Source organism: Methylobacterium sp. Gmos1 (assembly GCF_053764715.1).
The window spans coordinates 1-52,785 of sequence record NZ_JBSNCC010000014.1; the positions used below are offsets into that span (position 1 = coordinate 1).

Annotated in this window: 61 protein-coding genes, 1 tRNA gene and 1 rRNA gene (1 of these 63 only partly in view); 32 read left to right on the top strand and 31 right to left on the bottom strand. The window is 71.9% G+C overall.

All coding sequences use genetic code 11. The features are described 5' to 3' along the window. Window positions 1–152: 152 nt before the first annotated feature. The 5 genes from rrf (at window position 153) to ACS5PV_RS22750 (ending at window position 3,699) form a co-directional block, all read left to right on the top strand. Window positions 153–268 (top strand): 5S ribosomal RNA (gene rrf / locus ACS5PV_RS22730). 42 nt (window positions 269–310) lie between these two features. Further along, window positions 311–387 (top strand) — tRNA-Met (locus tag ACS5PV_RS22735). Window positions 388–604: 217 nt separating this feature from the next. Then, complete coding sequence (locus ACS5PV_RS22740; RefSeq protein WP_455397622.1) at window positions 605–1,249, top strand: LysE family translocator; 645 nt, start codon at window positions 605–607, stop codon at window positions 1,247–1,249. A 24-nt stretch (window positions 1,250–1,273) separates the two neighbouring features. After that, window positions 1,274–2,164 carry a dihydrodipicolinate synthase family protein gene (locus tag ACS5PV_RS22745; RefSeq protein WP_455397623.1) on the top strand — a complete coding sequence of 297 codons (891 nt, stop codon included), beginning with the start codon at window positions 1,274–1,276 and terminating at the stop codon, window positions 2,162–2,164. A gap of 176 nt (window positions 2,165–2,340) precedes the next feature. Then, a complete protein-coding gene (locus ACS5PV_RS22750) occupies window positions 2,341–3,699 on the top strand; it encodes a pentapeptide repeat-containing protein (RefSeq protein ID WP_455397624.1) in 1,359 nt (452 codons plus the stop codon). 9 nt (window positions 3,700–3,708) lie between these two features. On the opposite strand, the gene ACS5PV_RS22755 is transcribed toward ACS5PV_RS22750, so the two are convergent. Genes ACS5PV_RS22755 through ACS5PV_RS22765 form a run of 3 tightly spaced genes read right to left on the bottom strand, consistent with a single transcriptional unit; the run spans window position 3,709 to window position 6,421 of the window. Continuing rightward, a complete protein-coding gene (locus tag ACS5PV_RS22755) occupies window positions 3,709–5,562 on the bottom strand; it encodes an HAD-IIIC family phosphatase (protein WP_455397625.1) in 1,854 nt (617 codons plus the stop codon). Then, window positions 5,559–5,801 (bottom strand): acyl carrier protein, encoded by a 243-nt coding sequence (locus ACS5PV_RS22760; RefSeq protein WP_455397626.1) that lies wholly within the window; start codon window positions 5,799–5,801, stop codon window positions 5,559–5,561. Before ACS5PV_RS22760 ends, ACS5PV_RS22755 begins: the two co-directional genes overlap by 4 nt. Beyond that, the gene (locus tag ACS5PV_RS22765) at window positions 5,798–6,421 is read right to left on the bottom strand and encodes a LysE family translocator (RefSeq protein WP_455397627.1); all 624 of its coding nucleotides are present in this window, start codon (window positions 6,419–6,421) and stop codon (window positions 5,798–5,800) included. The genes ACS5PV_RS22760 and ACS5PV_RS22765 overlap by 4 nt, the downstream gene beginning before the upstream one ends. A gap of 204 nt (window positions 6,422–6,625) precedes the next feature. Between ACS5PV_RS22765 and ACS5PV_RS22770 the strand changes: the two genes are divergently transcribed. The 3 genes from ACS5PV_RS22770 to ACS5PV_RS22780 are packed head-to-tail and all read left to right on the top strand — an operon-like array spanning window position 6,626 to window position 10,583. Next, window positions 6,626–8,983, top strand: a complete 2,358-nt coding sequence (locus tag ACS5PV_RS22770; protein ID WP_455397628.1) for a xanthine dehydrogenase family protein molybdopterin-binding subunit — start codon at window positions 6,626–6,628, stop codon at window positions 8,981–8,983. Then, a complete protein-coding gene (locus ACS5PV_RS22775) occupies window positions 8,980–9,291 on the top strand; it encodes a DUF2218 domain-containing protein (protein WP_455397629.1) in 312 nt (103 codons plus the stop codon). Before ACS5PV_RS22770 ends, ACS5PV_RS22775 begins: the two co-directional genes overlap by 4 nt. 56 nt (window positions 9,292–9,347) lie before the next feature. Further along, entirely contained in the window at window positions 9,348–10,583 is a 1,236-nt protein-coding gene (locus ACS5PV_RS22780) for an aminopeptidase (protein ID WP_455397630.1), read from the top strand. Window positions 10,584–10,732: 149 nt separating this feature from the next. Here the strand turns inward: ACS5PV_RS22780 and ACS5PV_RS22785 are convergent, their stop codons facing one another. The 5 genes from ACS5PV_RS22785 to ACS5PV_RS22805 all read right to left on the bottom strand — a co-directional run bounded on the left by ACS5PV_RS22785 (window position 10,733) and on the right by ACS5PV_RS22805 (window position 15,083). Continuing rightward, complete coding sequence (locus tag ACS5PV_RS22785) at window positions 10,733–11,770, bottom strand: NADP-dependent oxidoreductase (RefSeq protein ID WP_455397631.1); 1,038 nt, start codon at window positions 11,768–11,770, stop codon at window positions 10,733–10,735. A 100-nt stretch (window positions 11,771–11,870) separates the two neighbouring features. Next, entirely contained in the window at window positions 11,871–12,629 is a 759-nt protein-coding gene (locus tag ACS5PV_RS22790) for a DUF1223 domain-containing protein (protein WP_455397632.1), read from the bottom strand. Window positions 12,630–12,669: 40 nt separating this feature from the next. Beyond that, window positions 12,670–13,641, bottom strand: a complete 972-nt coding sequence (locus ACS5PV_RS22795; protein WP_455397633.1) for a lipid A biosynthesis lauroyl acyltransferase — start codon at window positions 13,639–13,641, stop codon at window positions 12,670–12,672. A gap of 154 nt (window positions 13,642–13,795) precedes the next feature. Further along, complete coding sequence (locus ACS5PV_RS22800) at window positions 13,796–14,818, bottom strand: zinc-binding dehydrogenase (protein WP_455397634.1); 1,023 nt, start codon at window positions 14,816–14,818, stop codon at window positions 13,796–13,798. A 61-nt stretch (window positions 14,819–14,879) separates the two neighbouring features. Continuing rightward, window positions 14,880–15,083, bottom strand: coding sequence for a hypothetical protein (locus ACS5PV_RS22805; RefSeq protein WP_455397635.1), 204 nt, complete (start codon window positions 15,081–15,083; stop codon window positions 14,880–14,882). A 200-nt stretch (window positions 15,084–15,283) separates the two neighbouring features. Here ACS5PV_RS22805 and ACS5PV_RS22810 point away from each other — a divergent pair, with 200 nt between their 5' ends. Then, window positions 15,284–15,694: a hypothetical protein gene (locus ACS5PV_RS22810; RefSeq protein WP_455397636.1), complete on the top strand. Its 411-nt coding sequence runs from the start codon at window positions 15,284–15,286 to the stop codon at window positions 15,692–15,694. Window positions 15,695–15,765: 71 nt separating this feature from the next. Here the strand turns inward: ACS5PV_RS22810 and ACS5PV_RS22815 are convergent, their stop codons facing one another. Genes ACS5PV_RS22815 through ACS5PV_RS22840 form a run of 6 tightly spaced genes read right to left on the bottom strand, consistent with a single transcriptional unit; the run spans window position 15,766 to window position 20,036 of the window. Further along, on the bottom strand, window positions 15,766–16,080 hold the full coding sequence (locus tag ACS5PV_RS22815; RefSeq protein ID WP_455397637.1) for an SH3 domain-containing protein: 315 nt from the start codon (window positions 16,078–16,080) through the stop codon (window positions 15,766–15,768). A gap of 12 nt (window positions 16,081–16,092) precedes the next feature. Then, window positions 16,093–16,860 (bottom strand): SDR family oxidoreductase, encoded by a 768-nt coding sequence (locus ACS5PV_RS22820; protein WP_455397638.1) that lies wholly within the window; start codon window positions 16,858–16,860, stop codon window positions 16,093–16,095. Then, window positions 16,857–18,128: a beta-ketoacyl-ACP synthase gene (locus tag ACS5PV_RS22825; RefSeq protein WP_455397639.1), complete on the bottom strand. Its 1,272-nt coding sequence runs from the start codon at window positions 18,126–18,128 to the stop codon at window positions 16,857–16,859. The genes ACS5PV_RS22820 and ACS5PV_RS22825 overlap by 4 nt, the downstream gene beginning before the upstream one ends. Beyond that, window positions 18,125–19,264: a beta-ketoacyl-ACP synthase gene (locus ACS5PV_RS22830; RefSeq protein WP_455397640.1), complete on the bottom strand. Its 1,140-nt coding sequence runs from the start codon at window positions 19,262–19,264 to the stop codon at window positions 18,125–18,127. The genes ACS5PV_RS22825 and ACS5PV_RS22830 overlap by 4 nt, the downstream gene beginning before the upstream one ends. Continuing rightward, window positions 19,261–19,725 carry a 3-hydroxyacyl-ACP dehydratase FabZ family protein gene (locus ACS5PV_RS22835; RefSeq protein ID WP_455397641.1) on the bottom strand — a complete coding sequence of 155 codons (465 nt, stop codon included), beginning with the start codon at window positions 19,723–19,725 and terminating at the stop codon, window positions 19,261–19,263. Before ACS5PV_RS22835 ends, ACS5PV_RS22830 begins: the two co-directional genes overlap by 4 nt. Before the next feature lie 23 nt (window positions 19,726–19,748). Then, window positions 19,749–20,036, bottom strand: coding sequence for an acyl carrier protein (locus tag ACS5PV_RS22840; RefSeq protein WP_048443797.1), 288 nt, complete (start codon window positions 20,034–20,036; stop codon window positions 19,749–19,751). Window positions 20,037–20,279: 243 nt separating this feature from the next. Here ACS5PV_RS22840 and ACS5PV_RS22845 point away from each other — a divergent pair, with 243 nt between their 5' ends. From ACS5PV_RS22845 to ACS5PV_RS22855, 3 genes are read left to right on the top strand one after another with little or no spacing between them, the layout of a single operon-like run. Continuing rightward, entirely contained in the window at window positions 20,280–21,416 is a 1,137-nt protein-coding gene (locus ACS5PV_RS22845; protein ID WP_455397642.1) for an AI-2E family transporter, read from the top strand. A gap of 29 nt (window positions 21,417–21,445) precedes the next feature. After that, complete coding sequence (locus ACS5PV_RS22850) at window positions 21,446–21,847, top strand: hypothetical protein (RefSeq protein WP_455397643.1); 402 nt, start codon at window positions 21,446–21,448, stop codon at window positions 21,845–21,847. Window positions 21,848–21,871: 24 nt separating this feature from the next. After that, complete coding sequence (locus tag ACS5PV_RS22855) at window positions 21,872–22,348, top strand: RidA family protein (protein WP_455397644.1); 477 nt, start codon at window positions 21,872–21,874, stop codon at window positions 22,346–22,348. An 87-nt stretch (window positions 22,349–22,435) separates the two neighbouring features. Here the strand turns inward: ACS5PV_RS22855 and ACS5PV_RS22860 are convergent, their stop codons facing one another. From ACS5PV_RS22860 to ACS5PV_RS22870, 3 genes are all read right to left on the bottom strand, one after another. Continuing rightward, complete coding sequence (locus ACS5PV_RS22860; RefSeq protein WP_455397645.1) at window positions 22,436–22,846, bottom strand: response regulator; 411 nt, start codon at window positions 22,844–22,846, stop codon at window positions 22,436–22,438. 111 nt (window positions 22,847–22,957) lie between these two features. Beyond that, window positions 22,958–23,848 carry a dienelactone hydrolase family protein gene (locus tag ACS5PV_RS22865; RefSeq protein ID WP_455397646.1) on the bottom strand — a complete coding sequence of 297 codons (891 nt, stop codon included), beginning with the start codon at window positions 23,846–23,848 and terminating at the stop codon, window positions 22,958–22,960. A 188-nt stretch (window positions 23,849–24,036) separates the two neighbouring features. Next, on the bottom strand, window positions 24,037–24,807 hold the full coding sequence (locus ACS5PV_RS22870; protein ID WP_455397647.1) for a trna delta -isopentenylpyrophosphate transferase: 771 nt from the start codon (window positions 24,805–24,807) through the stop codon (window positions 24,037–24,039). 336 nt (window positions 24,808–25,143) lie between these two features. Here ACS5PV_RS22870 and ACS5PV_RS22875 point away from each other — a divergent pair, with 336 nt between their 5' ends. Both ACS5PV_RS22875 and ACS5PV_RS22880 read left to right on the top strand, forming a co-directional pair. Then, entirely contained in the window at window positions 25,144–25,824 is a 681-nt protein-coding gene (locus ACS5PV_RS22875) for a hypothetical protein (RefSeq protein ID WP_455397648.1), read from the top strand. A 277-nt stretch (window positions 25,825–26,101) separates the two neighbouring features. Next, window positions 26,102–26,854 carry a glyoxalase superfamily protein gene (locus ACS5PV_RS22880; protein WP_455397649.1) on the top strand — a complete coding sequence of 251 codons (753 nt, stop codon included), beginning with the start codon at window positions 26,102–26,104 and terminating at the stop codon, window positions 26,852–26,854. Window positions 26,855–26,915: 61 nt separating this feature from the next. On the opposite strand, the gene ACS5PV_RS22885 is transcribed toward ACS5PV_RS22880, so the two are convergent. The 3 genes from ACS5PV_RS22885 to ACS5PV_RS22895 are packed head-to-tail and all read right to left on the bottom strand — an operon-like array spanning window position 26,916 to window position 30,206. Next, complete coding sequence (locus tag ACS5PV_RS22885) at window positions 26,916–27,917, bottom strand: hypothetical protein (protein ID WP_455397650.1); 1,002 nt, start codon at window positions 27,915–27,917, stop codon at window positions 26,916–26,918. After that, window positions 27,914–29,854 carry an AAA family ATPase gene (locus tag ACS5PV_RS22890; protein WP_455397651.1) on the bottom strand — a complete coding sequence of 647 codons (1,941 nt, stop codon included), beginning with the start codon at window positions 29,852–29,854 and terminating at the stop codon, window positions 27,914–27,916. Before ACS5PV_RS22890 ends, ACS5PV_RS22885 begins: the two co-directional genes overlap by 4 nt. Window positions 29,855–29,861: 7 nt before the next feature. Further along, the gene (locus tag ACS5PV_RS22895) at window positions 29,862–30,206 is read right to left on the bottom strand and encodes a hypothetical protein (protein WP_455397652.1); all 345 of its coding nucleotides are present in this window, start codon (window positions 30,204–30,206) and stop codon (window positions 29,862–29,864) included. A gap of 173 nt (window positions 30,207–30,379) precedes the next feature. Between ACS5PV_RS22895 and ACS5PV_RS22900 the strand changes: the two genes are divergently transcribed. The 4 genes from ACS5PV_RS22900 to ACS5PV_RS22915 all read left to right on the top strand — a co-directional run bounded on the left by ACS5PV_RS22900 (window position 30,380) and on the right by ACS5PV_RS22915 (window position 32,203). Further along, window positions 30,380–30,784, top strand: coding sequence for a hypothetical protein (locus ACS5PV_RS22900; RefSeq protein ID WP_455397653.1), 405 nt, complete (start codon window positions 30,380–30,382; stop codon window positions 30,782–30,784). Between the two features lie 135 nt (window positions 30,785–30,919). Then, window positions 30,920–31,234, top strand: a complete 315-nt coding sequence (locus ACS5PV_RS22905) for an acylphosphatase (RefSeq protein ID WP_455397654.1) — start codon at window positions 30,920–30,922, stop codon at window positions 31,232–31,234. An 11-nt stretch (window positions 31,235–31,245) separates the two neighbouring features. Then, window positions 31,246–31,950, top strand: coding sequence for a DUF599 domain-containing protein (locus ACS5PV_RS22910; protein WP_455397655.1), 705 nt, complete (start codon window positions 31,246–31,248; stop codon window positions 31,948–31,950). After that, the gene (locus tag ACS5PV_RS22915) at window positions 31,940–32,203 is read left to right on the top strand and encodes a DUF3253 domain-containing protein (RefSeq protein WP_455397656.1); all 264 of its coding nucleotides are present in this window, start codon (window positions 31,940–31,942) and stop codon (window positions 32,201–32,203) included. The genes ACS5PV_RS22910 and ACS5PV_RS22915 overlap by 11 nt, the downstream gene beginning before the upstream one ends. Window positions 32,204–32,305: 102 nt before the next feature. On the opposite strand, the gene ACS5PV_RS22920 is transcribed toward ACS5PV_RS22915, so the two are convergent. Further along, entirely contained in the window at window positions 32,306–33,094 is a 789-nt protein-coding gene (locus ACS5PV_RS22920; RefSeq protein ID WP_455397657.1) for a YdcF family protein, read from the bottom strand. 39 nt (window positions 33,095–33,133) lie between these two features. Next, window positions 33,134–33,838, bottom strand: coding sequence for a ribonuclease activity regulator RraA (locus ACS5PV_RS22925; protein ID WP_455397658.1), 705 nt, complete (start codon window positions 33,836–33,838; stop codon window positions 33,134–33,136). Window positions 33,839–34,126: 288 nt separating this feature from the next. Between ACS5PV_RS22925 and ACS5PV_RS22930 the strand changes: the two genes are divergently transcribed. Beyond that, entirely contained in the window at window positions 34,127–35,017 is an 891-nt protein-coding gene (locus ACS5PV_RS22930; protein WP_455397659.1) for a LysR family transcriptional regulator, read from the top strand. A gap of 1 nt (window position 35,018) precedes the next feature. Here ACS5PV_RS22930 and ACS5PV_RS22935 read toward each other — a convergent pair whose 3' ends face one another. From ACS5PV_RS22935 to ACS5PV_RS22945, 3 genes are all read right to left on the bottom strand, one after another. Continuing rightward, window positions 35,019–35,681, bottom strand: coding sequence for a glutathione S-transferase family protein (locus ACS5PV_RS22935; protein WP_455397660.1), 663 nt, complete (start codon window positions 35,679–35,681; stop codon window positions 35,019–35,021). Further along, a complete protein-coding gene (locus tag ACS5PV_RS22940) occupies window positions 35,678–36,907 on the bottom strand; it encodes an ABC transporter substrate-binding protein (protein WP_455397661.1) in 1,230 nt (409 codons plus the stop codon). Before ACS5PV_RS22940 ends, ACS5PV_RS22935 begins: the two co-directional genes overlap by 4 nt. A 162-nt stretch (window positions 36,908–37,069) precedes the next feature. Next, window positions 37,070–38,683 carry an acyl-CoA synthetase gene (locus ACS5PV_RS22945; protein ID WP_455397662.1) on the bottom strand — a complete coding sequence of 538 codons (1,614 nt, stop codon included), beginning with the start codon at window positions 38,681–38,683 and terminating at the stop codon, window positions 37,070–37,072. A 183-nt stretch (window positions 38,684–38,866) separates the two neighbouring features. On the opposite strand from ACS5PV_RS22945, the gene ACS5PV_RS22950 reads away from it, so the two are divergent. After that, the gene (locus ACS5PV_RS22950; protein WP_455397663.1) at window positions 38,867–39,352 is read left to right on the top strand and encodes an NUDIX hydrolase; all 486 of its coding nucleotides are present in this window, start codon (window positions 38,867–38,869) and stop codon (window positions 39,350–39,352) included. Between the two features lie 128 nt (window positions 39,353–39,480). Here ACS5PV_RS22950 and ACS5PV_RS22955 read toward each other — a convergent pair whose 3' ends face one another. The 3 genes from ACS5PV_RS22955 to ACS5PV_RS22965 all read right to left on the bottom strand — a co-directional run bounded on the left by ACS5PV_RS22955 (window position 39,481) and on the right by ACS5PV_RS22965 (window position 40,458). Further along, window positions 39,481–39,675 (bottom strand): hypothetical protein, encoded by a 195-nt coding sequence (locus ACS5PV_RS22955; RefSeq protein ID WP_455397664.1) that lies wholly within the window; start codon window positions 39,673–39,675, stop codon window positions 39,481–39,483. A 160-nt stretch (window positions 39,676–39,835) separates the two neighbouring features. Then, complete coding sequence (locus tag ACS5PV_RS22960; protein ID WP_455397665.1) at window positions 39,836–40,144, bottom strand: hypothetical protein; 309 nt, start codon at window positions 40,142–40,144, stop codon at window positions 39,836–39,838. A 128-nt stretch (window positions 40,145–40,272) separates the two neighbouring features. Then, window positions 40,273–40,458 (bottom strand): YegP family protein, encoded by a 186-nt coding sequence (locus ACS5PV_RS22965; RefSeq protein ID WP_455397666.1) that lies wholly within the window; start codon window positions 40,456–40,458, stop codon window positions 40,273–40,275. A 192-nt stretch (window positions 40,459–40,650) separates the two neighbouring features. On the opposite strand from ACS5PV_RS22965, the gene ACS5PV_RS22970 reads away from it, so the two are divergent. Continuing rightward, the gene (locus tag ACS5PV_RS22970; protein WP_455397667.1) at window positions 40,651–41,343 is read left to right on the top strand and encodes a L,D-transpeptidase; all 693 of its coding nucleotides are present in this window, start codon (window positions 40,651–40,653) and stop codon (window positions 41,341–41,343) included. 24 nt (window positions 41,344–41,367) lie between these two features. Here ACS5PV_RS22970 and ACS5PV_RS22975 read toward each other — a convergent pair whose 3' ends face one another. Next, complete coding sequence (locus ACS5PV_RS22975) at window positions 41,368–42,153, bottom strand: Crp/Fnr family transcriptional regulator (RefSeq protein ID WP_455397668.1); 786 nt, start codon at window positions 42,151–42,153, stop codon at window positions 41,368–41,370. Window positions 42,154–42,731: 578 nt separating this feature from the next. Here ACS5PV_RS22975 and ACS5PV_RS22980 point away from each other — a divergent pair. Beyond that, complete coding sequence (locus ACS5PV_RS22980) at window positions 42,732–43,133, top strand: STAS/SEC14 domain-containing protein (protein ID WP_455397669.1); 402 nt, start codon at window positions 42,732–42,734, stop codon at window positions 43,131–43,133. 131 nt (window positions 43,134–43,264) lie between these two features. Next, window positions 43,265–44,497 carry an ABC transporter substrate-binding protein gene (locus ACS5PV_RS22985; RefSeq protein WP_455397670.1) on the top strand — a complete coding sequence of 411 codons (1,233 nt, stop codon included), beginning with the start codon at window positions 43,265–43,267 and terminating at the stop codon, window positions 44,495–44,497. A gap of 96 nt (window positions 44,498–44,593) precedes the next feature. Here ACS5PV_RS22985 and ACS5PV_RS22990 read toward each other — a convergent pair whose 3' ends face one another. Together ACS5PV_RS22990 and phnF are read right to left on the bottom strand one after the other, a co-directional pair. Beyond that, window positions 44,594–44,821 (bottom strand): hypothetical protein, encoded by a 228-nt coding sequence (locus tag ACS5PV_RS22990; protein ID WP_455397671.1) that lies wholly within the window; start codon window positions 44,819–44,821, stop codon window positions 44,594–44,596. A gap of 164 nt (window positions 44,822–44,985) precedes the next feature. Then, window positions 44,986–45,750: a phosphonate metabolism transcriptional regulator PhnF gene (gene phnF, locus ACS5PV_RS22995; RefSeq protein WP_455397672.1), complete on the bottom strand. Its 765-nt coding sequence runs from the start codon at window positions 45,748–45,750 to the stop codon at window positions 44,986–44,988. 99 nt (window positions 45,751–45,849) lie between these two features. On the opposite strand from phnF, the gene phnG reads away from it, so the two are divergent. The 9 genes in view from phnG to phnN are tightly spaced (at most 14 nt apart) and all read left to right on the top strand, a layout consistent with a single transcriptional unit that may run on beyond the window. Further along, entirely contained in the window at window positions 45,850–46,323 is a 474-nt protein-coding gene (gene phnG / locus ACS5PV_RS23000) for a phosphonate C-P lyase system protein PhnG (RefSeq protein WP_455397673.1), read from the top strand. Window positions 46,324–46,337: 14 nt separating this feature from the next. Continuing rightward, the gene (gene phnH, locus ACS5PV_RS23005) at window positions 46,338–46,940 is read left to right on the top strand and encodes a phosphonate C-P lyase system protein PhnH (RefSeq protein ID WP_455397674.1); all 603 of its coding nucleotides are present in this window, start codon (window positions 46,338–46,340) and stop codon (window positions 46,938–46,940) included. 5 nt (window positions 46,941–46,945) lie between these two features. Further along, the gene (locus ACS5PV_RS23010; RefSeq protein ID WP_455397675.1) at window positions 46,946–48,058 is read left to right on the top strand and encodes a carbon-phosphorus lyase complex subunit PhnI; all 1,113 of its coding nucleotides are present in this window, start codon (window positions 46,946–46,948) and stop codon (window positions 48,056–48,058) included. Then, entirely contained in the window at window positions 48,055–48,942 is an 888-nt protein-coding gene (locus ACS5PV_RS23015) for an alpha-D-ribose 1-methylphosphonate 5-phosphate C-P-lyase PhnJ (RefSeq protein WP_455397676.1), read from the top strand. The genes ACS5PV_RS23010 and ACS5PV_RS23015 overlap by 4 nt, the downstream gene beginning before the upstream one ends. Next, window positions 48,935–49,693, top strand: coding sequence for an N-acetyltransferase family protein (locus ACS5PV_RS23020; protein WP_455397677.1), 759 nt, complete (start codon window positions 48,935–48,937; stop codon window positions 49,691–49,693). Before ACS5PV_RS23015 ends, ACS5PV_RS23020 begins: the two co-directional genes overlap by 8 nt. Continuing rightward, complete coding sequence (gene phnK / locus ACS5PV_RS23025) at window positions 49,690–50,463, top strand: phosphonate C-P lyase system protein PhnK (RefSeq protein WP_455397678.1); 774 nt, start codon at window positions 49,690–49,692, stop codon at window positions 50,461–50,463. The genes ACS5PV_RS23020 and phnK overlap by 4 nt, the downstream gene beginning before the upstream one ends. Next, window positions 50,460–51,179: a phosphonate C-P lyase system protein PhnL gene (gene phnL / locus ACS5PV_RS23030; protein ID WP_455397679.1), complete on the top strand. Its 720-nt coding sequence runs from the start codon at window positions 50,460–50,462 to the stop codon at window positions 51,177–51,179. The genes phnK and phnL overlap by 4 nt, the downstream gene beginning before the upstream one ends. Window positions 51,180–51,192: 13 nt before the next feature. Beyond that, window positions 51,193–52,329, top strand: coding sequence for an alpha-D-ribose 1-methylphosphonate 5-triphosphate diphosphatase (locus tag ACS5PV_RS23035; protein ID WP_455397680.1), 1,137 nt, complete (start codon window positions 51,193–51,195; stop codon window positions 52,327–52,329). Beyond that, window positions 52,329–52,785: the 5' portion of a phosphonate metabolism protein/1,5-bisphosphokinase (PRPP-forming) PhnN gene (gene phnN, locus ACS5PV_RS23040; RefSeq protein WP_455397767.1), read on the top strand. 77 nt of this gene lie beyond the right edge of the window; 457 of the gene's 534 nt are visible here — the first part of the coding sequence; the start codon lies at window positions 52,329–52,331; its stop codon lies beyond the right edge, outside the window. The genes ACS5PV_RS23035 and phnN overlap by 1 nt, the downstream gene beginning before the upstream one ends.

Consider the following 52,785-nt stretch of genomic DNA (forward strand, 5'->3'; position numbering starts at 1 on the left):
GAGCTGACCAGTACTAATCGCTCGATCGGCTTGATCGCTCTCATGATCCGTGTCCGGATCACACACACGAACACCACACACGATGAAGACACGACCGGCCGCCGATAGCGGCTGCCGGTCAGCCTGCTTGCCGGACGAACGTGCTTGGCCGGTCTGGTGGTCTGAGCGGGGTGTCTCAAACCCGATCCCATCTCGAACTCGGCCGTTAACCGCCCCAGCGCCTATGGTACTGTGTCTCAAGACACGGGAGAGTCGGTCACCGCCAGACCTGCCAAGCACGTCACATTCCCTCCTCACGACAACACCCTGGCGCGGGGTGGAGCAGCCCGGTAGCTCGTCAGGCTCATAACCTGAAGGTCACAGGTTCAAATCCTGTCCCCGCAACCAAACCGACGACGAAGCCCGCCCGCGAAAGCCGGCGGGCTTCGTCGCGTTCGCGTCCCTGCGCGACACATCGTGGATGCCGAGCCGAGGCCGGTCGCGAACTGGACCAGCACGAACGCGCGGAACTGGCTGTAGGGGCCGGACCGGATCGCCGGTATTGGCTGCGCTTGCCCGACACGGCTGCGCCCGTCGGCCAATCTCCATCCCGTTCGAGACCGCCATGCCCGATCCCACCTCCCTCGCCCTCTTTCTCGCGGCCGCCCTCGTGCTCGCCGTCACGCCCGGCCCGGGGCTGTTCTACGTCGCGGCACGAAGCCTCGCCGGGGGCCGGGCCGAGGGCGTCGCCTCCAGTCTCGGCACGGGGCTCGGCGGCATGGTCCACGTCCTGGCGGGCGGGCTCGGCGTCTCCGCCCTGGTGCTGGCCAGCGCAGAGCTGTTCGCGGCCCTGAAGCTCGCGGGAGCGGCCTACCTGGTCTGGATCGGTTATCGCACCCTGTGCGCGGCCCGCGTTACGGAACCTGCCACCGTGCCGGTCGGGGCGGTGCCGGGTGGAACCGGGCGTGCCTTTCGCGAGGGCGTGCTGGTCGAGGCGTTGAACCCCAAGACGGCTGCATTCTTCCTGGCCTTCCTGCCGCAATTCGTCGATCCCTCCGCCGGGCCTGTCGCGCTGCAATTCATCGTCCTGGGCTCGCTGTCCGTCGCCCTCAACACCCTGGCCGACCTCGCGGTCGCCGTCGCGGCCGGCCGCCTGCGCCGGGGAGCCATGTCCCGCCCCGGGCTGATCCGGCGCCTGCGCGAGGCCTCCGGGGCGGCGATGATCGCGCTCGGCCTCGGCCTCGCCCTGGCGCGGCGGCCGGCCGCCTGACCCGATTTGCGAAGGATGGATCCTATGCGCTTCACCGGCCTCTCCGCCTTTCCGATCACGCCCGCCGATCCCGACGGCCGCGTCGGCGTGCCGGCCCTGCGCCGGCTCGTCGCCCGGTTGTGCGAGGCGGGCGTCGATTCGATCGGCCTCCTCGGCAGCACTGGCTCCTACCCTTACCTCACGCGCGACGAGCGCCGGCGGGCGCTCGATGCGGCGCTCGACGAGGCGGGGGGACGGGTGCCGGTGATGGTCGGAGTCGGCGCGCTGCGGACCGACGAGACGGTTCGGCTGGCGCAGGACGCCCGAGCGGCGGGCGCCACGGCCGGGCTGCTCGCAGCGGTCTCCTACACGCCGCTCACCGAGGACGAGGTGTTCGAGCATTTCTCGATGGTGGCGCGGGAAAGCGGGCTGCCGCTCTGCATCTACGACAATCCCTCGACCACGCATTTCCGCTTCAGCCCGGAGCTGATCGGCCGCTTGAGCCGGCTCCCCGGCATCGTGGCCCTGAAGAGCCCGGGGCAGGAGCCGCAGGTGGTAGCCGATCACTTGGCGGGGTTGCGCGCGATCGTCCCGCAAGGCTTCTCCCTCGGTTACAGCGGCGACTGGACCACCACCGAGGCGCTGATCGCCGGGGCGGACGCCTGGTACAGCGTCGTCGCCGGGTTGTTTCCGCGAGTCGCCCTCGACATCGTCCGAGCCGTCGAGCGCGGCGATGCGGCGGAGGCGCGCCGGCTCGATGCCCGGCTCGACCCGCTCTGGGCCCTGTTCCGGGAGTATTCGAGCCTGCGGGTGATGTTCGCCTGCGCCGATCTCCTCGATCTCTGCCATGCCGCGCCGCCGCGGCCGATCCTGCCGCTCGGCGAAGAGGCACGGCGGCGGGTGGCCGAGGTGATCCGGGCGCTCGATCTGCGATAGGCACGAACGTCAAAGCCTCGCCCCTGCGTCGGAAGGCGCCGACGTCGCCGATGGCCCGGCCGTTGCTTTCCCCAACGGTCCGTGGCTGATACCGGCGGCATCGGCCCCCTCGACAAGGAACACGCGTGCCCCATGGCATCGACAGGCTCGCCCCGCGCGACCGGCGGGTCTGAGCGGTGAACACTCGTCCGCAAACCCCGCTCGACCCGCGCGTCGGCGCGCTCCTCGCCGAGATCGCGGCGCGGGACGGCGCCGCCCTGCACCGGGATGGCCGGCCCCTCGATCTGCGCGCGGCGGATGTGAGCCGACAGCGTCTCGCGCCGATGGCCGGCGAGGCGGCGTGGTGGGATGCGGACCGGCAGGGCTTGAACCTCGCGGGTGCCGAGATCCCCGGCAGCGACCTGGAGCAGGCCGACCTCACCGGCGCCACCCTCAAGCGCGCCCGGCTCGGCGGAGCCCTGGCCCGCTCTGCGGATTTTTCGCACGCGCTGATCGAGGAGGCGGATTTCGGCAAGGCCGACCTCAGCGGCGCCCGCTTCACCGGCGTGGCCGGCGGCCAAGCCGATTTTTCCGAGGCGATGCTGGAGGATGCGAGCTTCCGGGACGCGTCCCTGCGCTTCGCCCGCCTGCCCCGCAGCCTGCTCGACGGCGCGGATTTCTCCGGCGCCGACCTGTGGGGCGCCGACTTCACCGGGGCGGATGCCGACTACACGCGGTTTCGCGGCGCGCGGCTCGACGAGGTCAACCTCTCCGACACCAACCTGACCCACGCCGATTTCGAGGGCGCAAGCCTGACCAAGGCGCGGCTCGTCGGCTCGCGGCTGCGCAGCGCCAAACTGACCGGCGCGAAGCTCGACGGGGCGGACCTCTCCGGCGCCGACCTCTCGGCCGCGACGCTGGTGCGCCTCGACCTCTCCTCCTGTGCCCTACGCCACGCGCGCTTCGCCGGCGCCTGGCTCAACGGCACGCGCTTTCGCGCCGCGCAGATCGGCGAGGCGGTGGGCGAGGAGGTCGCCGGTGACTACGAGGCGGCCAAGGCGAGCTACCTGGCGCTGGAACAGAACTTCGAGAGCATCGGCAGCCGCGACGAGGCCGGCTGGGCCTATCGCCGCCGCCGGCGCATGGGCCGGCTGCATGCCGGGACGCTGTTTCGCACCGCCTGGCGGGAGCGCGAGCGCAACGGGATCCTCCGCCACGGCTACCGCTGGCTCGCCGACCGCTTCGTCGAGTGGCTGTGCGATTACGGCGAGAGCCTGTCGCGGCTGTTTCGTGCCTTCGCGATCTTGATCGTGGTGTTTGCCGGGCTGTTCGGCCTCACCGGCGGCCTGATCCCGGAGGGGAGCAGCGCGCCGACCTACAACGCGCTCGATCTCCTGAGCTACAGCGCCCTCAACATGATGACGGCGAACCCGCCGGAGATCGGCATCAAGCCGGTCGGACGGGTCACCAACCTGCTCGTCGGCGTGCAGGGCGGGACCGGGATCGTGCTGATGGGGCTGTTCGGCTTCGTGCTGGGGAACCGGCTGCGGCGGTGATTTCGTCGCTCAGCCTGCCTCGACCGTCATCGGCAGGTCCGCGGGCGGCGCGTAGCCTCCGAGATCGAGCACCCATCGCCCCTCCCCGTCCGGATCGGGCATGAAGCCGAGGCGGGGGTAGAGATCCGCCACCATCGCGTTGCGTCCGCTCGGGCGATAGAGACCGACGAGGCGCCGGGCGCCCCGGCGCGCGGCCACCCCTGCCAGGATCGCCAGCGTCCCCTCCTCGACCCGCCGCCCGATCACCCGGCAGCTCATCAACCAGGTCTCGACGACGAGATCGTGGCCCGCGAGCCGGCCGATCACGACCGCGATCACGCCGCTGTCGCCGAGCCGGTCGGTGAGGCGGAGCTGGAGCGTCAGGGCGGCGGGATCTCCGATCAGCGCGGCGGCATCAGGCTGGCGCAGGCGCCGGGTGGTGAGGTTGAACTGGTTGGTCTTGTTGACGAGCTGGACGATGCGCGGGAGTCCGAGGGCGTCAAAGGGACGGCCGACGAGCCGCATGCCGAGCCCTGCCAGGGTCGTGGCGAGATCGGGGCCCGAGCGCAGGTGATCCTGGGCATAGGCGCGGGCGCGCCCGCGATCCTCGTCGGTGAGCGTCACGGCCTCGAAGTAGCCCGCATCCGCCAGGCAGCGGGCGACGAGCGCCGGCTCGTCGGGCACCTCCGGCACCGCCACCATCGGCAGGTGCGCGCGCACCAGGGCGCGCTCGAACGGGTTGTCGTCGACGAAGACCAGGGCGTCGAGGCCGAGCCGGAGTTCCTGCGCGATGCGGCGGAGGTTCGTCGCCTTGTCGTCCCAGTTCGCCACGAAGGCGGCGACGTCGGGGAGGCGCAGGAGCATGTCGGGATGCTCCAGGAAGGGCCGGCGGGCGATCTCGGGATCGTTCTTCGAGCAGACCGCCAGCACGATGCCGCGGCGCGCGAGATCGCGGGCGTAGGCCTGGAGCGCCAGGAAGGATTCGCCGAGGGCGCTGCCCTGGCCGATGACGATCCCGTCGAGCCCGTCCTCGCCGATCGTCCCGCCCCAGAGCGTGTCGTCGAGATCGAGCACCAGGGCCTTGGCCGAGCGGCCGAGCCGGGCCCCGACGAGCCGGGCGACGAGATCGCCGTAGAGAGGGCTCGCGGCCGGCGTCACCGCCTGGCGGGCGCGCAGCCACAGCGCCGGATCGTGCCAGGCATCGAGCCCGTGGCGCGCCACCGCCTCGTCGAGGGCGAGGAGATCGACGCCGTCCTCGTCAGCGGCGTCGCGCAGGGCGGCGTTGAGGCGGGCGGTGCGGGCGGCGAGCGAGCCCGGCATCCGGTGCTCGCTCGAACCCATCAGGGTAATCGCCGCCGGCAGCAGCGCCTGCTGGATCACCGTGCAGCCATGCGCGGCCTTCGCCCGCGCCCAGAGGGAGCGCAGCCGGTCGAGCGCGTCGGCGATGCCGGCTGCGTCCGGCCCGGCGGCGGGGTCGCCCGGGCCCAGGAGGTCGGCCGCGTCGAGGGCGAGGAGCACGAAGTCGGGCCGGAGGGCCCGCAGGGCCTCGCCGTCGATCTCCTCGCGGTACTGGCCGTAGGTGCCCTCGGTCACGATCAGCCGGAGGTCGCGGCGCAGCGCCCCGACCCGGATCCCGGCGGCGAGGTGCGACAGGGTCGAGGAGCCGAGGAGCGCCAGCCGCACGGCCGGGCCGGAGGGCGCGTCGGCGGGGAAGCGCCGCTGCAATGCCCTGTCGAGCCGGTTGGTGCGTGCCGGGTCGAGGCGGGTGCGGGACAAGGCCGCGAGGGCGTCCCAGGCCTGTCCGTCGGGCAGGGCCTCTGCCGCGGCGAGGCGGGCGGCGAAGTCCTGCGGCGGCTCGGGCAGCCAGGAGAGGCCGGCGGTCACGCGTGAGCCTTGCGGGCGATCAGCGCCGCGAGGTCGCCGACGCGCGACAGGCCGTCGACCTCCCGGGTCGTGAGCTTGACGCGGAAGCGCGCCTCGACCGCGATCACGAGCTCGATCATCCGGGTCGAATCCCAGCCCTCGACGTCCTCGGCGGTCAGGTCCGGCGCGAGCGGGACGGGCTCGCCGAACACCTCCTCGAAGATCGGGGCAAGGGCCGCCAGGGCGGCGTCCTCGGTCACGGCGTCAGCCGCGCGGCGAGGATCTTCAGGCTCGCCCCGGCGAAGAGAACGGCGAAGACGCCGTCGAACCAGCGCCGCAGGCGCCGGTAGCCCTGGGCCATGCGCCGGTTCGAGAACGCCCAGGCGTAGCCGGTGAAGATCAGCGTACTCTGCAGGCCGACGGCGGCGATCACGAGCGCCAGCTCGGCATGCGTGGTCTGCGCCGAGAGACCGAGGGTGTAGAGCGAGCCGAAGAACAGGATCGCCTTCGGGTTGGTCAGGTGCAGGGCGAGCCCTTTGACGTAGTTCCGCGAGGGCGAGGCCCGGCCCGGTGCCGCCTCCGGTGCTCCCGTGATCGCGTTGCGGGCCGACTTGAGCGCCAGGATCATCAGGTAGGCGCCGCCGGCGTAGCGTAGGAGGTCGAGCGCCCAGGCGCTCGAGGCCATCACCGCCGCGAGCCCGAGCGCCGCGGCGATCGACCACGCCAGCGATCCGGTCACGACGCCGAGGGCCAGGGTCAGGCCGGCGCGGCGCCCGGCCTGCATCGCCGTATCGGCGATCGCCAGCGTCGCGGGGCCGGGACTGGCGGTGGAGACGAAGGCCGCCGCGAGGATCAGCGGCAGGTTGATCGAGAGGGACATCGGTCCGGCCTGTCGGTGCTGCGCCGGTGACGGCGGCGGGAGGTTGCCTTGCTCAACCCTCCTTCCGCAAGGGCCGGTTTCGCGGGACGACTCGCGACCCGCGCGAGCCGTGCCCTGCGCGCCGGGGTGGCCTGCCTGCCCGTCTCTTGCATGACTTGCCCGAGTTGCTAGCTCACGCTCATAAGAATCCCGGAGAGCCCCGGCATGAACGCCCGTCCCGACGCCCGCGACTTCGCCACTCCGCAGAAATTCGGCATCGGCCAGCCGGTGCCGCGGGCCGAGGACCCGGTGCTGGTGCGGGGCGAGGGCCGCTACACCGACGACCTCGCCCTCGACGGCCAGGCCTACGGCGTGTTCGTGCGAAGCCCGATCGCCCACGGCCACCTGCGCGGGATCGACGCCGAACCCGCCCTGGCGATGCCTGGCGTGCTCGCGGTGATCACCGCCGCCGACCTCGACGGCTACGGCACGATCGGCAATGCCCTGCCGTTCAAGAACCAGGACGGCACGCCGATGCGCAAGCCGGTCCACCCGTCCCTCAGCCTCGACCGGGTGCGCTACGTCGGCGAGCCGGTCGCCCTGGTTGTGGCCGAGACCCTGGCCGAGGCCCGCGACGCCGCGGAGGCCGTGGTGCTCGACATCGAGGACCTGCCCGTCGTGACGACGCCCGAGGAGGCCGCGGCCGAGGGCGCCCCCCTCCTCCACGACGACGCGCCCGGCAACCTCGCCCTCGACTTCCGCACCGGCGACCAGGCGGCGACGGAGGCCGCGTTCGGGCGCGCGGCCCACGTCACCTCCCTCGACCTCCTCAACAACCGCCTCGTCATCAACCCGATGGAGCCGCGCTCCGCCATCGGCGTCTACGAGGCGCAAGACGGGCGCTTCACCCTGCATGTCGGCTCGCAGGGCGTGTTCGGCTTGCGCAACAACCTCGCCGACGGCGTGCTGAAGCAGCCCCGCGACAAGGTGCGGGTGCTCACCGGCAATGTCGGCGGCTCGTTCGGCATGAAGGCGCCGGTCTATCCGGAGTACCTACCGCTGCTCGAGGCCGCCAAGCGCCTCGGCCGGCCGGTGAAGTGGACCGACCTGCGCTCCGAGAGCTTTCTGTCCGACCATCACGGCCGCGACGTCGCGGTGACGGCCGACCTCGCCCTCGACGCGGAGGGCAACTTCCTCGCCTTCCGGGTGAAGGGCCGCGCCAACATGGGCGGCTACCTCAACCCGCTGGCGCCGCTGTTCCAGACCGTGAACATCGCCCGCAACATGGTCGGCGTCTACCGCACTCCCGTCTTCGACGTGGCGGTGGAGTGCCTGTTCACCAACACCACGCCGATCGGCGCCTACCGCGGCGCCGGGCGGCCCGAGGGCAACTACTTCATCGAGCGGCTGATCGACACCGCGGCCGCCGAGATGAATCTCGATCGGGTGGAGTTGCGGCGGCGCAACCACATCCGCCCGGCCGACATGCCCTACAAGGCGCCGTCCGGCCTCACCTACGACAGCGGCGACTTCCCGGCCGTCCTCGACCGGGCGCTCGCCGCCGCCGACTGGGATGGGTTTGCCGGCCGACGCGCCGAAAGCGAGGCCAGGGGCCTCTTGCGGGGCATCGGCATCGGCGACTATCTCGAGATCACGGCGCCGCCGCAGAACGAGATGGGCGGCATCCGCTTCGAGGCCGACGGCACGGTGACGATCGTGACCGGCACCCTCGATTACGGCCAGGGCCACCTCACGCCCTTCGCCCAGGTGCTGCACGACCGCCTCGGCATCCCGATCGACCGGATCCGGCTGCTCCAGGGCGACAGCGACCAGCTCATCGCCGGCGGCGGCACCGGCGGCTCGAAGTCGCTGATGGCGAGCGGCACGGCGCTCGTCGAGGCCGGCGACCTCGTGATCGCCAAGGGCCGCGAGGCCGCGGCCTCCGTGCTGGAAGCCGGCCCCGCCGACATCGAGTTCCGGGAGGGCCGCTTCACCATCGCGGGCACCGACCGGGGCATCGGCCTCCTGGAGCTCGCCGCCAAGGTGCGGGCGGGCCTGCCCGACCCGGCGGCGCCGAAAAGCCTCGACGTCGCCCACACCCACAAGGAATCGCCCTCGGCCTTCCCGAATGGCTGCCACGTCGCCGAGGTCGAGGTCGATCCCGAGACCGGCGTCGCCACGGTGGTGCGCTACACCACCGTCAACGATTTCGGCACGCTGGTGAACCCGATGCTGGTCGAGGGCCAGCTCCATGGCGGCGTCGTCCAGGGCATCGGTCAGGCGCTCATGGAGCGCACGGCCTACGACGAGCAGGGCCAGCTCGTGACCGGCTCGTTCATGGATTACTGCCTGCCGCGCGCCTCCGACGCGCCGTTCATGGGCTTCGAGAGCCACGCGGTGCCCGCTACCACCAACCCGCTCGGGGTGAAGGGCTGCGGCGAGGCGGGCTGCGCCGGCTCGCTGCCCTCGGTCATGAACGCCCTCGTCGATGCCCTGCGCCCCCGCGGCATCCGCCACATCAACATGCCGGCGACGCCGCAGGCGATCTGGTCGGCGTTGCAGCACGCGGAGCATGGCGCGTGAGCGAGCCCGTCACCCTGGCGGCGCAAGCCCGCGTCGATACGCCGAGCGGCAGCCGCTACCTGACCCAGCTGTGCAAGGACTGGAGCCACAAGTTCCCCGAGACGACCTTCGCGCCCGAGCGCGGCGTGGTGCCGTTCGGGGAGGGCCGGCTCTTCACCGCGGAAGCCGACCCGGAGGGGCTGACCCTGCGGGTCGAGGCGCCCGACCTCGAGGCGCTGACCCGGATGCAGGGCGTGGCCGCCGAGCACCTCGCCCGCTTCGCCTTCCGGGAGGACCTGGGCGGGATCGCCTGGACGCGGGTGGGGTGAAGCCCCACTCTTGGGCCGTCCGGAACAGCCTTCGCCCGCAAGGAGACGATAGTCGCATGAACACGCACGACGCCCGCCTCGACCGGCTCGCCGAGGTCGCCGTGAGGGTCGGGCTCGGGCTCCGGCCCGGGCAGGAACTGGTGATGACGGCGCCCCTCGACGCGCTGCCGCTTGCCCGCCGCATCACCGCCCAGGCCTACAAGGCCGGTGCCTCGGTGGTGACGACCCTGCTCGCCGACGACCAGGCGACGCTGGCGCGCTTCGAGCACGGCCACGACGACGCCTTCGACCGGGCCGCCGGCTGGCTCTACGAGGGCATGGCGAGCGCCTATCGCGGCGGCGCGGCGCGGCTCGCCATCGCGGGCGACGATCCCTCGCTGCTCGCCGGCCAGGACCCGGACAAGGTGGCGCGCGCCAACCGCGCCCGGTCCAAGGCCTACATGCCGGCGCTGGAGCAGATCGCCAACTTCGCCACCAACTGGACCATCGTCTCGGCGGCGACGCCGGCCTGGGCCCGCACGGTTTTTCCGGAACTGCCCGAGGACGAGGCGGTCGCCCGGCTGTGGGACGCGATCTTTGCCGCCTCGCGGGTCGACGGGCCGGATCCGGTCGGCGCCTGGGAGGCGCATAACCGGGGCTTAAGCGACCGCACCCGCGCCCTCAACGCCCGCCGCTACGCCGCCCTGCACTTCCGCGGCCCCGGCACCGACCTGACCGTCGGGCTCGCCGACGACCATGAATGGTGCGGCGGCGCCACCACGGCGAAGAACGGGATCACCTGCAACGCCAACATCCCGACCGAGGAGGTGTTCACCACCCCCCACCGCCTGCGGGTGCAAGGCCATGTCAGCGCCACGAAGCCCCTCTCCTACCAGGGCACCCTGATCGACGGGATCGCGGTGCGCTTCGAGAAGGGCCGCATCGTCGAATCGCGGGCCCGCACCGGGGGCGACGTGCTGGCCAAGGTGATCGACACCGACGAGGGCGCGCGCCGCCTCGGCGAGGTCGCGCTGGTGCCGGCCTCCTCGCCGATCTCGGCCTCCGGGCTCCTGTTCTGCAACACCCTCTACGACGAGAACGCCGCGAGCCACATCGCGCTCGGCCAGGCCTACAGCAAGTGCTTCCTCGACGGCGGCGCGGGCCTGAGCGAGCAGGACTTGGCGGCCCGCGGCGCCAATCGCAGCCTGATCCACATCGACTGGATGATCGGCTCGGCCAAGGTCGACGTCGACGGCGTGACGGCGGACGGCCGGTCCGAGCCGCTGATGCGCCGGGGCGAGTGGGTGGATTGAGCGTCCGCGGGATTTCCTCCCGATCGATCCTGAAATCCTTCGCCTGATCCAGGGGCTCGACGAAGTCGAGAATCCGGGATGACGTGGACGGGACGAGCTCTGTCGGCGGGATCGCTGGTCCCAGTCGCCAGCGAGCCGGCCCCGGACCCCTACCCGACGTAGATCAGCCGCTTGCCGCGGTTCTCGCCGCGGTAGAGCGCGGCGATCGCCCCGGGGGCGGCCTCAATGCCCGTGGAGACGTCCTCGTCGAGTGTGATCCGGCCTTGGCCGTGCCATTGCGCCAGCTCGGCGACCGCTTCCTCGAAGCGGGCCTTGTGGTCGAGGACGACGAAGCCGCTCCAGACGAGGCGCCGGGTCAGGATCTCGCGTTCGACGCGGGGCCCGGTCGGCGTCTCGCCCCAGCTCGCCACCGAGGCGGTGCCGCATTGCACGATCCGGCCTCCGACCGCCATCCGGCGGAGCGCCGCGTCGAGGATCGGCCCGCCGACATTGTCGAAGTAGACGTCGACGCCGTCCGACGCCTCCCGCGCCAGCGCGGCGGGCCAGTCCTCGGTCCGGTAGTTCCAGGCGGTCGCGTAGCCGAAGGCCTCGCGGCAGCGGGCGGCCTTGGCCTCGTTGCCGGTGAGCCCGATCGGGCGGCAGCCGAGGTTGCGGGCGATCTGGCCGACGAGCGAGCCGACGGCGCCTGCGGCCGTGGAGACCAGCACCGTCTCTCCGGCTCGCGGACGGCCGAGCACGATCAGCCCGAGATAGGCGGTGAGCCCGTTCAGCCCGAGCAGGCCGGCATGGGCCGACAGCGGCACCGGCTCGCGGCAGCGCCGGAAGATCGCCGAGACCGGCACGGCGGCGTAATCCTGCCAGCCGAACCAGCCGTAGAGGAACTCGCCCTCGGCGACGTCGGGGCTGTTCGAGCGCGCCACCACGCCGACCGCCAGCGCCCGCATCGGCCCGCCGAGCGGCACGGGCTGCGCGTAGTTCGCCTCGGCGCTCGCCCAGCCGCGCTGCGCCGGATCGACCGAGAGGTAGAGGTTGCGCACCAGGATCTCGCCCGGACCCGGCTCCGGCACCGGGACGGCGTCGAGGCTGAAATCCTCGGGCTGCGGGATCCCGGTCGGCCGGCGGGCGAGGAGCACCCGGCGGTTGCGCCCCGGCAGGGTGTAGGCAGGAATATCGGTCGGGCCGGTCACGCGCGTCTCCTCCTGGCGGCGCGGTCATGCGGCACCGCTCTCGTTCCATTCCCGTCCGAGGAGAATGGGGTCGAATCCGTCTTCGACGCCGGACAGGCTCTCACAAGCCGGGCCCCTTGGCAGCTCCCAGGATCCGCCCCGGCCCGTTATTCTCGGCCTGCAGCACCACGACGTAGGAATCGGCATCCGCGACCGCGAGTGCCGCGCGCGGCACGTCGTAATGCGCCGGCGCTCCGCGCCAGGAGCCGACATGGTGCATGCCCCGCACGACGTTGCGGTAGGTGACGGTGCGGCCGCGATTCTCGCCGCGCCCGATCGAAACCTCGCGGATGCGGGCGACCGGCAGCAGCCACACCTCCGCGGTGCGGCCGGCGTCGCGCCCCGGGCCGACGTCGATCGCGATGCCGTCGGGGCCGGCCTCGCTGCGGACCGGCACCGGCAGGCTCGCGGCGGTGCCGGGATCGCGGATGCTGCGCTCCAGCGCCGCCCGGTCGGAGCCGACCACCGTCGCGGCGCCGTTCACCACCGCCTGCGGGGTGAAGACCTGCCGGTCGCCGCGCATGCCCGCATAGGCGCGCTGGCGGGCGGTGAACGAGGTGCTGGCCAGCGTGTCCTTCCAGCCGAGATAGTCCCAGTAGGTCACCGGCAGGGTGAGCGCGATCACGCCCGGGTCGCGCGCCAGCTCGTTCACCAGCCGGTCCGCCGGCGGGCAGGCCGAGCAGCCCTGGCTCGTGAACAGCTCGACCACCGCCCGGGGCGGCGCGTCCCTGGGGACGTCCTGGGCGCATGCAGGGCCGAGGAGGCCGAGGCAGGCCGGGACCAGGCCGGCGAGCAGGCGGTGGGGGGCTGCGCGGTTCATGCGTCATCAACACCCGGGCGGCGGGCGGAGAGAAGTCACGTTAGCTTGAGGCCGGCGCGGCGGCGGCCCGGACGGCGGTGCCGACCGGCAGCATCGACGGGCGCCAGCGCCGGTGCATCCACAGCCACTGCCCGGGCTCCTCGCGCACCCAGCCGGCGATCACGTCGGTCATCGCCTGCATGGCGCCCTGGACGTCGATCGCGCCGCTCGCGTCCCGCGGCAGGGTCAGGGCCGGGGTCAGTTCCAGGCGGAACCGGTCGCCCGGCAGCCGGACCACCCGCACCCCGTGGACCGGGCAGTCATAGTGCCGGGCGAGCTTTGCGAGCAGCGGATTGACCAGGGCCGGGTGGCCGAGGAAATCCACCACCACGCCGCGGGTGAAGTGCTGGTCGACCAGCATGCCGAGATGACCGCCGCGCTCGATCACGCCCTGCATCTTGAAGGCGGCACCGGGCCCGGCCGCGGTGAGCCCGCCCATCGTGGCGCGGCGGACCTCCTGCACCAGCTGCGCCGCGGCCGGGCTGTTCGGCGGGCGGAACACCGCGCTCGCCTCCAGGCCGAAGCGGGCGGCGCAGATCGCCGGCAATTCCCAGTTGGCGAGATGGGCCGAGAAGATCAGCCCCGGCTTGCCGTCGTCGCGCAGGGAGAAGAAGTGCTCGATGCCCTCGACCTCGATCCGCCCCGGCCTTGCGGCGTCCGGATCGTAGTCGAAGATCTCGGCGAGATGGGCGTACTCGGCACCGGTGCGGCCGAGATTGTCCCAGGAGGCGAGCGCAAGCGCGGCGATCTCGGCCTCGCTCCTCTCGGGAAAGGATTGGCGCAGGTTTCTCAGCGCGGTGCGGTGCGAGGGCAATCGAGGCCCGATCGCCCGGGCGACCGCCGCTCCGGCGGCCGCGGCGCGCGCGGGCCCGAGCAGGCGGGCGAGCGCGAACAGCGCGCGGACCACGAAGACCATCGGCAGGCCGGCGAGGCGGGACAGGGCGCGGTAGAGCCTCAGCTTCAAACGCAGCACGATGATCTCACGAAGCAATCCGGTCAGGAGAACGGGCAGAGGCAGCCGATTGCGCAGGATTGTTGAACCCTGCACGCCGCCTCTTCTCCCGCCCGACCGGTTTGCGCAAGGGCGCGGGGGTGATTCCCGCACACTTCCTGCGCGATCGTGGCGTTCAGAGCGTGACGAGGATCTTGCCGAACACTTTTCGCGATTCGAGCCGCTCGAGCCCCTGCGCGAAATCGCCGAGCGGCAGCACGGTGTCGATCACCGGATTCATCCCGTCCGCCATCTTGGCGAGCGCGTCGCGGATGTTGGCGATGCGGCAGCCGAACGAACCGGTGATGCGGTATTGCTGCTGGAACAGCTGCATCAGGTTCATCGTGGTCGAGACGCCGGAGGTCGACCCGCAGGTGACGAGCCGCCCGCCGCGCTTGAGGCAGAGCAGCGAACCGTTCCAGGTCTCGGGCCCGACATGCTCGAACACCACGTCGACGCCCTTGCGCTTCGTGGCCTTGCGCACCTCGCCCTCGAAGCGCTCGGTGCGGTAGTTGATGACGTGGTCGGCACCCAAGTCCTTCGCCTTCTCGCCCTTGGCGTCGTCGCCGACGGTGGTGAACACCGTGCAGCCGATCGCCTTCGCCATCTTGATCGCGCTGGTGCCGATGCCCGATCCGCCGGCATGGACCAGGATGGTCTCGCCGGGCTCGAGCCGGGCGTTGTCGAACAGCATGTGCTGGACGGTGCCGAAGGCGATCGGCGCGCAGGCCGCATCGGTGAAGCTCACGCTGTCCGGTACCCGCACGACGAGGCGCGCCGGCAGGTTGACGAACTCGCGGGCAAAGCCGTCGACGTGGAAGCCGAGCACGCCGCCGACCTCCTCGCAGAGGTTGTCGCGGCCCTCGCGGCAGGCGCGGCACTTCCCGCAGGTGAGCGCACCGTAGGGCGCGACCTTGTCGCCGACGCGCAAGCCCTCGACGCCCTCGCCGAGCGCGGCGATCTCGCCGGCGGCCTCGGCGCCGACCGTGAGCGGCAGCTTGCGCTTGGCGAAGGCCATGCCGCGAAAGCCCCACACGTCGATGTAGTTGAGGCCGACGGCGCGGACCCGGATCTGCACCTCGCCGGGGCCGGGGGCAGCGAGGTCGGGGACCTCGGTCAGGCGTAGGTCGCGGTCGCCGAAGAGCTGGAGGGCTTTCATCAGGGTCCTATCGTGTCTCGGGCCGGTCGGCTCGGGGCCTCCTCGACGGAGACGAGCCGGCTCAGAGGTCGTCGAAGGCTGCCGCGTCCTCGGCGCTGTTCCACTCATCGAGCAGGGCAGTCAAGATCGCGAGATCGAGATCGGTCTCGTCCGGACAAGCCTCGGCGGTGGACGACTCGACCAGCGGATGCGCGGATGGTGCCGGCTCGGGCTGCTTCCCGAGGTCGTTGTCCCGGCCGCACTGGCGGCCCGTCGTCGGCGCCATCGGGACCTCGACCGTGCAACGATCCCGGTTGCTGCATATCCCGATCATCGATCCTGCCTTCTCCGGCGCCTCGGACCGGGCGGGACCGACTCTCCGCTGTGACGTTGTTGTCCGGCGCCCCGCTTGGTACCATGACCACAGCGGCATTTTGAGCGTGACGAGCCGCGCTCGATGCAAAATCACTCTTGAGCACAAACGCTATGGCATCTCTCCTGCACGATGTGCCGAATGCTGACCCTGGCCACGCGCGGCAGGAGGACATTGCTTCGGTTCAGGATTTCGATATCGAGATGGCCAACCTGACCGAGGAGGATACCGGCGTGCCCGGTACGATCTACATATCGACGACGGTTCCTCGGCACGCGGCGCGCGTGAAATGGTACGAGGCGAGCCCGAAGAACCCGAACGTCGGCTTCATCGCGCTCTCGATCGAGGCCGAGCCGCACATTCGCGTCAACAAGCTCGGCAAAAATTACTCGATGCGATCCCTCGACCTGGCGAAAGCCTGGATCGCGAAGAACGAGACTGATCTCGTGAGGTTCTGGAATGAAGGTAGTATCTGGAATCGGCGCCAGATGAATGTGTTCCTGGACGGTCTGAAGAAGGTCTGACCGGCACGCGGAAGTGCTGGCGAGGGCCGCTCCGCCGCCCGTCGTCAGCGTCGAGGCGGCATCAATGGTCTTCACTCCGGCGTCAGGTACCGCCGCCGCGCCCAGCCGACGATCGGCCCGAGCTTCACCCGGCACCAGGTCAGCCCGCTTGGGGTGTCGTTCGTGCAGCCGAAGCCGCGCAGGCGGCCTCGCGGTGGGGCCTGCCCGATGGCCGGCGAATCGGCGTCCGGCGTCTCGCGGATGCTGAGCGTGTCGCCCGGAGGCAGCCCCTCGACCCGGAAGAACTCCGGCCGGCCGAAATCCTGCGCCTGCGCGCAGGCCGGAGCGAGGAGGAAGGCCGCGGCCGCGGCGGCGCGCAGGCAGGCGCGCGAGGAGGGGTGCCGCATGGGTCCGTTTCGTCAGCTGCGGTGGATGCCCATCATCGCGGTGAGCCCGCCATCCACCGGCAGCACCGCACCGGTGATGTAGCCCGCGGCCGGGCTCATGAGGAATGCGACGAGATCGGCCACCTCCGCCGGGGCGGCGAAGCGCCCGGCCGGGATCTGCTTCTCCATCCCGGCGCGATGGGCGGCATAGGGTGCCATCATGTCGGTGTCGATGAAGCCGGGCGCCACCACGTTGACGGTGACGCCGCGCCGCGCCGATTCGATCGCGAGCGTGCGGCAATAGGCGATCAGCGCACCCTTGCTCGCTGCGTAGGCGGCATTCCCAGGATTGGCCCGGAGTGCGGCCACCGAGCCGATCGCCACGATGCGCCCGGCCCTGGCCCGGGTCATCGGCCGCACCAGCGCCTTGGCGAGGCGGGTGAGCGACCAGAAATTGACCTGCATCGCGGCTTCCGCCCGGTCCTGGTCGAGCACGGCGGCGAGGCTGTCGCAGGGCTGGCCGGCATTGTGGACGAGGCCGAAGATCGCCTCGCCCTCCATCACGGCGCAGAAATCGTCGAGCGCCGCACGATCCGACAGGTCGAGCGGGTGCGGCCGCATCCGCTGTTCGGGATAGAGGGCGGTGAGTTCCAGCGTCAGCGCCTCGGCCGCCTCGCGCGAGCCGCGATAGGTGAAGTCGACGTCGTGGCCCGAGGCCGCGAGCGCGCGGACGATCTCGGCGCCCAAGCCCCGACCGCCGCCGGTGACGAGGACGCGCCGGTTGTGGATCGCGGCGCTCATACGGGCTCCGCCCCGAACACCAGGCAGGTGTTCTGTCCGCCGAAGCCGAAGGAGTTCGACAAGACAGTCGTCACCGGCACGTCGCGGGCGCTGGTCACCACGTCGAGGGGGATCGCCGGATCGGGCACGGCGTAGTTGATGGTCGGGGGCACCCGGCCGTGGGCGATGGTGAGGAGCGAGAACGCCGCCTCGACCGCGCCGGCGGCGGTCAGCGTGTGGCCAATCATCGACTTGTTCGACGAGATCGGCACCGAGCGCATGCGTTCGCCGAACACCGCGAGGCAGCCCATCGCCTCCATCTTGTCGTTCTCCGGCGTGCCGGTGCCGTGGGCGTTGACGGTGTCGATCCGGTCGGGGGACAGGCCGGCATCGTCGAGCGCCGCGCGGATCGCCGCGATGATCGGCGCGCCGTCGGGGCTCGAGCGGGTGCGGTGGAAGCCGTCGCCCTTCTCGCCGCAGCCGAGCACGTAGCCGAGGATGCGCGCGCCGCGCGCCCGCGCCCGCCCTGCATCCTCCAGCACCAGGGCGGCGGCGCCCTCGCCCATCACGAAGCCGTCACGATTCTTGGCGAAGGGCTTCGAGGCGGCCTCCGGCGGGTCGTTCTGGGTCGAGAGGGCCGAGAGCAGCGAGAACCGGATCAGCGATTCCGGGTTCACCGAGCCGTCGGTGCCGATGCAGAGCGCCGCCTCGACCTCGCCGCGCCGGATCGCCTCGACGCCGAGCTGGATCGCGGTCGCGCCCGACGAGCACGCGGTCGAGAGCGAGATCGGTGAGCCCCTGGTGCCGAAGCGGTCGGCGATGCGGTCGGCGACCGTGCCGAAGATGAACAGGTCGTGCCAGTCGTCGAAGCGCCGGCTGCCCGCCGCCCGCAGCAGGTCGGCGTAGGTGACGTCGCCGCTCGTCGCCGCGGCCTCGGCCAGCGCCTGGCGCTGCGGCCACTCGATCTCAACCGGCGGCACCGCCATGAACAGCGCGCCCGGGAAGTCGCCGGAGAGGCCCGCCTGCGCCACCGCCTCGTCGGCCGCGGCCTCGGCGAAACGTTGGGAGAGCAGCGGCGCCACCATCGGGTCGGCGGCGATGAAGTCGACCGTGCCGGCGATGCGGGTGCGCAAGCCCTCGGTCGGGAAGCGGGTGATGGCGTGGATGCCGGAGCGCCCCGCGGTGAGCGCCTCCCAGTTGTCGGCGGCGCCCTGTCCCAGCGAGGTTACCACGCCGATGCCGGTGACCGCCACCAGCGGGCGGCCCATCGCGTCGCGGTCGCGGCTCATGCGGTTTCCCCTGCGGTGGTGAGGCGCAAGACGCCCTCGCCCCGGCGATGGCCGACCGTCGTGACGGCGACCTCGCGGGCGTCTCCCTCCGCCACCAGGGCGGCGGCGAGGCTTACGCCGAAGGGAGCGGCGGCCTCGAGTGTGTGGCCGGTGACGTCGCCGAGCGCCCGGACCGGCGCCCGTGGCGCGAGCGTTCCGAGCGCGTCCTGTTCCTCGGCGGTGATGCCGGCACAGCCGGTCGCGGCCGAGATCACGGCGTCGGGCGCGGACAGCCCTGCCCGGGTCCAGAGGTTCGTCAGGCTCTCGGCGACGCTGCCGTCGCGGCGCTTCGTCCGGTCGCTCGCCACCGCGTCGAGCCGGGCGAGCGCCCGGGCGCCGCGGCTCTTCGCGTGGTCCTGCGCCTCCAGCACCAGGAAGGCGGCGCCTGAGCCGAGGATGAAGCCGGGTGTGTCGCCGCGGGCGAAGACCGGGCGGTAATCGGGTTTCGTCAGGTAGCCGCCCATCTCGTGGATCAGCAGCACGTCGGCGCGCTCGGCGTTGTACGAGCCGCCCACCAGCACGATGTCGAGCTGGCCCGCCGCGATGCGCGCCTGCGCGATGCGCAGGGCGTCGACGCCGCTCGATTCCTCGCCCATGAAGGTGCGCGAGGCGCCCGTGACACCGTGCACGATTGCGATGTTGCCGGCGAGCAGGTTCGAGAGCTGGGCGAGGAACAGCGTCGGCCGCAGGTCGTTCTGCAGGCGCTCGTTGAGGTAGGGGCCGGGATCGGCGGCTTGGCGCAGGCCGGTCAGGATCTGGCCGTCGACGGCGTAGTCGCGCTCGCCGCCGCCCGCCGCCACGACGAGGTGCATCGCGCTTTTGAGCGCCGCATCGGCCTTGGCACCGGCGGAATCGAGGGCGAGGCCGGCGGCGTAGACGCCGAGGCGCTGCCACGGCTCCATCTGCCGCTGGTCGGATTTTTTCGGGATCTGTCCGTCGAGGGTCAGGGGCGCGACCGGATGGACCGGGTAGGGCGCGAAGGTCGCCGCATCGGTGCGCGGCGCGCCTCCCGAGCGGTAGGCCGCGAGATGCGCCGCGACGCCCTCGCCGGCGCAGGACACGAGCCCCAGGCCCGTGACGACGACTGGCCGTGTCACGTTTGCGCTCCGTCGAGGAGGCCGATGCGGGCGGCGCGCTCGCGCATCGGCGCGTCGAGCCCGTCCGGGAACGGCATGGTCTTGAACCGCAATTCGGCGTTGCAGAGCGGCTTGCCCTCGGCCCGGATCGCCGCCTTGGTCACGGCGTAGCCCGAGCCGTCGTGCTCCAGGCTCGCCTCGACCTCCAGCACGGCGCCGGGGCCGACGAAGGAGCGGAAGCGCGCCTTGTCGACGCCCATCAGGAACGGCATGTGGCTGAACGAGGCCCGGGCGAGCAGCAGGTAGCCGGAGGCCTGCGCCATCGTTTCGGTGAGGAGCACGCCGGGCACCAGGGGGTGGCCGGGGAAGTGCCCCTCGAAGACCGGGCTCTCCATCGGCACCGTGGCGAGCGCCGCGAGGCGCCCGCCCTCGCGGTCGAAGCTCACGACCCGGTCGATCATGTCGAAGTATTCGAGGCGCATCCCCGCGACCGCCTAAACCCGGATCAGACCTTGGCGGCCTTCTCGGCCACCAGGCCGTCGATGCGCTCGCAGAGGTTCTTCAGCACGAAGTACTGCTCGGCCGGCACCTTGCCCTCGTTGACCTCCTGGGTCCACTGCTCGAGCGGCAGCTTTATGCCGAAGGTCTTGTCGATCTCGAACGCGATGTCGAGGAAGGCCAGGCTGTCGATGCCGAGATCGTCGATGGCGTGGCTCTCCGGCGTGATCTTCTCGCGCGGGATGTCGGCGACGTCGGCGATGATGGTGGCGACGCGGTCGAAGGTGTCGGACATGGACGTGCAGCCGTCTTCCTGCTGAAGGTCGGCTCGAACGGCGCGACCTTCGGGCACCGCCCGCGCCCCGGCCACGAAACCGCCGACCTTGAAAAAAGAGTCCGCCGGGTCGCACCCGGCCGAGGGGCCCGCATACACGAGGGGGGCCGGGCCGGCAACCGCACGGCATTTCCGCGGGCACCTCCCTGCCCTAGGTCAGGTCGGATGACGCATCCGTGTCGCGGCTGCGAGGAATAAACCGGCATGGAACACGTGAAGCCGCCGCCCGGGCCGATACCCGGACCTGGACCCGCCCCGGCCGGGCCGCCGGCGCCCGCGGGCGGCACCTCGGCCTTTGCCCGCGCCGCCCTGGTCGTCGCGCTCGGCGCCCTCGGGGTGTGGGTGCTGCACCCGTTCCTGCCGGCGCTGGTCTGGGCGGTGATCCTGTCGATCGCCCTCTGGCCCCTGCGCGAGCGGCTGGTGCGGATCAAGCCGCCCGGCAAGCACAACATCCTGTGGCCGGCGCTCCTCACCCTGGCGGTGGCCCTGGTGATCCTGGTGCCGCTCGTCGTCGTCGCGATCCAGGCGGCCCGGGAGGCGCACGACGCGGTCGCGTTCTGGCGCCAGATCGAGGAGCAGGGCTGGCCGGTGCCGGACTTCGTCTCGCACCTGCCTTTCGGCGCCGCGCAGGTCTCGGCCTGGTGGCAGGAGAACCTGAGCCACCCGCAGGGCTCGTCCGAGGTCTTGAAGCGCGTCGACCAGTCGATCAACCACTCCTCGCTCGTCGGCTTCGGGCGCACCTTCGGCAGCCAGATCGTTCACCGGGCGATGCTGTTCGGCTTCACGCTGCTGACCCTGTTCTTCCTCTTCCGCGACGGCCCGTCCCTCGCCGCGCAGGGGCTGTCGGCGGCCCGCCGACTGTTCGGCCCGCGGGGCGAGCGGGTGGCGCGCCAGATGGCGGCCTCGGTCCACGGCACCGTCGACGGGCTGGTGCTGGTCGGCCTCGGCGAGGGTTTCCTGCTCGGCGTGGTCTACTATTTCGCCGGCGTGCCACATCCGGTGCTGCTCGGCGCCTTCACGGCCCTCGCCGCGATGATCCCGTTCGGGGCCCCCGTCGCCTTCGGCCTCGCCGCCCTGCTCGCGGCCGCACAAGGGGGCGTCACGGCAGCGATCGTCGTCGCCGCGGCGGGTCTCGTCGTCACCTTCGTGGCCGACCACTTCGTGCGCCCGGTGCTGATCGGGGGCGCCACCCGCCTGCCCTTCCTGTGGGTGCTCCTCGGGATCCTCGGCGGCGTCGAGAGCTTCGGGCTGCTCGGCCTGTTCCTCGGACCGGCGGTGATGGCGGCCCTGGTGCTGCTGTGGCGCGAGTACACGGCCGGCGACGACCACGCCGTCGCCTGATCGGCTTCTCGCAAGGACGGTCCTTCCCGATGAGATTCGTGCTCGCCGCGGCCCTGCTCGCCGGCCTCTCCGCCTCTCCCGCCGCGGCGCAGTGGGACGACGGCCGGACCGTGCGGCGCAGCGACGACGCCCCGCGCTTCGGCGCCGATGACGAGGATGGACCGCGCGACCGGCGGGACTTCGGCAGCCGTGATCCGGACGAGATCATGCCCCGGCGCCGCGACCGGGATCGCGATGTCGGCGGTTGGCGCGACCGGGACGATCGCCGCGAGGCGGACGGGCGCCGGTGGGACGACCGCTCCCGGGCGGACCGCTACGACCGTTACGACCGCTACGGTCACCCGCCCTACGGGCCCGGCGTTGCGCCGCCTGCGGCGCCGGGCGGCGTCTTCGTCGTGCCGCCGCCGATCCCCGGCGCGCGCAACTACTGATTCGCGCAAACCCGAGACTCGTCGATGACCCAAGCCCCCACCTTGCGCGGCGAGCCCGCCCGCCGCCTCGCCGCCCTCGACCTCGCCCTGCCGCGGGTGCCCGAGCCTCGCGGCGCCTTCCTGCCGTTCTCGCGCATCGGCACGACGCTGTGGCTCGCCGGGCAGATCTGCGAGTGGGAGGGCGAGGTGCGCTTCACCGGTCCGGTGACCGACATCGCGACCGGCCGGGAGGCGGCGCGGATCTGCGCGCTGAACCTGCTCGCGTCGCTGAGCCTGGCGCTGGACGGCGACCTCGACCGGGTGGTGCGCTGCCACCGCCTCGGTGGCTTCGTGCAGGCGGAGCAGGGCTGGCCCGACGTGCCGAAGGCGGTCAACGGCGCGTCGGACCTGATGGCGGAGCTGTTCGGCGAGGCCGGGCGCCACGCCCGCACGGCGATCGGTGTCGCCAGCCTGCCGGCGAATGCCAGCGTCGAGGTCGACGGGATCTTCGAAATCCGCTGAGGGTCAGAGCTTTGCTCGACGAAAAGGGTATCGGTTCGTCGAAGGTATGCCGCAAAAACAACGACGTGGAGCGTCGCTCGCGGCGCTCTAGTGCGCGTCGCGGCCCGTGTGGTAGCCGGCGGCCTGCTCGACCAGGGTGAGGATGTCGAGGGCGCGCCAGGGCTTGGGGATGAAGGTGGCCGACATGCGCAGGTCGCTCGGCTGGTCGCCGGCATCGCCCGAGGTCAGCAGCACGTGGACCCGCGGCCAGGTGACGCCGATGATGCGGGCCAGCTCGAACCCGCCGATCTGGCCCGGGGTCCGCACGTCCGAGAAGACGACGTTCACCTCGTCGCCGCGCTCCCGCAGGATCGCGAGCGCCTTCTCGGCGGTCTCGGCCTCGATGACGCGGAAGCCCGTTTCCTCCAGCAGCGTGGCCGCGAGGAAACGCTCCTCCGGTTCGTCCTCGACGACCAGGATCACGGGCTGGGTCTTCGCGGCGGCGCTGGACTCGGTCATGTGCAGGGAACGAGCTTGCGGCCCACTGGTTGCATAGCTCCCGGGACCCTGCGCGCATCCTTCCCGAGGTGTTGCGGCATTGCAAGGCTCGCCGCAACACCAAGCCGTGACTCAGGCGACGCCGTGGTCGCGGAACCACGCCAGCATCCGCCCCCAGCCCTCCTCCGCCGGGCCCTTGCGGTAGCTCGGGCGGTAATCGGCGTGGAAGCCGTGCGGCGCGTCCGGGAAGATCACGATGTCGACAGTCTTGCCGGCGGACTTCGCGGCGTCGCGCGCCTTCTCGACGTCGGCGACCGGGATGCCGGTATCGGCGGCGCCGTAGAGGCCGAGGATCGGCGCGCGGATGTCCGGGATCACGTCGGCGGCGGTCTTCGGCTGAATGCCGGTGCGGGTGCCGCCGAAATTGCCGTACCAGGCGACGCCGGCCTTCAGGTTGGCGCTGTGGGCGGCGTAGAGCCACACCGTGCGTCCGCCGCGGCACCAGCCGGTGATGCCGAGCTTGCCCGCATCGCCCTTGGCCTCGGCGGCGGCCCAGGCGGCGGTGGCGTCGAGGTCGCCCATCACCTGGGCGTCCGGGGTCTTCGAGACCACCTCGCGGACGATCTCCTGCACGTCGGTCATCTTCGAGACGTCGCCCTGACGGGCGAACAGCTCGGGCGCGACCGCGGTGTAGCCGGCCTTGGCGAGCCGCCGGCAGATGTCCTTGATGTAGTCGTGGACGCCGAAGATCTCCTCGACGACGAGGACGATCGGGAACGGCCCGGGGCCTTGCGGCATCGCCCGGTAGGCCGGCATCGGCCCGTCGCCGACCGGGATCCGGACCTCGCCGGCGACGATGCCGGCCTCGTCGGTGTGGATGGCCTGCGCCTCGACCCGGGTGGTGGCGAGGGTCAGCCCGGTCATCAGGCTCGTCATCACGAAGCCGCGCCGGGAGAAAGGCGGGATCACCAGGCCGTCGAGCTGCTCGAGATCGTCGGTCCGCGCGTCGTCGCTCGAAGCCATCCGGTGTCCTCCCGTCTCACGGCGTCCGTTCGCGCCGGCGCGCGATCTTGCGTGCGCAGGCCGCCAGGGCAAGCGCCAAGGCCCATCGTCCACGGTCACGATCCGGTCAGGCGCGATCGACCCGCCCAAAGGAAAAGGGCCGCCCGCGCGAGCGGACGGCCCTGTCCCGGATCGGTCGTTGCGCGCGGTCACGCCACCGCGGCCTTGCGCGACTTGGCGTTGCTGCGGGCCGGCCAGCCGAGCGCGACGAGCCGGGCCTTGGCGTGCTCGCGCACCTCGTCGCGCACGCCCGGCGGCATCGCGGCGAGCGCGGCTTGCGTCTCGGGCGCGAGCATCAGGTCGGTCACCGCGTTGATCGACTGGGCCTCGTCGATGCGGGCGGTCAGGTCGGCCTCCGACGAGGCGGCATCCATGCGCGGGGCATCCTCTGCCGCCCTGGCCGAGTCGGCGTCGTTGGCGGCCCCGGTCTCCCGGTCGCGCTCATCGGATTCCTGTGCCTCCCGCACCGGTTCGAGCCGGCGCAACTGGTTCGCCGCGACGAGGTCCGGCCGGCTCGCCTTGAACTCGTCGGCCTCGTCCTCGGAATAGAGCAGGCCGTGCAGTCCGGCGAGCTTGAGGATGACCCGGTCCTTGGCCCGCTTCTCCGCCATGGCGAAGACGTAGGCCGCCTGCTTGCCCGAGACGCGGTAGTTCACGCCGATCAGGGCCTCGCCGATCGACCACTCGGTGCGGTCGCCGTTCGGGCCCGGCATGTGGCCGGTCACCAGGATCACAGCCTCGTCCCGCTCGGCGCGCACGATCACCGGGGCATCGAAACGGATGCGGGCCTGCACGGCGATCCGCTCCAGGGCCTTGTGGTAGATCACTGCGGTGCCCTGCACGCGCCAGACGTTGCCGGCCAGGGGCTCGCCGTAGGTGGCGAGGATGTCCGCGATCTGCTTGTCCGTGGTTGCGCTCATCTCGATCGATCTCACCTGCTGACAGCGGCTCCGGACGGGCGGGGAATCGGCCGGTTCCACGTTTGTTCCCTAACACGGCATATGGCGATGCGCGAGCGTTTTCGCGATGCCGAAGCCAGAAGAAATGCCACCGGGTGACGATGTTTTGTCGCGCCCTCGCCGGGCATCGACGACGGGATCAGACGAACCGGCGTTCGATACGGCCACGCCGTCACGGCGACGATTGATGCGGCGTTGCCTGTGTCAGGCTTGTTCGCTAAATGTTCCTGAAGAGCCGTATGCCTAGAACTTTGCCTGGACGGCGGATCGGCGCCGATCCCGGCCCCGGAGCCCCGCATGAGCACCCCCGCCCTCCTCGATGCCTCGACCCTGCTCGAACGCCCGGGTCAGCGCCGCAGCGCCGTGCGGAGCACCACGCCCCGCCGCGGCACCGCGCTCGCGCCCGCGGTGCCGCGCCCGGCGCTCGTCGCGGATTTCCTCGCCATCGCGGCACTCGATCCGGCGGTGGAGCGCCTGCGGGCCGCGCCGAGCGCCGTCCGCCTGACGCTCGGCGACGCGGTGGTGGAGCACGCCGCGGATTTCGAGCAGGTGCGCACCGACGAGCCGGGCCTCCTCGTCGACGTGGTGGCGGAGGCCGATCTCGGGCGGCACCCCTTCCGCACGGCCTACGTGGCGGGCGAGCCGGTGGTGGCCGAGGACGGCCGCCGCTTCGTGATCGAGAGCGCCGCGACCCTGCGGGCCGAGCCGCGGATCTCGACGGTGCGCCTGATCATGGCCTGCCGCCGCACCTACGTCTCGGCTGGCGACCGGGTGCGGATCCTGCACCACCTCGACGAGTGCGGCACCGGCCGCCTGGTCGAATGCGCCGCGATGGCGATCAACGCCCAGGACGGCGTCGCTGCGGTGCTGGCGCTCGCCGTCGAGGGGCTGGTCGCGGTGGACATCAGCCGCCCGATCCTGCCCGAGACGCCGGTGCGGCGGCGGGCGCTGCCGTATCCGGATCCATTCGGCTTCTAAGTGTCTCTCACAAAACTCCCGGTCACCGGCGTCGCTCGATGTGGGGGCGCCAGCGCAGCGGGAGTTTTGTGAGGTGCACCAAGACGGCCAACTTGACGTTGCGGCCCGACTCGCGATTTCATCGCGGCCAGGGCTGATGCAGCCCGCCGCCTGCGCCCCCCGGGGTTCGGTGAATGCATCCTTCGCGACGCGCATCCGATCTCCCCGTCCGTCGGGCGAACCGGTCAGCAAGGCAAGCACTGATCCCGCTGGTTCGCCCGCGACCAGGGACTGGATCATGCGCACCTACCGCGACGCCAAGGCGATGGCGAAGACGCTCCGCGAGGAGCTGGGCCGGCGAGGCACGGCCCTGTCCCACGGCGAGTGCCTGGAGATCGTCGCCCGCCAGTTCGGCCTCGACAACTGGAACATCCTCTCTGCCCGCCTGGCGGCGCCGGCAGAGCCGGTACGGCAGACGGCCCTGGTGCCTCCGGCGGGCTGGCTCGTCTCCGGCTCGAAGCCGCACCTCTACGAGATGGGCATCGATCCGACGGCACCCTACGGCGAGGGCCGGGCGGCGCTGATCCGGTGCCGCTACGCCGAGGACGATCCCGCCTACGCGGCGATGGAGAAGGGATTCGCCACGCTGATGCAGAGCGTCGCGGCCGCGCCGTTCCGCGGGCGCCGGGTCTGCCTCAGCGCCGACCTGCGGGTGCAGGATGTCGTCGGCGCCGCCACCCTGTGGCTGCGGGCCGATGCGGCGATCGGGCGGAGCGTCGCCTTCGACAACATGGAGGAGCGGGCGATCGACGGGCCGCTCACCGGCACGCAGGGCTGGACGAGCCGGCGCATCGTGCTCGACGTGCCGGAAGAGGCCGAGACCCTGCATTTCGGCTATTATCTCCGGGGCAGCGGGCGGGCCTGGGCCGGTGGCTTCGCGCTGCGCGAAGCCTCCCCGGAGGACGCGGTCACGGTGCTCGCCCGCGTCCGCCCGGAACCGACCAACCTCGATTTCGCGCAGCCGGCGGATGCGAGGACGAAGGCGGGCTGAACCCCGCGCCTCGCCGGGGTCGGGGCAGCTGCGCGATCGGAACGAGGGCGGGGCGCCGCCGTCAGGCGCCCCTTCTCGCCACGGCCGCCTCGACCAGCGAGCGGATCGCCGCCCGCACCGGCTCGGGGGTCTCATCGCGAGAGAACTTCGCCTCGATCTCCTCGCGGATCAGGGCGCCGTCGTCGCTGCGCGCGAGGTCGGTGGTGGTCTCGGCCTGGAGGAGGGAGACGAAGGCGCTCTCGACCCGGCCGATCGCCTCCGGCGAGGCGTCGGCGGCGACCTGGCGGCCGGTGAGGTCGAACACGTCGGCAGCAAAGGGCAGCCGCTCCTCGGAGAGGGAGAGATCGCCTGACAGCACGAAGGCGGCCGGCACGTGATGGATGAGATCGATCGAACCGCGGGTGATGTTGCCCGGGTTGAACCACAGCGTCTCGCCGATCCGCACCGGCGCATGGCGCTTGTGGACGTGGCCGTTGAGCGCCAGCGCGCAGCCGCGGATCGCCTCCGGCGGCACCGCGCCCGGATAGCCGGCCCCGAAGGCGAGGTCGTGATGGGTAAGCCAGACGACGTGGTCGGCCTCCCGGAAGAGCCCGGTCGCGTCCGAGGGGATCGCCTGGCCGAAGGGCGTGGCGCCGAGGCCGATCAGGCACCCGTCGATCCGGTAGAGCGCCGCCGGGCCGGATTCCGGCACCGCGTCGAGGACGTCGCTCACCGCCAGCATCGCCAGGCTGTCGCCGTCGGACAGGCGGGTGTGGCGGATGTCGTGGTTGCCGACATTGGCGAGCGGGCGGTGACGGAACCCCTTGAGGATGCGGATCAGGCGCGACTTCAGGCTCTCGTCGGGCTCGACCGGCCGCTCGAACAGGTCGCCGAGGAGCACGGGCGCAAGGTCGCGGGCGTTGGCGAGCGCGACGCAATGCTCGAGCTTCCCGAGCACCGGCGCCGGCCAGTCGGGATCCTTGCGCCGGCCCGGCCGGCGCGACGAGACGTGCGGATCGCCGATGACGAGGAGGCCGGCGCAGGCGACCGGCGCGGCATCGAGCCGCTCGCGTCCGAGGATCATGCCGCCTCCCCCGCCGGGGCGTGGCGGTGGCCGGTGAGGAGGGTCGCGGGCGCGGCCGGGGTGCCGCAGGCCGGGCAGCGCCCGCCGGTCGAGGCCAGCACATCCGCCATCTCGGCTTCTGCCGCCGCGAGGCCGTCGCGGGCCGACCTCTCCCGGCCTTGCGCCTCGGCGAGGCGCCGGCCGATTTCTGCGAGACGCCGGGCGGTCGCCGCGGCATCCGGCCGGAGCACCGGCGCGGGCGGCTCCGGCAGGTCGCGCAGGGCGCTCGCTCGCCGCTGCGCGGCATCGAGGCCGGCACGCAGCCGGCGCAGCCGGGTGGCGTGGGCAGTAGCCTGCGCGGTGTCGCGCGGGAGCGGCGCCTCCGGCGGCAGGTCCGCCAGGGCGGTGACTCTGCTCCCAGCGCCCGCGAGGTCGGCGGCGGCGGCGAGCACCCGGCGGCCCAGCGCCTCGCGGTTGCGCGCCTCGGCCAGCGCCCGTCCCAGCTCGGCCCCGACTTCCGGTCCCGGTAGGTCGGCGAGCGCCCGGGCGCGGGCGGCGGCGCCGGTCGCGAGGCGGGCGGCGCGGTCCAGGCGCTCGGCCAGGGCAACGCGCTCGCGCAGCCGCGCCGCAACCTGCGCGAGCGCGCCGGCCTCCGCGTGTAGCCCGTGCAGCGCCTCGGCCAGGGCGTCGAGCCCGTCGAGGGCGGAGAGGCGCTCGCGCAGGCGGGTGATCTCGCGCTCGCCCTCGCGGATCGTGCGCTGGTCCTCGGTGACGCGCTCGCGCTGGAGCGCCTGCATGTCGCGGATCAACCCGGCCTCGCGGCCGATCGACAGCACCGCCGAGCGCCGGGCCGGCTTCTCGCCGAGGAGGAAGACGGGGAATTTTTGGTGCGCGACGTGGACGTCCAGCTCCTCGACCCGGGTGATGCCGTAGAGCCGTTCGACCCAGGGCGGCACGTCGCGGCCGCCGGTCTCGAGCGTGGTGCCGTTCTCCTGCACCAGAGACCCGTCGGCCTCGTGCAGCGACCACAGGTTGACTGGGGTGCGCTTCGGCTGGCGGACGTAGCGCAGCACCCGGCCCCCGGCGACGCCGATCTCGACCCGGGCCGCGCTCGCGCCCGCCCGCACCAGGCTGTCGCGCACCTCGCCGTAGAAGACCGCTCGCAGGGCGCGGATCACCGTCGACTTGCCGTGGTTGTTGGGTCCGACCAGCGCGTTGACGCCGGGCGAGAGCGGCAGGGTGGCGTCAACGAAACCCTGGACGTCGATCAGCCGGACGAAGCGGAAGCCCGGCTTGTCGGGAGACCACGCGGCCGCGCACGCCGCGGCCGGCCCCTCGATCGCGACCCCGGTTTCGGGCCGGCCGGCGATGCGGCTCACGGTGAGGCCGGCATCGAACCCCGCCACGTCGTGGTGCGAGATCGCCAGGCACTGCACGCCGAGGCGCGCGGCACCGTCGTCGAGCACCCGGTAGAAGGCCGGGACGCGGTCCGGCGCGATCCAGCAATCGGCCTCGTCGAGGGCGAGGAAGCGGCCGACGCCGGCCTTGACCACCGCGATCAGGCGCAGCGCCATCCCGACCACGTTGGTCATCGCGCCGCCATTGTCCTCCAGCACGTCCTCGCGCCCGCCATCGGGGCGCTCGACCCCGATGTCGAGGGCCGGCAGGCCGCGCTCGGTGGTGAGGTCCAGGCGCACCGGCTTCTCGCCGGGCAGCACCTCCTGGACGAGGGCGGTGAGCAGGGTCTCGAAGGTCGCGACGCTGCGCCGGTTCGCGTCCTGCTGCAACTCGCGCAGGTAGGTGTCGACGGCGTCGCGCTGGGCCAGCCGGCCCTTGGCGCCGGCGACCAGCCGCGTGCGCTCGGCGAGCGCCGTCCGGTCGCCGTCGCGGATCGCCTCCAGACGAGCGAGGAGGCGGCCAGCGCGGGTCAGCGCGTCCTGGATGTCGGCAGAGGTCACGGGCGCCTCAGCGGCCCGGATCGAGGGCGTCGAGGCGGTCCTGGACCGCCCGCAGGGACTGCGCGAAGGCCTCGACCCGGCGGGCGTTCTCGGCCCTCGCCTCCTCGATCATCCGGCGGATCTCGGCCTCGTCGTCGGTGCCCAGCTCCTCGCGGGCCTGGGCCCGGGCAGCGGCGAGCTCGGCGGTCAGGCGCTCGACGTCGCTCTCGGCCCGGATCCGGTCGGCGCGCAGGCGCTCGTAGGCCGGCTGCAACGCCTCGAGGCGGCGCAGGGCCTCGACATCGGCACCCGGCTCCCGCGACCCCATCTCCTGGCCCCTGCGGCTGCGCTCCATCTGGTTCCCCGTGTTCATCGCGTCGAGGTGGCATCCCGCCCCGGCTTTGGCAACGTCCCGCGCGGGTGAGAAATGTTCGGCGCGCCCTGTTGACGACCTGTGCAAATCAGCCCAGTGTTCCGGAAATGTTCCATACGACGAGCCGGTCCGGGAGGCGGTGCGGCGTCGCAGCGGAACCTTGGGAGACCCGCATGGAGACCACCCGCCTGGACGACGAAGCGGCCGAGGCTGCCCCGCTGTTCGAGAACCGGGACTGGCGCCTCCACGCGGACGGCCTGGAGCACCGGGACACCGGCTACTTCATCGACCGCGACGCGGTGGGCGCCCGGCGGCCGGACGGCCACTGGGAGTGGCCGCTCCACCTCTCGGAGAAGAGCTGGTGCGGCGTGCGCAGCTTCCGCGAGGCCTTCACCGCCGCCCTCGACGCCTTCGGCATCGCGCCCGACCGCAAGCTCACCCTCTCCTTCGCGCTCGGTTTCGGCACGAGGGTCGGGGGCGCGGCGCCGGACGCCTTCGTGCCGCTCGCCGACCTCGTGCGCGTCCGGGCTCCGGCGCCGCGGATCCCGGTCCGCCCGCTGGTGGCGGCGAGCGCCTGATCGCTCTTCCCTCCCGCAGGGCACTGCTCTAGGTCTTTGATTCTGCCGCATTTTCTTCGACGAACCGGTATCCACTTCGTCGGAGAACGCTCTAGATCCCGCCGCAAGCGAGCATCGTGCGGGGAGTGGGCGGCCGTGAGCGGGTACCGCAGCGTGGAGATCATCGTCCGGGGCCGGGTCCAGGGCGTCGGCTACCGGGCCTGGACCAAGGGCGTGGCGGAGGCGCGCGGGCTCACCGGCAGCGTGCGCAACCGGCACGACGGCAGCGTCGAGGCCCGCCTCGCCGGGCCGGCGGAGGCCGTCGCCGCGATGATCGAGGCCTGCCGCCAGGGCCCGCCCGGGGCGCGGGTGCAGGATCTCGCGGTCGAAGATCTCGCGGTCACGGATCTCGCCGAAGGCGATCCGCCGCAGGCCGCCGCGCGCGGCGTGCAGATCCTGCCGACCGCCTGACGGGGTCCGGCATGCACCTGGATCTGGGCAACAGCTTCACGCTCCTCGACCTCGCCGCCCTCCTCTGCTTCCTCACGGCGTGGTTCGGCTATTCCTACGCGGTCGAGCACCTGTCGGGGGGCAAGCGCAGCCTCAACGGCATGATGAACCGCTACCGCCACGCCTGGGCCGACCAGCAGATCGTGCGCGAGAACCGGGTGGTCGACACCACCATCAACGCCTCGCTCCAGAACGGCACCGCCTTCTTCGCCTCGACGGCGCTTATCGCGCTCGGGAGCGCGCTCACCCTGTCGCGCTCCGCCGACGACGCCCTGACCCTGTTCTCGACCCTGCCCTTCGGCGCGCCGATGACCCGCGCGGTGTGGGAGATCAAGGTCGCGGGCCTCGCGCTGATCTTCGTCTACGCATTCTTCAAGTTCGCCTGGGCGTACCGGCTGTTCAATTACGGCGCGATCCTGATCGGCGCGGTGCCGCCGCGCGATGGCGACCCGGCGCGGATCGAGCGGGCGGCGCGGCGGGCCGCCGCGATGAACGTGGTGGCGGGCGGGCATTTCAACCGCGGGCAGCGTGCGTTCTTCTTCGCGCTGGCGTATCTTGGATGGTTCGTCAGCGCTTACGTGCTGTTCGTCACCACCGCGATGGTGCTCACCGTGATGTGGCAGCGCCAGTTCGCCTCCGACGCCCGCCGGGCCCTGCAGGACTACGATGATCCCTGACGATTACGAGATCGAACTCACCCTGGTGCGCCTCGTCACCGATCGCGGGGCCGACAAGACCGTCTGCCCCTCCGAGGTCGCCCGGGCGCTGGGCGGTCCGCACCCCGACGGCTGGGGGCCCCTGATGCAGCCGGTCCGCCGCCAGGCGGTGCGCCTGATGAAGGCGGGCCGGATCGCCATCTTGCGCAAGGGCAAGGTCGTGGCGGATCCCGACGACTTTCGCGGGATCTACCGGTTGTCCTTGCCGCGCTAAGCAGATTTCGCCGGAGTGGTTGCCGGTTCGCCGCCAAAAATCTGCGGCACAACAAGACCCTAAGCAGACCTGCGTTGGCAGGCCAACGCAGGTCTGCTTAGCTCAGGGTCCCGGAAACACCGCCTCCGTGTAGCCCGAGGCCCGGTACGCCACGAGGCCGAGCCATTCGCGCACCGCGATGTCGAGCTCGAACAGGCCGTCGCCGGCCGTGGAGTGCATCGCGACGGCGCCGGGGCCGGTGCGGTAATCGACCGGGTAGGCCGTCACCGTGAAGCCGGCGCGGCGAAAGCAGCCCATCGCCCGCGGCATGTGCCAGGCGGAGGTGACGAGAAGCCAGCGCTCGCCGGGCTTCGGCCGGACCAGTTCGGCGCTGAAGATCGCGTTCTCCCGGGTGTTGCGGGACTTCTCGTCGTAGGTGATCCGCTCGGGCGAAACGCCGAGGGACGCGGCGTGGCGGCGCACGATCGTCGACTCGGACACCGCGCCGTCGCCGGTGAGCCGCCCGGAGCCGCCGGCGAAGACCAGCGTCGCGGCGGGATAGCGCCGCGCGAGGTCGCCGAGCGCGATCATGCGCTCGCCGGCATCGTTGAGCACCATCTGGTCGCGGGCGGCCGACAGCCCGGTCTCGACCGCGCCGCCGAGCACCACGATCCCGGCGACCGGCGCGCCGTCGTCGCGGAATTCCGGAAACCGGTTCTCGAGCGGGCCGAACACCCGGGAGGCCAGCGGCGAGACGCCGCCGACGAGGAGGACGAGGCCGGCGACGGCCGCGATCCCGAGGCCGAGGCGCCGCCAGCGCAGGGCCAGCCCCGCCCCGGCGAGCACCAGGAGCAGGAGCAGGTTCGAAGGCGCGGCGAGGAACCACAGCACCTTCGAGAGCACGAAGAACACCGGGAGAGGCCCGGCTTCAGGAATGGATCAGGACTTGGATCAGGACTTGGCCGTCTCCGCCTCGTAGCGGGCCTTGGTCTCGGCGTTCGGCGGGTAGAGGCCCGGCAGGGGCAGCCCCTTGTCGACCTCGCGCATGATCCAGAGTTCCAGGCGCTCCTGCTCGACGGCGGCGAGCGCCACCTCCTCGGCGAGCGCCGCCGGGATCAGCACCGCGCCGTCGCCGTCCGCCACCACGATGTCGCCGGGATAGACCGCGACGCCGCCGCAGCCGACCGGCTCGCCCCAGCCGACGAAGGTCAGCCCCGCCACCGAGGCCGGCGCCGCGACGCCCGAGCACCAGACCGGCAGGCCGGTGCCCTCGACGCCCTCGCCGTCGCGCACGACGCCGTCGGTGACGAGCGCCGCCACGCCGCGCTTCTTCATCCGGGCGCAGAGGATGTCGCCGAAGATGCCGGCGTCCTGCACCCCCATCGCGTCGACGACGGCGATGCAGCCCTCGGGCATCGCCTCGATCGCCGCGCGGGTCGAGGTCGGGCTCGACCAGGATTCGGGGGTCGCCAGGTCCTCGCGGGCCGGGACGAAGCGTAGCGTGAAGGCCGGGCCGACCACCCGCTGCCCGGCGGCGAAGCGCGGCATCGGCCCGCGCATCCAGCAGCGGCGGATGCCCTTCTTGAGGAGCACGGTGGTCAGGGTGGCGGTGGTGACGGCCTGAAGGGCGTCGAGGAGCGTCTTGTCGAGCGGCATCGGGCTTTCGCGGACGTGGATAAAGGAACGAGCGAGACCTAGCCGATCCCGGGCGAGGCGGCCACGCCGTCAGTGCATGGCCCGGATCGGCCGGATCCATCGCGGCGCCGCACGCACGCTCCCCGATCGCAGGCCACCGTAGCCCGGCTCGCGCTGGAGGAGAGCCGAGAAGGAACCTCGCTCTCCATGGTGGCAATCGTCGCGATTCCTCGCGACACTCTTGCAGCCGCGGGGGGCGGCGAAGCCGGGGGCAGCGGAGCCTGCCAGCCGGATCGGAAGCGAGGGTCCGTGGATCGGTGGCAGGCCATGCGCGTCGTCGCGAAGGTCGCGGAGACGGAGAGCTTCGCCGAGGCCGCGCGCCTCCTGCATCTGAGCCCCCCGGTGGTGACGCGGGCGGTGGCGGCGCTGGAGGAGACGATCGGCGCGCGGCTGTTCGTGCGCACCACCCGGTCGGTGAAGCTCACCGAGGCGGGCGCACGCTACGTCGCCGATTGCCGGCGCATCCTCTCCGACATCGCCGAGGCCGAGGCCGCGGCGGCGGGCTCCTACGGCATGCCCTCCGGCACCCTCGCGGTGACGGCCCCGATCCTGTTCGGGCACATCCACGTCCTGCCGATCGTGACCGACTACCTCGACGCCTATCCGACGATGGCGGCCCGCACCCTGTTCGTCGACCGGCCGGTGAACATCGTCGAGGAGGGCATCGACGTCGCCATCCGCATCGGCCACCTGCCCGATTCCGGCCTCACCGCCGTGAAGGTGGGCGCGGTGCGCCGCGTCGTCTGCGGGGCGCCGGGCTACTTCGCACGCTACGGCGAGCCGGCGCGGCCCGCCGACCTGAAGCGGCACCGCATCGCGGTCTCGACCGGGTCCTGGTCCTCGCCCGAGTGGCGCTTCGCCGGCGACGAGCGGGTCACCATCCACCCGGCGTTGGAGACCAACACCAACGAGGCCGGCATCAGCGCTGCGCTCGCCGGCTGGGGCCTGACCCGGGTGCTGCACTACCAGGTCGGCCCCGCCCTGCGGGAGGGCCGGCTGCGGATCGTGCTCGCCGAGCACGAGGAGGAGCCGCTGCCGATCCACGTGCTCTACCCGGCGGGCCGGCACGCGCCCGCCAAGGTACGAACCTTCGTCGATCTCGCGGTGGCGCGCCTGCGGGCGACCCTGGTGCTGGACTGACTCAACCTCCGAGCGGCGAGGGCACCGGCGACACGCCCTGCGCCTCGGCCGCCCGCTGCTCGGCCGCGAGCGCCCGGGCGTAGGACGGCTCGGCCTTCAGGCCGTCCCAGTAGGCTCTGGCGAAGTCCGGCAACTGCTCGGCGAGGCCCGCGAAATCGGCCAGCATCAGGGCGTAGCCGATGCTGATGTCCGCCGCGGTGAAGCGCCCGGCGCAGACGAAGCGGCGCTCCCCCAGCACCGTGCCGAAGCCCCTGAGCCGCGACAGGAACCATCGCGCGTAATCCTCGACGAGGCCGGGGTTGCGCCGCTCCGGCGGTTCGAACCGGCCGTAGCGCAGGACGAGGGTCTGCGGGAAGGTCAGGGTCGCCTCGCCGAAATGCAGCGCGTTGAGGTAGCGGCCGTACTCCGCCTCGTCGGGCCGCACGCCGAGCCCCCCGACGCCGTGGCGCGCCGCCAGGTACTCGCAGATCGCCGCCGATTCCGTCATCCGCGTCTCGCCGTCCTCGAAGAACGGGATCGTGCCGAGCGGGTTGAGGGCGAAGTATTCCTTGGCGTGGACCCGCGGCGGGAACGGCAGCATCGCCAGCTCGTAGGGCAGGTCCAGGGCCTCGAGCGCCCAGAGCGGCCGGAACGAGCGGGCGCCGACGCAGTGATGCAGCTTCATTTCGTCACCAGCGGGCAGTTGCCGGCCTGGAGCGGCCGGAAGGCCTGGTCGGCGGGAATCGTCGAGACCAGGCGGTAATAGTCCCAGGGGCCCTTCGACTCGGCGGGCTTCTTCACCTCGAACAGGTACATCGGGTGGGTCACCCGTCCGTCGGCCCGCACCTCGGAGCGGCCGAACAGCGGATCCTCCGCCGGCACCCGGCGCATCTCGGCGGTGACCGTCGCGGGGTCCTTGCTCCCGGTCGCCTTCACGGCCTTGAGGTAGTGCATCATGCCCGCGTAGACCCCGGCCTGGACCATGGTCGGCATCCGGCCCTTGTAGCGCTCGGCGAAGCGGCGCGACCAGGCGCGGGTGCCGTCGTTGAGGTCCCAGTAGAAGGCTTCCGTCAGCACCAGCCCCTGCGCCACCTTGAGGCCGAGGGAGTGCACGTCGCTCAAGAAAACCAGCAGGCCGGCGAGGCGCTGGCCGCCCTCGGCGACGCCGAACTCCGACCCCTGCTTGATGGTGTTGATCGTGTCGCTGCCGGCATTCGCCAGGCCGATCACCTTGGCCTTCGAGCCTTGCGCCTGGATCAGGAACGAGGAAAAATCGTTCGCCGCGACCGGGTGGCGGACCGAGCCCAGCACCGTGCCACCGTTGCGCGCGACAACCTCCGACACGTCGCGTTCCAGCGCCTTGCCGAAGGCGTAGTCGGCGGTGATGAAGAACCAGGTGTCGCCGCCCGAGCGCACCATGGCGCCGCCGGTGCCGTTGGCGAGCGCCCAGGTGTCGTAGGTCCAGTGGATGGTGTTGGGCGAGCACAGCGCCCCGGTGATCTCCGAGGCGCCCGCACCCGAATTGATCATCAGCCGGTTCTTCTCGCGCACGATCTGGTGCACGGCGAGCGCCACCGAGGAGAACGGCACGTCGAGCACGACGTCGAGGTCGTCCCGGTCGATCCACTGTCGCACGATGCCGGCGCCGACATCCGGCTTGTTCTGGTGGTCGGCGGAGAGGACCCGGATGTCGAAATCGGGGTTCTGCGCCTTGAAGTCGGCTGCCGCCATCTCGGCCGCCACCACCGAGCCCTCGCCGGCGAGGTCGGAATAGGGCCCGGCGCGGTCGTTCAGCACGCCGAGGGTGACGCGGGTGGGACCGGCGGTTTTAGAATCGTCGGCTTGCGCCTGCGCGAGGGCGATCAGGGACGCGGCGGCGAGCGCCAGGGCGCGGGACGTTCGGCGGAGCATCGATGTCGGCATGGTGTCCTCCCGGTGGTGTGGCGGCATCCGGTCGTTGGTCGCCGGATGTCCTGTCATCGTGCTCGTCATCCCGGGTTCCGCTTCGCGGCCCCGGGACGACGCGGTGTGTTCGCTATCGTGCGATCGATCCATCGGGTGTCGAGGTCGTCCTCACGCCCCTCCCCGCTCCCGCAGCGCCCGCCGGATGATCTTGCCGGTCGCGGTCATCGGCAGCTCCTCGACGAAGGCGACGTGGCGCGGGTACTCGTGGGCGGCGAGCCGCGTGCGCACGAAGTCCTGGATCTCGCGCGCCAGATCCGGCGTACCCTCGACCCCGCTCTTGAGCACGATGAAGGCCTTCACCGCCTCGGTCCGCACCGGATCCGGCACGCCGACGACGCCGCATAGCGCGACCGCCGGGTGGCGCAGGAGGCAATCCTCGATCTCGCCGGGGCCGATGCGGTAGCCGGCCGAGGTGATGACGTCGTCGTCGCGGCCGACGAACCACAGGAACCCGTCCGGGTCCCGCCGACCGAGATCCCCCGTGATCAGCCACTCGCCGATGAACTTCCTCTCCGTCGCCTCCGGGTTGCGCCAGTAGCCGAGGAACATCACCGGGTCGGGCCGGCGCACCGCGATGTGGCCGGTCGTGCCATCTCTCACCTCCTGCCCCTCGCCGTCGACGATGCGCACGTCGTGGCCCGGCACCGGCCGGCCCATGGCGCCGGGGCGAGCGGGAAACAGGTCGGCGCAGGAGGAGACGACGAGGTTGCACTCGGTCTGGCCGTAGAACTCGTTGACCGGAACGCCGAGCACCGCCTCGCCCCAGGCCAGCATCTCCGCCCCCAGGCTCTCGCCGCCGCTGCCGACCGAGCGCAAGGCAAGCCCCGGATAGGGCGTGGTGCGGGCCTGGCGCATCAGCTTCATGGCGGTGGGCGGCAGGAAGACGTTGCGCACCGCCTGCTCGGCCATCAGCCGGAACGCCGCCTCGGGATCGAACTTCCTGGCGCGATGCGAGACCACTGGCACGCCGTGGTGCAGGGCCGGGAGCAGCACGTCGAGGAGGCCGCCGATCCAGGCCCAGTCGGCGGGCGTCCAGAACCGGTCGCCGGGTTGCGGCAGGAAGCGCTGCGGCATCTCGACCCCCGGCAGGTGGCCGAGCAGCACCCGGTGGGCGTGTAGTGCGCCCTTCGGATCGCCGGTCGTGCCCGAGGTGTAGATGATGACCGCCGGATCGTCGGCGGCGGTGTCGACCGGCACGAAGGCGTCGGAGGCACGCATGCAGAGCGCGTGGAAATCCTCCGCCCCGTCCGCCGGCCCGTCGATGCAGTAGACCCGCGCCAGATCGGGCAGGCGGTCGCGGATCCCGGCGAGCAGCGCGGCGCCGTCCCGGTCGGTCACCACGGCCTTCGCGCCGCTGTGGCCGAGGCGGAAGAGAAGCGCGTCGGGCCCGAACAGCACGAAGAGCGGGATGGTGATGAGCCCGGCGCGAAAGCCCGTGATGTGGGCGATCGCCGTTTCGGGCGATTGCGGCAGCAGCACGCCGATCCGGTCGCCGCGCGTCAGGCCGTGCGCCGCCAGCACGTTGGCGAAGCGGTTCGACAGCCGGCGCAGGTCGTCGAAGCCGTAGCGCTGCACGGCGCCGTCGGGACCGAGATGGATCAGCGCCAGGGGATTGCCCGGCGCGTGCCGGTCGCAGACGTCGGTGCCGATGTTGTAGCGGTCCGGGATCCGCCAGCGGAACCGCTCCACGAGGTCGGCGTAGCTCTCCGCGCGCTGGAGCATCGGCGGTTCCACCCGTGATTTTTTAGAGACCGTTCGGCGGTCCTTCGATTGAAACGATCGTTCATTCGTTTTCAGGTGTCAACACGCGAAGCATGACCGACGACCGACCCCGCGTGCCCGGAAATTTCGCTAAGCCTGCGCCCCTGCCTGCCATGACGAGGTCGCGCGATGGAGCGGAGTGATATGGGAACGACGCCGGCCCCGCTGCGCGAACGCCCCGCCGCCCGGCTCCTGGTGCTCGACGGAGAGCATCGTCTGCTGCTGTTCCGTTTCGCCTTCCGAACCGGGGCCCTCGCCGGGGAGGCCTACTGGGCGACGCCGGGCGGCGGCGTCGAGGCGGGCGAGAGCTTTGCGGAAGCGGCCGTGCGGGAGCTGCGCGAGGAGACCGGCCTGCCCTGCTCGGGCACGGCGCCGATGCTCGGCGAGCGTGTGTTTCCGATGAAGATGCCCGATGGCGAGTGGGTGCGGGCGCGGGAGCGCTTCTTCGCCGTGCGGGCCGGGAGCGATCTCCTCACTCGCGACGGCTGGACGGCGCACGAGGTCGAGGTCCTGGCCGAGCATCGCTGGTGGACGCGCGACGAGCTCGTGACGCCGGGGGCGCAGGTCTATCCGGAAGACATCGTGGCGTTCTACGACGCGGCGCGCGATGCCCTGAAGGGTCCCGCGTGAGGCCGCGGGACCGGGAGCTGGCGCTGTACGACTTCCGATTGATGGCTTCGCGATGCGTAAGTCGGCTTCGCTCATGCGCCGCGCGGGCTGATGACAGCATACCCGGAAGTGATCTTCCGGATTTGCTATCAGAGACCAGCCAGTTCGGTGTCCAGCGAGGCCAGTTCGGTGCGCGCCTGCGAGATCAGGCGGGCGTGCTGGAGTTGGAGGGCGCGGCTGTTGGCGCCGAGGCCCGCCGAGGAGCGGATCTCCGCCAGGATGCGCTCGTAGTCCTGAAGCTGCGCTTCGACGCGCCGGCGGCGCTCCGCGAGAGTGTGCGGCATTCCGGTTCCCCTTGGTTGTGGGGCGGGGCCGCTGCACGAGCGGACCCGTCATGAGTCAAGCCCGGCCGCCGGAACGGCCAGGCTTCGACAGCCAAGGTCATGGATGCGGCGAGATTGCGGCACGGCCGCCCCGGATGGGGCGGCCGGCCGTCGAAACCGGTCAGAAACCCCGGTAGTAGCCGCGCGGGCCGTGGCCCCAGCCGCGGTGACCGCCCCACGGGCGGGGGCCGAAATGGCGCGGCCCGCGGAAGCCGTAGCGCGGGCCGAAGTGGCGACGGTAGCCGTAGCCGTAGCCGCGGGGGCCAAAGTGGCGGTGACGGCCGTAGTAACCGTACTGCGCCCAGGCGGTCGGCGCGGAGGTCGCGGCCGGAGCGGCGGTCTCGGTCAGGGGAGCGGCGGTCGCGCCCTGCGGCAGGGCGGCGGCACCGCCCAGGATCAGGCCAGCGGCCAGCATCACGGTCTTCAGCACGTCGTCGGTCCCTCACTCGTGCAGGCCTCCGGGGGGAGGCATGGACGGCGGAAACGCGCGGGGGCGGAAAAGCGTTGCGCGCCTCGCGTCAGAGAGTGAACGATGTGTGACCGGGGCGTGCGCCGCCGTCAGGCGATCTTGAGCGTCATGTCGACGACCCGGGCGTTGGCGGCGCCCTTCACCAGGGCGATGCCGTGCTCGCAATCCTCGCGCCGGACGTAGCCCTCGCCGGAATCGGCCACCACCTCGCCGTTCTCGGCCCGCAGGCGCCAGCGCCACTCGCCCTTGCCATCCCGGTAGAGTTCGAAGCGCATTGAAATTCTCCCGCGGTGTTGCTCTCGCACGACAGATGGGGTCGCGCGCGAGGGCGGCAACGCCCATCGGGGCGATCCGTGCCGGGCCGACACCCGCCGTCAGGCGTCGCGCGCACCGGGGCGGCCCTTGCCAGCGTGGCCGTCGAGCGGCAGGGTCCGCGGAAGCCAAGGGATACGGAAAGTCCGAGAGTCATGATCGTGAGGACTGGAAGCGCCGGGACCGGCGCGCGGCAGGACGGCGCGCCCTCGCAGCTGCACCGCCGGTCGTTCCTGCTCGGCTCGGCGTGCCTGGGCGGGCTCGGGCTCGCCGGCTGCGCGACCACCGACGGGATGAGCCTCGCCGAGGCCTCGGCACTCTACGGCCCGGTGCCGACGGAAAAGTTCCCGATCCCGGCGGTCGACGTCAGCAAGGTCAACCCGAAGTACTTTCGCCGGACCGTCCAGTACGCCTCGAAGGAAGCGCCCGGCACGATCGTCGTCGATCCGGCCAACTACTACGTCTACCGGATCGAGGAGGGCGGTCGCGCGACGCGCTACGGCGCCAATGTCGGCCGCGACGGGTTCCGGTGGAGCGGCGACGCCTATGTCGGGCGCAAGAGCGAGTGGGCGACCTGGACCCCGCCCAAGGAGATGATCCGGCGCCAGCCGGAGGCGGCGAAGTACGCCCGCGGCATGCCGGGCGGCCTCGACAATCCGCTCGGCGCCCGCACGCTGCACCTCTACCAGAACGGCGCCTACACGCTGTACACGATCTACGCCAGCAGCGACCCGGAATCGATCGGCTCGGGCATCACCAGCGGCTGCGTCGGCCTGCTGAGCCAGGACATGATCCACCTCTACGATCAGACCCCGGTGAAGACCAAGGTGGTGGTGCTGCCGGCGTGAGCGGCGCCGCGCCCGGACTGCCTTTCACGGGCTGAGGAGCGAACCGAGAACCGGATCCGCCGTCTGCCGGAGCCTCGCCTGACGATCGGCGGCGGCTCCGAGCGGACAGGGATGGAGGTAGGCGTCGTCGAACTGCGCGACCGCCTGCAGCGCCGCGAAATCCGGGATGACGAGTTGCTGGCGTTTCAACGTGATGAGGCCGCAGGCGCGCAGATCCTGCAAGGTGCGGTTCACGTGCACGGTTGAGATCCCGACCGTCTCACCGAGATCCTCCTGCGTGAGGGGCAGGACGCAGCCGTCATCGTCCGCCAGCCCGATCGCGCGCAGGCGGGTCACGATCTCGCAGAGGAGGTGCGCGACGCGCTCGCGGGCGGTGCGCAATCCGATGCTGGCCGTCCATTCGCGCTGGATGGCAGACATTGCGAGCATGTCGAGCCAGAAGGCGCGCAGGATGCGCGGCTGCGTGTCCGCCGTCGCCAGGAGGGTGAGGCCGAGGATCCGGGCCGTGCGCACCGCCGTCAACGTGCCGACCGAGTAGTTGACCACGTCCGGAAACACCGCGGCCGCACCGCAGGCGTCGCCGGGCATGAGGAAGCCGATGATCTGCCGGCGACCGTCCTCCAACTGCTTGTAGGCGCAGGCCCAGCCTTCCAGGATCACGCAGACTTCCCGGGGCGCTGCGCCATCCGTCAGCAGGTCGCGGTTGGGGCCGACCCAGCCGGTCACGTGCGCGAGGCGCCGAACCGTCTCCTCTTCGTCCGCTGAGAGATGGCCATGGCGGCTGAGCTTGCGGATGAGGTGGTATGGCATGCTCGGCCTCGCAAAACCCGCCGAGAGAATACGTTTCTCAATGTATCGATGGATCGATCTGAATCAATGTCACACCTTGGCCTAGCTCGTCGCCGACCGCGGCGACGCAGCGCGATCGGACCTGGGTGGGGCGCGGCTTCGCGCCGGATAGACCGAGCCACACATGATGGCATTCCGATCGCAGGATTCGGCGCGGCAGCCTGGCAGGTCTTAGGTCTTGTGGCGTGGGTAGGTGCACCAACGGGAATCGGCCTATCGGGACCGGGATGGTGCGCGTGACCGTCCTGCCGATAGTTCTGAGGCTCGTCACGCAGCCCGGTCGGCCATCGGCGCGGTGCGAACGAACTCAGCCGGGCACCTGGCCTGCGATACCTGGACTGGATGCGGGCCGATGCGTGGTCCCGTGCGACGACCCGGCCGGGTTTGCCAGCCAGGAAGGACCGCCACGTGTCCTTCCACCGGGCGGTCTTGCGCGCATCGGGACCGCGGGTCGCAGGATCGAAACGGCGCGAGCGCCGTTCTCCCGCCACGAGCCGCCACCGTCCCGATCGTCTTTCGCGCGGCATCGCGAGGTCGTCATGAATGCAAGCCCCGATGGTTCGGTCGTCCGGCGCGAGTCCCCGCGGCCCGACCTCATCGCCTTCGAGGTCAAGGACCGGATCACCAAGCCGGACATCGAGTGGATGTCGGCGATCACCGACGCGGCCATGAAGGCGCACGACAAGATCGACATGCTGCTCGTCATGTCGAACTACGAGGGTTCGGACCTCGGCGCGCGCTTCGACGGCTACGCCACCTCGGTGATGGCCCGCTCGGTCGCGCATATCCGCAAGTACGTGGTGGTCGGCGCGCCGGCCCTCGCCCGCGCGATGATCAACCTGTCCGGGACGGTGCTGCCGGTGGACACCAAGACCTTCGACCTCGCCGACGAGGCGGCGGCCTGGGCCTACCTCGCCGAGGCGGGACCCGCGAAGGCCTGAATGCCGTCGGGATCACCCGTTCGGATCGGTCCCAGGGCTTGCGCCATGCCGCCCCGCACCCTCTCATGGGCCCCGGGGCGCCACGATCCGCTCGTCGAGAAGCGGCACGCGCGCCCGGGAGAACGCCCGCGATGCTCGCTACCCCTGTTCGTACCCTGCTCCTCGCCGCCGCGTCCCTGGCGGCCCTCGCCGGCCCCGTCCGGGCCGAACCGCGGCTCAGCGACGGCAAGGTCAAGCTCGCCGTGCTCAACGACATGTCGAGCGTCTACGCCGATTCCACCGGCCGCGGCTCGGTGATCGCCGCCGAGATGGCGGTGAAGGACTTCGGCGGCACCCTCGACGGCAAGCCGATCGAGGTGGTCTTCGCCGACCACCAGAACAAGCCGGATGTCGGCTCCAACATCGCCCGGCAGTGGTACGACCGCGAGGGCGTCGACGTGATCCTCGACGTGCCGACCTCCTCGGTGGCGCTCGCCGTGCAGCAGGTCGCCAAGGAGAAGGGCAAGCTGCTCATCGTCTCGGGCGGCGGCACCTCGGACCTCACCGGGCCGCAATGCTCGCCCACCGGCATCCAGTGGACCTACGACACCTACGCGCTCTCGCACGTCTCCGGGAACGCCGCGGTGAAAAAGGGGCTCGACACCTGGGCCTTCGTCACCGCCGACTACGCCTTCGGCCACGCGCTCGAGCGGGACGCCATCGCGGAGGTGAAGCGCTCCGGCGGCAAGGTGGTCTCCACGGTGCGTGCGCCCTTCGCCACCGCCGACTTCTCGTCGTTCCTGCTCCAGGCGCAAGCCTCGGGCGCCAAGCTCATCGCCTTCGCCAATGCCGGCGGTGACACCGTCAACGCGATCAAGCAGGCGCACGAATTCGGCATCGTCCAGGGCGGCCAGACGCTCCTGGCGCTCCTCATCAACATCGACGACGTCCACAGCCTCGGCATCGAGGTGGCGCAGGGCCTGCTGCTCACCACCGCCTTCTACTGGGACCGCACGCCCGAGACCCGCGCCTTCGGCACCCGCTTCAAGGAGAAGGCCGGGCTGATGCCGACGATGCACCAGGCCGGCGTCTATTCCTCGGTGCTGCACTACCTGAAGGCCGTGCAGGCCGCCGGCACCGACGACGCGAAGACCGTGATCGCCAAGATGCGCGAGATGCCGGTCAACGACATGTTCGCGACGAACGGCCGGATCCGCGAGGACGGCCGCATGGTCCACGACATGTACCTGATGCAGGTGAAGACGCCCAAGGAATCGACCGGCGAGTGGGACCTCTACAAGCTCATCGCCACCGTGCCAGGCGACGAGGCGTTCCGGCCGCTCGCCGAGGGCGGCTGCCCGTTGGTCAAGGCGGCGGCGAAGTAGGTCGACGCATCCGAGCGGAATTGCGTGGCGCAACTCCGCTCGGATCCTTGTTTTTCCATCATTCGCCGAACCGGTGGACGCTTTGGCGAATGAGGCTCAGCGCACCATGTTGCGCAGGCGGCAATAGCCGCCATTGTCCTGGTAGCCCGCCGGACAGCGCCGCACGCAGGCGCCGGCCGCGAATTTCAGCGGAGGCCGGCAGACCTGGCCCCGGCCGAGTTGCCGGCGCTGGTACATGTAGTCCTGCGCCGGACCGGCCTGCGCGGGGGCGAGCGGCACGGCGGCGAGGAGGAGCAGGGCGGCGCAAGGCAGGCGGGTGGGCATCGGGGGCTCCGGAGTGGCGTCGCCGGAACAACCTCCGCTGCGGCAGGAAGTTCGGGGTGATCGTCCCTGGCCCACCGAGCGATGTCACGCGCTTCCCGTTCCCGCACGACGGGAGCGTCAGCGGAAGCAGATCCGGGAAAGCGGGAGCTTGAACAGCAGAGCCCCTACCCCTCCACCACCAGCTCCACCCGGTCCGCCGCGAACAGGCTGCGCGTCGCCTGGATCGGCACGCCCGCCGCATCGACGTTGACGCTCGACAGCACGATCAGCACGCGCCCCGGCACGAGGTCGAGGCGGGCGGCCTCGTCGGCGGCGGCCGGGCGGGCGGTGATGCGGGTCGACAGGCGGGTGTAGTCGGCGATGCCGAACTCAGCGTAGGCGCGGGTGAGCGAGCCGAGGGCCGCGTAGGCCTCTGCGAACCCCTTGAAGCGCGGCAGCGGCAGGCAGGTGCGGGCGGTCGAGAGCGGCGTGCCGTCGGCCCGGTGGATGGTCAGCAGTTCGAGCATGGCCGAGCCGGGGGCTAGCCCCAGGGCCTCGGCGGTCGCGGGATCGGCCGGCACGCTGTCGGCCGCGATGAGGTCGCCCCAGGCCTCGCGACCGGCCTTGCTGACGATTTCCGAGAAGCGGGTGCGCCGGCCGATCGGATAGGCGAGGCGCTGCGTCTCCACGAAGGTGCCGCGCCCCTGCGTCGCCCGCACCAGCCCGCGCTCGGCGAGCGCCGCCAGCGCCCGGCGCACGGTGTGGCGGTTGACGCCGAACCGCGCCGCGAGCGCCGCCTCCGTCGGCAGCTGCGCACCCGCCGCGAGGCGCCCGGCCTCGATGTCGGCCGCCACGCCGTCGGCGATCTGGCGCCACGCCGCTAGGCCTTCACCGCGGGCCAGCATCGTCGTTCGGCCATCCGTCACCGGGCCGTCGCCGCCCGCGCTCATACCGTCATCCAAGTTTCATTTGCTCCCCGGTTGTCGGTTGTCTATACCATTAGACGACCGCGAGGCCAACGACAGCACGGAAGCCAGCAGGCAGACCCGATGCCCGAGCATACCCCAACCACCGGCGAAACGCCCGATCTCGCCGCCCGCCGCGCCATGATGGCGCTGTGCGGCGCGGCCCGCGCCGAGGAATTGCGCGACGCCCTCTCGGCGCTCGGCGCCGTGGACGACCCCGAGGACCTGCGCCCGCCGGAGACCGGCCTGGTGATGACCCGCGGCCGCATCGGCGGCGACGGACGACCGTTCAACCTCGGCGAGGCGACGGTGACCCGGGCGGCGGTGCGCTTGCGGGGCGGCGAGACCGGTTTCGCCTACCATCTTGGCCGCGACCGGGCGAAGGCGCGGCTCGCCGCCACCCTCGACGCCTTGTGGCAAGTGCCCGCGCACCGCGCGGCGGTCGAGGCGGCGCTGAGGCCCGTCGGCGCCCGCCGCGCCGAGGAGCGCGCGGCGGAGGCGCGCCGGATCGCGGCGACGCGGGTGAACTTCTTCACCATGGCCAGGGGAGAAGATTGATGGGGAGAGGATTGATGGGGAGTGGAGCGATGCTCGCCCGCGGCTTTCCCGACCCCGTCAACGACGCGCAAGCCGTCTTCCGCGCCGTGATGGACGCGCTCGCGCGCCCTGGCACGATCCAGCCTCTAACGACGAACCTGGAGCCCCCGGCGCCGCTCACCCCGGAGCTCGCCGCCGTCGCCCTGGCGCTCGCCGATTCCGACGCGCCGCTCTGGCTCGACTCAGGCCTCGCGAAAAACCTGGCCGTGGCGGAGTTCCTCCGCTTCCACACCGGCGCGCGCATCACCGCGGATCCGATGGAGGCCGCCTTCGCGCTGATCTCCGATCCCGCCGCCTGCCCGGATCTCGGGACCTTCGCGCAAGTCACCCCGGCCTATCCGGACCGCTCCGCGACCCTGGTGCTGGCGGTCTCCGAGCTGTCGGACCGCGCAGGCTGGCGCCTCGACGGGCCGGGCATCAAGGGCAGCGCGACGCTCTCTGCCGTGCCGCTGCCGGCGGACATGCTCGACCGGCTCGCCCGCAACCACGCCGGCTTTCCGCAGGGGGTCGACCTGGTTCTGGCGGCGCCCGGCCGCCTCGCGGCCCTGCCGCGCTCTACCCGCGTCACCGGAGGCTGACCGCCATGTACGTGGCCGTGAAGGGCGGCGAGGCCGCCATCGCCAACGCGCATCGGCTGCTGGCCGAGACCCGCCGGGGCGACACCGCGATCCCCGAACTGTCGGTGGCGCAGATTCGCGAGCAGATGGCGCTCCTCGTCGATCGGGTGATGACCGAGGGCTCGCTGCACGATCCCGACCTGGCGGCGCTCGCCCTCAAGCAGGCGCGCGGCGACCTGATCGAGGCGGTGTTCCTGGTGCGGGCCTACCGCACCACCCTGCCCCGCTTCGGCGCCTCCGAGCCGGTCGAGACCGGCGCGATGGCTCTGCGCCGGCGCATCTCCGCCACCTACAAGGACCTGCCCGGCGGCCAGGTGCTCGGGCCCACCTTCGACTACACCCACCGGCTGATCGATTTTTCGCTCGCCGCCGAGGGCGAGGCGCCGGTGGCGGCCGAATCCGAGCCGCTGGCGGACGCCGCCCACGCGCCGCGGGTCACCGACCTGCTCGGCCAGGACGGGCTGATCGAGCCCTCCGCTCCCGACGACGGCACCCCGCCGGGCGATCTCACCCGCGAACCCCTCGATTTTCCGGCCGACCGGGCGCTTCGCCTCCAGGCGCTGGCGCGGGGCGACGAGGGCTTCGTCCTGGCGCTCGGCTACTCGACCCAGCGCGGCTACGGCCGCACCCACCCCTTCGTCGGCGAGATCCGCGTCGGCACGGTGGCGGTCGAGTTCGTGCCCGAGGAGCTGGGATTTCCCGTGCCGCTCGGCGAGGTGGCACTGACCGAGTGCCAGATGGTCAACCAGTTCCACGGCAGCGCCGAAGTGCCGCCCCAGTTCACACGCGGCTACGGCCTCGCCTTCGGGCAGAGCGAGCGCAAGGCGATGGCGATGGCCCTCGTCGATCGCGCACTCCGGGCCGAGGAACTCGGAGAACCGGTCGGCGCCCCGGCGCAGGACCAGGAATTCGTGCTCGCCCATTGCGACGCGCTCCAGGCCACCGGCTTCGTCGAGCACCTGAAGCTGCCGCACTACGTCGACTTCCAGGCCGAGCTGGAGCTGGTGCGGCGGCTGCGCACCGAGCACGCGGCGCGGCGCGCGGCACCCCGGACCGAGATGAAGGAGGCCGCGGAATGACGACCGCCGATCCCGACACCGGCTACAACTTCGCCTATCTCGACGAGGGCACCAAGCGGATGATCCGCCGGGCGATCCTCAAGGCGATCGCGATCCCCGGCTACCAGGTGCCGTTCGCCTCGCGCGAGATGCCGATGCCCTACGGCTGGGGCACCGGCGGCGTGCAGGTGACGGCCGCGATCCTGGGGCGCGCCGACGTGCTCAAGGTCATCGACCAGGGCTCGGACGACACCACCAACGCGGTCTCGATCCGCGCCTTCTTCGCCCGCACGGCGAACGTCGCGGTGACCACCCGCACCCGGGAGGCGACTGTGATCCAGACCCGCCACCGCATCCCGGAGGCGCCGCTCCATGAGGGCCAGGTTCTCGTCTACCAGGTGCCGATCCCCGAGCCCCTGCGCTTCCTCGAGCCGCGCGAGACCGAGACGCGCCAGCTCCATGCGCTCGCCGAGTACGGGCTGATGCACGTCAAGCTCTACGAGGACATCGCCCGTCACGGCCACATCGCCACCACCTACGCCTACCCGGTCGAGGTGGCGGGCCGCTACGTCATGGATCCCTCGCCGACGCCGAAATTCGACAACCCGAAGATGGACGATTGCCCGGCGCTGCAATTGTTCGGCGCGGGGCGCGAGAAGCGGATCTACGCCGTGCCGCCCCACACGCGGGTCCGCAGCCTCGATTTCGAGGACCATCCGTTCCGCGTCCAGAGCTTCGACCGCCCGTGCGCGCTCTGCGGCGCCGAGGGCGTCTACCTCGACGAGGTGCTGCTCGACGACGCCGGCGGGCGGATGTTCGTCTGCTCCGACACCGACCATTGCGAGGAGCGGCGGGCCGACGGCCATGTCGGCACCGGCGGGACCGAGGAGGCGGCGCGTGTCTGACTTCCACGTCCGCCGCGCCGGCACGCCGGACCTGCCGGCCGTGCTCGGTCTCTACGGCGAATTGAACGGCGGCCGGGTCGCGACCCTGCCCGAGGCCGAGGCCCTGCTCGCGCGCCTCGACGCCTATCCCGATTACGGGCTCTACGTGGCGGAAGCCGGGGGCCGGATCGTCGGCACCTTCTGCCTCGTGATCCTCGACAATATCGCCCATTGGGGCACGCCCTCCGCCCTGGTCGAGAGCGTGGTGGTGGCGCAGGCCCAGCGCGGCACCGGCCTCGGCCGGCGGATGATGCGGGAGGCCGGCCGGCTCGCCGCGGAGAAGGGCTGCTACAAGCTCGCCCTGTCCTCGAACGTCGACGCCAAGCCCGCCCACCGCTTCTACGAGAGCCTCGGCTTCGAGCGATACGGCTACAGCTTCCGGCTCGATCCCCCCTTCGCGAGCGATCCAGAGCTGTCCGGAAAGCGCGCGGCTCTCCCCTCTCCCCGCGGGCGGGGAGAGGCCTTCACCCCCCTTGTCGGGGGTGAAGGTAGCCCGCGCAGCGAACCGCAGGTTCGCCGCGAGGGTGAGGGGGTGTCTCCGGAGGAGCCTCACGCGTCGAGACCCCCTCACCCTCGCTCCGGCTTCGCCTCCGCTCACTTCATCGACGACAAGGTCGATGAAGTCCTCTCCCCGCCCGCGGGGAGAGGGGAAGACCCGCGCCCTTCCCCATCACCGAACGGCCCGGCACGCGACGAGGAGACGACCGCATGAGCGACGCCCTGCTCCAGGCCCGCGGCCTGACCAAGCGTTACGGCGCCCGCACGGCTTGCGCCGACGTCTCGTTCGACCTCGATCCCGGCGAGGTGCTGGCGATCGTCGGCGAGTCGGGCTCGGGAAAGTCGACGCTGCTCTCGCTCATCGCCACCGAGCTCCAGCCCGATTCCGGCAGCGTCTCCTACCGGATGCGCGACGGGAACCTGCGCGACCTCGCCCACCTCTCGGAGGCCGAGCGCCGGGCGCTGATGCGCACCGACTGGGGCTTCGTGCGCCAGGACGCCGCCAAGGGCCTGCGCATGGCGGTCTCGGCCGGCGGCAATGTCGGCGAGCGGCTGATGGGCGCGGGCGCGCGCCACTATGGCAACATCCGCGGCACGGCGCTCGACTGGCTCGCCAAGGTCGAGATCGCCGCCGACCGGATCGACGACCCCCCGACGCGTTTCTCCGGCGGCATGCGCCAGCGGCTCCAGATCGCCCGCAACCTCGTCACCGGGCCGCGCCTGGTGCTGATGGACGAGCCGACCTCGGGGCTCGACGTCTCGGTCCAGGCCCGCCTCCTCGACCTGATCCGCGGCCTCGTCGCGGAACTGGGGCTCGCCGTCGTCATCGTCACCCACGACCTCGCGGTGGCCCGGCTCCTGTCACACCGGGTGATGGTGATGCGCGCCGGCCGGGTGATCGAGACCGGCCTGACCGACCAGGTGCTCGACGATCCGGCCGAGCCCTACACCCAGCTCCTCGTCTCCTCGGTGCTCGCCGCATGACGCCCGATCGAACCCTGCCCGCGCTCGAATTCCGCGACGTGGCAAAAACCTTCACCCTGCACCTGCGCGGCGGCGTGCAGCTGCCGGTAATGGCCGGCGCCGACCTCGCCGTGCATCCGGGCGAGTGCGTGGTGCTCGGCGGGCCGTCGGGCGCCGGCAAGTCCTCGCTCCTCAAGATGGCCTACGGCAACTACCGCTGCGACCGGGGCGAGATCCTGATACGCGACGGCGGAGCGGTCATCGACGTCGCCTCCGCCTCGCCGCGCGAGGTGCTGGCTCTGCGCCGCCGCACGATCTCCTACGTGTCGCAGTTCCTGCGGGTGATCCCGCGGGTCGGCGCCCGCGAGGTGGTGGCCTCGGCCGGCCGCGAGGGCGGCCTGCCCGCCGATCGCGCGCTTGCCCGCGCCGAGGAGCTGTTGTCCCGCCTCAACCTGCCGGAGCGCCTGTGGGACCTGCCGCCCGCGACCTTCTCCGGCGGCGAGCAGCAGCGGGTCAACATCGCCCGCGGGCTGATCGCCGAGCGGCCGGTCCTGCTCCTCGACGAGCCCACCGCCTCCCTCGACGCGCGGAACCGCGCCGTGGTGGTGGAGCTGATCCGTGCCCGCCAGGCGGCCGGGGCGGCTTTGCTCGGCATCTTCCACGACACCGACGTGCGTGAGGCGGTGGCGACCCGGGTGGTCGACGTCACCGCCTTCGCGCAGAAGCGCGCCGCATAAGAAGGGGACCTCCATGCAAGACCGGATCCTCGAGAACGCCACCCTGGTGCTGCCCGACCGGGTCCAGCGCGGCTGGCTTGCCATCACCGACGGCCGCATCGCCGAGATCGGCGAGGGCCGCGCCCCCGAGCGCGGCCTCGACCTTGCCGGCGACCACCTGATCCCGGGGCTCGTCGAGCTGCACACCGACCACCTCGAGAGCCACTACGCGCCCCGCCCCAAGGTGCGCTGGCATCCCCTCGGCGCCGTGCTCGCCTACGACGCGCAGATCGCGGCGTCCGGCATCACCACGGTGTTCGATTCGCTGCGCGCCGGCAGCGACCCGGACGGCAGCGGGTTGGGCCCCGAGCTGATGCAGCTCGCCGGCGCGATCGCCACCGCCAAGGGCGCCGACCTGTTCCGCGCCGAGCACCTGACGCATCTGCGCTGCGAGATCCCCTCCGCCGACGTGATCGACACGGTCAGGGACTTCACCGGGCGCTACCCCGTCGGGCTGATCTCGCTGATGGACCACACGCCGGGCCAGCGCCAGTTCCGCGACATCGACAAGTACTACACCTACGCCACCCGCGGCGGCCGCTCGATCGTCGAGATCCAGGCCAACACCGCGATGAAGATCCGCGACGGCGAGGCCTTCAACGCGATCAACCGCCCGGCCCTCGTCGCGCTCGCCCGCGAGCAGGGCATCGCGCTCGCGAGCCACGACGACACCACGCTCGCCGACGTCGCCATGGCGAAGGGCGAGGGCGTGCGGCTCGCCGAGTTCCCCACCACCCTGGAGGCGGCGCGGGCCGCGCGCGAGGCCGGCATCACCGTGATGATGGGCGCGCCGAACCTGATCCGCGGCGGCTCGCATTCCGGCAACGTCGCGGCGGAGGACCTGGCGCGGGAGGGACTGCTCGACGTGCTCTCCTCCGACTACGTGCCGGCGAGCCTGCTGATGGCGGCGTTCGGCCTGCCCGAGCGGGTCGAGAGCATCACCCTGCCCGACGCGATCGCCACGGTGACGACGAACCCGGCCCGGGCGACCGGCCTCGACGACCGCGGCGTCATCGCGCCGAGCCTGCGCGCCGACCTCGTGCGGGTGCGCCTCGCCGAGGGCGTGCCGGTGGTGCGCCAGGTCTGGCGCCAGGGACAGCGGGTGGCGTGATGGGCGACGGCGGCTTCGTCCTCGTCGTCGGCCCGAGCGGGGCCGGCAAGGACACCCTCCTGCGGCTCGCCCGCGAGGCCCTGGCGGGCGAGCCCCGCTACGTCTTCCCGCGCCGCCTCGTGACGCGCCCGCCCTCGGCGCACGAGGACAACGAGCCGATCAGCGAGGAGGAGTTCTGCGCCGGCGCGGCGGCGGGCCGCTTCGCCCTGTCCTGGCGCGCGCACGACCTCGGCTACGCGCTGCCGGCCTCGACCGCTTCGCTCGCCCGCGACGGGCACGTGGTGGTCTGCAACGTCTCGCGCCGGGTCGTCGGCGAGGCGCGCCGGCGCCTGCCCGGCGTCACCGTGGTCGAGGTCACGGCGCCCACCGAGGTGCTGGCCGCCCGCCTCGCCGCCCGCGGCCGGGCGGAGGACGGCGACCTCGGGGCGCGGCTCGCGCGCTCGGCTTCGGTCGTCG

Excerpts from the sequence above, each read along its gene's own strand:
- ACS5PV_RS22740 (WP_455397622.1), top strand. The coding sequence starts at position 605 with ATGCCCGATCCCACCTCCCTCGCCCTCTTTCTCGCGGCCGCCCTCGTG.
- ACS5PV_RS22745 (WP_455397623.1), top strand. The coding sequence starts at position 1,274 with ATGCGCTTCACCGGCCTCTCCGCCTTTCCGATCACGCCCGCCGATCCC.
- ACS5PV_RS22765 (WP_455397627.1), bottom strand. The coding sequence starts at position 6,421 with ATGTCCCTCTCGATCAACCTGCCGCTGATCCTCGCGGCGGCCTTCGTC.
- ACS5PV_RS22770 (WP_455397628.1), top strand. The coding sequence starts at position 6,626 with ATGAACGCCCGTCCCGACGCCCGCGACTTCGCCACTCCGCAGAAATTC.
- ACS5PV_RS22780 (WP_455397630.1), top strand. The coding sequence starts at position 9,348 with ATGAACACGCACGACGCCCGCCTCGACCGGCTCGCCGAGGTCGCCGTG.
- ACS5PV_RS22790 (WP_455397632.1), bottom strand. The coding sequence starts at position 12,629 with ATGAACCGCGCAGCCCCCCACCGCCTGCTCGCCGGCCTGGTCCCGGCC.
- ACS5PV_RS22800 (WP_455397634.1), bottom strand. The coding sequence starts at position 14,818 with ATGAAAGCCCTCCAGCTCTTCGGCGACCGCGACCTACGCCTGACCGAG.
- ACS5PV_RS22805 (WP_455397635.1), bottom strand. The coding sequence starts at position 15,083 with ATGGCGCCGACGACGGGCCGCCAGTGCGGCCGGGACAACGACCTCGGG.
- ACS5PV_RS22810 (WP_455397636.1), top strand. The coding sequence starts at position 15,284 with ATGGCATCTCTCCTGCACGATGTGCCGAATGCTGACCCTGGCCACGCG.
- ACS5PV_RS22815 (WP_455397637.1), bottom strand. The coding sequence starts at position 16,080 with ATGCGGCACCCCTCCTCGCGCGCCTGCCTGCGCGCCGCCGCGGCCGCG.
- ACS5PV_RS22820 (WP_455397638.1), bottom strand. The coding sequence starts at position 16,860 with ATGAGCGCCGCGATCCACAACCGGCGCGTCCTCGTCACCGGCGGCGGT.
- ACS5PV_RS22825 (WP_455397639.1), bottom strand. The coding sequence starts at position 18,128 with ATGAGCCGCGACCGCGACGCGATGGGCCGCCCGCTGGTGGCGGTCACC.
- ACS5PV_RS22835 (WP_455397641.1), bottom strand. The coding sequence starts at position 19,725 with ATGCGCCTCGAATACTTCGACATGATCGACCGGGTCGTGAGCTTCGAC.
- ACS5PV_RS22840 (WP_048443797.1), bottom strand. The coding sequence starts at position 20,036 with ATGTCCGACACCTTCGACCGCGTCGCCACCATCATCGCCGACGTCGCC.
- ACS5PV_RS22845 (WP_455397642.1), top strand. The coding sequence starts at position 20,280 with ATGGAACACGTGAAGCCGCCGCCCGGGCCGATACCCGGACCTGGACCC.
- ACS5PV_RS22850 (WP_455397643.1), top strand. The coding sequence starts at position 21,446 with ATGAGATTCGTGCTCGCCGCGGCCCTGCTCGCCGGCCTCTCCGCCTCT.
- ACS5PV_RS22855 (WP_455397644.1), top strand. The coding sequence starts at position 21,872 with ATGACCCAAGCCCCCACCTTGCGCGGCGAGCCCGCCCGCCGCCTCGCC.
- ACS5PV_RS22860 (WP_455397645.1), bottom strand. The coding sequence starts at position 22,846 with ATGACCGAGTCCAGCGCCGCCGCGAAGACCCAGCCCGTGATCCTGGTC.
- ACS5PV_RS22865 (WP_455397646.1), bottom strand. The coding sequence starts at position 23,848 with ATGGCTTCGAGCGACGACGCGCGGACCGACGATCTCGAGCAGCTCGAC.
- ACS5PV_RS22870 (WP_455397647.1), bottom strand. The coding sequence starts at position 24,807 with ATGAGCGCAACCACGGACAAGCAGATCGCGGACATCCTCGCCACCTAC.
- ACS5PV_RS22875 (WP_455397648.1), top strand. The coding sequence starts at position 25,144 with ATGAGCACCCCCGCCCTCCTCGATGCCTCGACCCTGCTCGAACGCCCG.
- ACS5PV_RS22880 (WP_455397649.1), top strand. The coding sequence starts at position 26,102 with ATGCGCACCTACCGCGACGCCAAGGCGATGGCGAAGACGCTCCGCGAG.
- ACS5PV_RS22885 (WP_455397650.1), bottom strand. The coding sequence starts at position 27,917 with ATGATCCTCGGACGCGAGCGGCTCGATGCCGCGCCGGTCGCCTGCGCC.
- ACS5PV_RS22895 (WP_455397652.1), bottom strand. The coding sequence starts at position 30,206 with ATGAACACGGGGAACCAGATGGAGCGCAGCCGCAGGGGCCAGGAGATG.
- ACS5PV_RS22900 (WP_455397653.1), top strand. The coding sequence starts at position 30,380 with ATGGAGACCACCCGCCTGGACGACGAAGCGGCCGAGGCTGCCCCGCTG.
- ACS5PV_RS22910 (WP_455397655.1), top strand. The coding sequence starts at position 31,246 with ATGCACCTGGATCTGGGCAACAGCTTCACGCTCCTCGACCTCGCCGCC.
- ACS5PV_RS22915 (WP_455397656.1), top strand. The coding sequence starts at position 31,940 with ATGATCCCTGACGATTACGAGATCGAACTCACCCTGGTGCGCCTCGTC.
- ACS5PV_RS22925 (WP_455397658.1), bottom strand. The coding sequence starts at position 33,838 with ATGCCGCTCGACAAGACGCTCCTCGACGCCCTTCAGGCCGTCACCACC.
- ACS5PV_RS22935 (WP_455397660.1), bottom strand. The coding sequence starts at position 35,681 with ATGAAGCTGCATCACTGCGTCGGCGCCCGCTCGTTCCGGCCGCTCTGG.
- ACS5PV_RS22940 (WP_455397661.1), bottom strand. The coding sequence starts at position 36,907 with ATGCTCCGCCGAACGTCCCGCGCCCTGGCGCTCGCCGCCGCGTCCCTG.
- ACS5PV_RS22945 (WP_455397662.1), bottom strand. The coding sequence starts at position 38,683 with ATGCTCCAGCGCGCGGAGAGCTACGCCGACCTCGTGGAGCGGTTCCGC.
- ACS5PV_RS22950 (WP_455397663.1), top strand. The coding sequence starts at position 38,867 with ATGGGAACGACGCCGGCCCCGCTGCGCGAACGCCCCGCCGCCCGGCTC.
- ACS5PV_RS22955 (WP_455397664.1), bottom strand. The coding sequence starts at position 39,675 with ATGCCGCACACTCTCGCGGAGCGCCGCCGGCGCGTCGAAGCGCAGCTT.
- ACS5PV_RS22965 (WP_455397666.1), bottom strand. The coding sequence starts at position 40,458 with ATGCGCTTCGAACTCTACCGGGATGGCAAGGGCGAGTGGCGCTGGCGC.
- ACS5PV_RS22970 (WP_455397667.1), top strand. The coding sequence starts at position 40,651 with ATGATCGTGAGGACTGGAAGCGCCGGGACCGGCGCGCGGCAGGACGGC.
- ACS5PV_RS22975 (WP_455397668.1), bottom strand. The coding sequence starts at position 42,153 with ATGCCATACCACCTCATCCGCAAGCTCAGCCGCCATGGCCATCTCTCA.
- ACS5PV_RS22980 (WP_455397669.1), top strand. The coding sequence starts at position 42,732 with ATGAATGCAAGCCCCGATGGTTCGGTCGTCCGGCGCGAGTCCCCGCGG.
- ACS5PV_RS22985 (WP_455397670.1), top strand. The coding sequence starts at position 43,265 with ATGCTCGCTACCCCTGTTCGTACCCTGCTCCTCGCCGCCGCGTCCCTG.
- ACS5PV_RS22990 (WP_455397671.1), bottom strand. The coding sequence starts at position 44,821 with ATGCCCACCCGCCTGCCTTGCGCCGCCCTGCTCCTCCTCGCCGCCGTG.
- phnF (WP_455397672.1), bottom strand. The coding sequence starts at position 45,750 with ATGAGCGCGGGCGGCGACGGCCCGGTGACGGATGGCCGAACGACGATG.
- phnG (WP_455397673.1), top strand. The coding sequence starts at position 45,850 with ATGCCCGAGCATACCCCAACCACCGGCGAAACGCCCGATCTCGCCGCC.
- phnH (WP_455397674.1), top strand. The coding sequence starts at position 46,338 with ATGGGGAGTGGAGCGATGCTCGCCCGCGGCTTTCCCGACCCCGTCAAC.
- ACS5PV_RS23010 (WP_455397675.1), top strand. The coding sequence starts at position 46,946 with ATGTACGTGGCCGTGAAGGGCGGCGAGGCCGCCATCGCCAACGCGCAT.
- ACS5PV_RS23015 (WP_455397676.1), top strand. The coding sequence starts at position 48,055 with ATGACGACCGCCGATCCCGACACCGGCTACAACTTCGCCTATCTCGAC.
- phnK (WP_455397678.1), top strand. The coding sequence starts at position 49,690 with ATGAGCGACGCCCTGCTCCAGGCCCGCGGCCTGACCAAGCGTTACGGC.
- phnL (WP_455397679.1), top strand. The coding sequence starts at position 50,460 with ATGACGCCCGATCGAACCCTGCCCGCGCTCGAATTCCGCGACGTGGCA.
- ACS5PV_RS23035 (WP_455397680.1), top strand. The coding sequence starts at position 51,193 with ATGCAAGACCGGATCCTCGAGAACGCCACCCTGGTGCTGCCCGACCGG.